This is a genomic window from Accumulibacter sp., assembly GCF_023806625.1.
Taxonomy (GTDB): domain Bacteria; phylum Pseudomonadota; class Gammaproteobacteria; order Burkholderiales; family Rhodocyclaceae; genus Accumulibacter.
Genome location: NZ_JAMTDX010000051.1, coordinates 72,810 through 127,833, shown reverse-complemented (window position 1 = coordinate 127,833; position 55,024 = coordinate 72,810). Strand labels below are relative to the sequence as shown.

Sequence of the window (55,024 nt, the reverse complement as noted above, 5' to 3'; positions counted from 1 at the left end):
CCAGCAAGCGCGCAGCCTCGGCGCGCTTGAGCGCGCCATGGACTTCGGACATCGAAAGGCCGGTGAGCGTCGCCAGTTCCGGGTAGGTCAGAACCTCGTCCTTGACGCCGACGAGCGCCAGCAACAGGACAAAATCCTGCGGCTTGAGGACCAGCTGGCGGTTGACGGGACGGCGCATCAGTCGTTGGTGCTTTCGCGTTTTGCGAAATGCGAAAGTAACTATAAGTCAGACAATTGTCAAACGATTGCAGTCGACATTCCCGATTCGCGAAACGAGAATCGGCGAGCTGCTCGACGTAGTCGCCATAGCTCATGCCGTCATCCCGCAGCACATTGCAGTAGTTCCACAGTTTCTGAACCAAGGTCGCGGAGTTCATTTGTCGTCGTCGCGCAGGGTGAGGCGGGGTTTCTCGCGAGCACCTGCGTGCTCGCGTGCCGGCGAACCGGCGACGCTCCGTCCGAGCCGTGGCCCGTTGCAGTAGTTCCAGAGCTTCTGGACGAGGGTGGAGGCGTTCATTTGTTCGTTTTGTAGGCCTGACCCGGGTGATTGGGCTTGCCAGGAACGCGGGCACGCAGCCGACCGTCGCGCAGCATTGGATTGATGTAATGGTTGCGCAGCGAGTCCGGGGCGCGATCGAGCAGCCGCGCCAATGTTCGAAGCGGCAGCCACCGCTGCGAACACATCGCCAGGATGATGTCTTCTGCCTGTGCCTTGGGCACCTTGCCCAACTCGCGCATCGGCGCCGCCAGTGCAGCCAACCGGTCCTCTTGTTCGGACTCCAGATGTTCGGACCCGCCATCCAGATGTTCGGAGCTGGCGGTCAATTGTTCGGAGCTGGCGGTCAATTGTTCGGAGCTGGCGGTCAATTGTTCGGAGCTGGCGGCCGAATGTTCGAAGCCTTCGCCCCCGGGCGCTGCCGGAGCGAACAAGTCGCCCAGGCGTTGCCCGGGCCAGCGGTACCGGGTGCCACGGCCTTGCCCGCTCTTTTCCAACCACCCAGCCTCGACGAACTGCCTGAGCCTCACCCCGATGTCGCGCGGGTGCTCGGGTCGGTAGGGCTGGACGTCGGCGTTCCCGATCTCGTCGCAACGGTGCGCCAGCATCAGGATCACTCGGCCCAGGTCGTCGACCCTGTCGTACGCGGCCCCGACCACCGCCCTGAGTTCACGCTCCACGTCAGCGGGAATCATGCTGGCCAACGGCAGCCACACCCGCGTCATTTCCAGCCCCGGGTGTTCCGCCACCAGCGGAATCAACCATTGCTGTTCGCGCCAGGCACGCAGGATCTTCTGGAAGCCCGAGCCCGCCTTCTCGCCCAGCCCAAGCATCTGGAACATCTTCTGCAGGCTTGGATTGCGCGGGTCGCTGACCCCGCCCTGGTACAAGGCCTCGCGCGGGATGCGCAGGCGGCCCGGGTTATAGAACAGGAACGCATCCGGCCGCTTGATCACCGTGATCGGCCGTGAGGACTGATGGTCGGCGTGGATCAGCGTGTTCACCAACGCCTCGCGCAGCGCCTCGTGGACATGCGTCTCGTCGACCCGCGTGCCGCGCGCGTCGAGCCTGAACGGAACCGCCAGTCCGTCGACCAGGCGGGGGTAGACGCGATAGTAGAAGTTGAACAGGTTGGGGGCCCACTTGCCGTCCACCGTGAGCCGATAGGTCCAGCGCTGATCGGGATCGGCTGACAACTGCTCCTGGTAATCGAGGTGGTAGTGCGGCAGCGCGTCGAGCAGGCTGCGCTCGGTACCGAACATCAGCAAGCCGGCCGTCGTCAGACCTTCCTGTCCGGACGAACGGTCGCGCCGCCAGCCGCCTAGCTGTCGCAGCAGTTCGCGGTCGTCCAGCGCGAGGAAGGGATGATCAGGCTCGCGTGAGCCGAAGCGATTGCGAAACGCCTTCAGCGAATCCGCGTCGAGGTCGGCCAGCGAGAAGCCCGTGAGGATGGCCGCATCCTGCGGCTCGTCGCTGGCGTCGCGCAGCATCTGACGGACCTCGCCCTCGGTGCAGCGGTAGTCGCCCTCGAAGTTGCGCTTGAACGTGCCGGTAATCGGGTTGCCATTGATGTACACCGGCCGCTGCGCGCGCGAGGCACGGGGCACGCGGATCAGGATCAGGTCTCTGCCGTCCGCAGGCACTACCGACACGTCGCGGTCGGCACAGATCGGCGCACTCAACTTCTGGGGGTTGTGGTGCGCATCCCAGAACACCTTGAGCAGCTTGGCCGGCGAGCGCACGCCGACGAGCTCGTGGCGCTCGGCCTGTTCGGCAACGCCCAAGACGATGACGCCTCCTTCGGTGTTCGCGAAGGCCGAGAACGACTCCCACAACGAACGCGGCAGGCCACCCTCGGCGAGCTTGAACTCGACGTCCTGGTCCTCGCCGATCTCGAGACGAGTGAGAACTTCCTCCGCCGTCATGCTCGTGCCGCTTCGCGAGGCGGATCTGATGGCCTGTCAGCAAATGCTTTGGCCAGCACGGCCTGCCGTAGCGCCTGCGCGCGCTTCAGGTTGGCGTCGACCTCGGCCTCGACCTCGCGGACGATGGACAGGCGGCGGTCGACTTCGGCGACGATACGCTCGCGCTCGGAGGCAGGGGGAAGCGGGATGCTGATCGACGCCACCTGCGGCTGCGCAATCTTGTAGATACCGGCGGTTGTCTTCACCCGCTGCTCAATCTGCCGTCGCACCAGCCGACTTGGCCAGAGCATCGCCACCCATCGTGTGACGTCAATGTCGGCGAAGCGCAAGCGCATCATCGTGTCAGGAAAGATGACCGCGAACGGAGGCGCCTGCGCGGTGCTGCCACGGCCAACGAGCGCGAGACTGCCATTCCCGCGGGATACGAAGAAGTCGCCCTCGCACACAACGATATCGTCGACCGCGCTTGGTTGCAGAGGCAGAAACCGATGATCTCCGTAATCCAAGCCCGCTTCGGACATTGAGCTCAAACGCAATGCGCGCACGTCGGTTGGTGTCTGGCTCTCCTTCACTGACAAGCCATTGACTATCGGCTCGCGCAGAACACTCCCAATCGCGCAGCTGGGCCAAGCGCCGTCAGCCGGGCCCGCCGCATCAGCGAGGACTGATGCGCGATAGCGTGAGAGTGATGCCTTGACGCGCTTGAGGTTGGCGACGGCTTCGTCGAGGCGGGAAAGCTGCTTTTCGAGTTCGGCGACGATGCGGCGCTGCTCATCCAGATCGGGCAGCGGAATCTCACACCGCTCAAGAAACGCAGCCGGGACGCGCTTCTGCCCAACGGCGCCCGTCATATGGTGCGCAGCCTCTGCCCGGAGGCGCGCACTCGACACGAAGTGGTAGACGTAGTGCGGATCGACGCCCGGCCGCGGGCGCAGCACATGAAACTCGGTTGAGCCACAGCCGACGCCGTTGCGAAGTCCAAGCGCAACGGCCATCTTGCCATTCTCCATGCACGGCGTGATCTTGGCGAACAGCACGTCGCCTTCGCGGAAGGTGGTGTAGCCCTTCTTGACCTCGCCGAACCGCCGGATCGCGGTTGCATCCATGCGGCCCGAGCCAGCTTCAACAGCCGCCATCGGAATGAAGGACACCTCCAGGCTATCGGATAGCGCAGCGCGATCAGGTCGCGGATTCAGCTCAACCGCTTCAATCAGCGGAACGACGCGAGTCGTTCCCGCGATCGGTTCACCCACTGCGTTCACGCCACCCGCCCCCGATTCAACTCATCGATCACCTTCGGCTACCCCGCCCCCAAAGAGCTGTTGCCCCCGCCCCAGTGCCCCTCGCCGGTTGAACGGCGGCACCTCGAAGTCCTCGGTTTGTCGTGATGCCTGGGCATTCGATTCCCGGCGCGCGCGGTGTGCCGGGACTCAATCGTCCGACCCGAGCAGGGCGGCCACATCGCTCAACAGTGCGGGAACCTGCTCCTCGATCGTGCTCCAGACGAGCCGGTGATCGACGAGGTCGTAGCCGTAAATGAGGATGTTGCGGAAGGCGATGATCTGCCGGTAGTCGCCGATCCTGGCAACCGAGGCGGGGTCGTGCCGCCCGAGGCGCTTCATGGCTTCGCCGATGATCTCGAAATTGCGCTCGATCGCCTGCCGCAGAAGGCGGTCGCCATGGTAGTCGTCAATCGTCCTGTCGCGCACGGCTTCGCGAATGAAGGCTGCGGCGTCTCGGATGTCGTCAAGCAGCTTGGCTGTCTTCGGCTGCATAGACGATCTGCCGCGTCTTGTTCGCTGACGCGATGAAATGAGGGTTCTCCATGGCGGTGATCATCACCAGGTCGACGTGACGCCCGTAGAGCGCTTCGAGCGACTCTTTCAATCCGAAGTACCGATTGAAGAGATTGGCCGGGCTCTCGTCGAAACCCACCAGAAAGTCGAGGTCGCTGCGTTCGGGATCGAAGGAATCGCCAGTCGCCGAACCGAACAGCTCCAGCCGCACGACGCCGTAGCGGCGGCAGAGTTCGGGAATCTCGGTGATGTGCGGGCTGAGTATGCTGGCCATGATCGGCGACGATTATGCCACCAGCGCGGAGTTCATGGCCTCGATGACCTTCGGCAACTCCGCCCCGAAGATCTGGTGCACCCGCCCCAGCCCGCCGCGCTGGTCGAACGGCGCGTAGCCGAAGTCCTCGGCCTCGATGCCGAGATTGCTGGCGATGTGCTCGGCCATCTTCTCCAGCCACCAGCGCTGCTCGTCGCTGAAGCCTTTGCCCGTCTCCTGCTGCTGCGCCATCCAGGCGCGGAAGTTGGCCATGACTTTCTCGGGGTAAGGCACCAGCTCGTTCTCCTGGTGCATCGCGTAGCGCACCAGTGAGACGAGGTCGGTGAGGATGCGGCGGCGGCTCGCACCCTTCACCTTGCTCTGGTCCAGCGCGGCATAGGCCTGCCAGAGCTGGCTTTCGGTCCACAGGTGCGGCGGGGCCTGCAGCGTGTCGGCCAGCGCCTTGAGGTCGTCGAACTTCAGCGGCGCCCTGGTCGGGCGGTTGTAGAGGATCGAGAGCGCGGTGATCTCGTCGCGGTGCTCGGCGATGAAGGCCTCGAAGCTGTGCACGATGCCTTGTGCGCGCTCGCGGGCGGCCGCGGAGAAGCCGGCTTCGAGCACCCGGTCCTCGGTGACGGTGTCGATCACCAGTTCCTTGCTGGCTTTCAGCGTGACGATCAGCGTGCGCAGGGTAGGGTTGCAGAGCGGCTTGACGGCGTTACGCAGCGCGGCCTCGGCCTCCTGCGGCGAGCGGTCCGTATGCAACCCCGGCGGGTCCAGCGCCTGCACGATGCCGCGCGACAGTTCCTTGAGGCCCAGGCCGCCGGCCTCCGTCACCACCCTGGCCCGTTCGGCGTCGCTGAGCTGCCCGTCCAGCCGCGCCAGGCGCACGGCCACGCTGGAGAGCACCTCGGGCTCGACGTTGCCCAGGCTCACGGCCTGCAGCAGCGCCGCCAGCGGGACGCTCTTCTTCTGGTCCATCGGCCGGCTGTCGGTCTTGTCGCGCTCGCACACGCCCACGCAGTCGACGATGACAAAGTGGTCCTTGTGCACGTGCTCGCCGGGGTTCACGCCGCGCAGGTCGTCGTCCTTGATCACGCGCACGCCGCGGCCCTTCATCTGTTCGAAGAAGCTGCGGCTCTTCACGCTGCGCATGAAGACGACGATCTCCACCGGCTTGATGTCGGTGCCGGTGGCGATCATGTCCACGGTGACGGCGATGCGCGGGTAGTAGCTGGTGCGGAAGGCCTTGATCAGCTCTTCGGGCTTGTTGCCCGTGGTGCGGTAGGTGATCTTCTGTGCGAACTCGTTGCCGCGGCCCCACTCCTCGCGCAGGATGCCGACGATGGCCTCGGCGTGGTTGTCGTCCTTGGCGAAGACCAGCGTCTTGGGCAGCTCCTGCCGCTGCGGAAAGAGGTCGCTCTGCCAGCGCTGGTACAAGGTGCGGGCGATGGTGCGGATCTGGTCGGGCGTCTGCACGCTGCGGTCCAGCTCTTCAGGTGCGTACGCGAAGTCGTCGTCGAGCTGCCAGTCGCGCCGGGCACGGGTGGGCTTGTCCAGCACCTGCAGCCAGTAGCCGGCTTCCACGGTGCTGCCGGCCTCGGTGACCTCGGTCTTGATGCGGTAGACGTCGTAGTTGACGTTCACGCCGTCGGCCACCGCCTGCGGGTGGCCGTACTCCATCACCAGGTTCTGGTTGAAGAAGCCGAAGGTCTGCCTGTTGGGCGTGGCGGTCAGGCCGATGAGGGTGGCGTCGAAGTACTCCAGCACCTGGCGCCACAGGTTGTAGATCGAGCGGTGCGCCTCGTCGGTGACGATGATGTCGAAGGTCTCGATCGGGAACGCGGGGTTGTAGTCGATGGGCTCCGGTTCCTTGAACAGGTTTTCCGCTGCTGCCGTGGATTCTTCGTCCGCTTCTTCCGGCAGCTCGCGGCCCTTGAGCATCGAGTACATGCGCTGGATGGTGCTGATGCACACGCGGGCGGTCTTGTCGAAGTTGTTGCTGGTGAGGTGCTGGACGATGTACTCCTCGCCGAACTTGTAGTTGTTGACCGGCGAGACGTACTGGTCGAACTCCTTCTTCGTCTGCCGGCCGAGGTTGCCGCGGTCCACCAGGAACAGTACGCGCCTGGCGTCTCCGAACTTGATCAGCCGGTAGATGAAGCTGATGGCGGTAAAGGTCTTGCCGCTGCCGGTGGCCATCTGGATCAGCGCGCGCGGCTTGTTCTGGGCCAGGCTCTTCTCCAGGTTGCGGATGGCGGTGATCTGTGCCGGCCAGAGCTTGCAGTCGCCCCATTCGGTGACCAGCGGCGGCATCTGGCGCACACGGGCGAGGAAGGTCGCCGGGGCGAAGCCTGCTGCGCGGGCGATGCCACCGGCGCCGGTGCCGAAAGCGCGCGGCTGCGGTTGCGCGGCGAGCCATTCAGCGAGCGTTTCCGGGCGATGGAAGGCGAAGACGCTGCGCGCGCGCGGTTCGGGGTCCAGACCGTCGGTGAAGTGCGTCTCGAAGCCGGTCGATTCGTAGACGAATGGCAGCGGACGCAGCCAGGCAGGCAGGTTTTCGGGCAAGCCCTCTGCGTAGCGTGCGGACTGGGTCTCGACGCCGGTCAGCGTTGCGCCCGGCTTCTTCGCTTCGATGACCCCGGCGGCGCGGCCGTCGACGTAGAGCAGGTAATCGGCGAAACCATGGCCGGAGGCGAGTGGAAATTCGCGCAGCGCGACGCCGCGGGCAGCGCGCAGGTCGACAGCGCACAGGTCCTGCACGGACCAGTTCGCGGCGGTCAGCAGGCGGTCGATCTGCTGGCGGGCCAGTCGTTCCTTCGCCGGCATCGGCCCTACGCGACAGTTGCCCTCGACCGGGCCGCGCGGCGAGGCGCGACGCGTTCGCGGACCGCTGCGCGTCGGTTGACCAGGCGCCGGGGTCCCGGCAACGGCCTGGCAAGGGTCGACTCGTTCATCGTCCGCAGGTCATTCTCATCCTCGAGACCCTTCGATCGGCCAGCGACGGAGGCGGTCGCCCTCGTTGCCAAAGGCAAACGCCGCACCGACGAATCATACAGCAAGTGCGCGGCCGGTCCGGACTGACGCGTTCGACGATCGCACAAGGCGTTGACGGCCCGGTCAGCCCTCCTCGATCCGCACGGGAAATCGATCCCCGGCTCCGCCCCGAAGGGGCACGCCGATGCCAATCGACGAGCAACCTGGCCCGACGCCTTTCGGCATGTTTCTGTTCGGACGGCGACCATGCTAAAGTTTGTCGCGGGCCTTGTGACGCGTTCCGCGAAGGGGTCGTTTCGTGCTCGTCGCCTGACGTCGAGCGGGGAATGGAGGGCCGATGACCGCCATCGGCGCCTCCGGAACGGAGGCAAATCGGGGGGAGACCAGCGGGCGTTTCGCAGGCTCTTCCCGCACGGCCAGCACGAATTTCGGGAGGCTTTTCAGCCGAGTCTCCCACAAGGACAACAGTGACGGAGGACCAGATGCCGCTAACAATCGGAGTACCCAAGGAGCTTGCCGCAGGAGAGAAGCGCGTCGCGACCGTGCCCGAGGTCGTCGAGAAGCTGATCAAGCTCGGTTTCGCAGTAGAGGTCGAAGCCGGCGCGGGCGAGGCCGCCAATTGTGACGACGACGCCTACCGCGCCGCCGGGGCGAAGGTGGTCGGCAGCGCCAGCGAGCTGTGGTCGTCGTCCGACGTCGTCTTCAAGGTTCGCGCGCCGACCGCGGACGAGGTGCCGCTGGTGCGCGAAGGGTCGACGCTGATCAGTTTCATCTGGCCGGCGCAGAACCCGGACCTGATGCAGCAGCTCGCCGCGAGGAAGGCAACCGTACTGGCCATCGATTCGCTGCCGCGGATGCTCAGCCGCGCCCAGAAGATGGACGCGCTGACCTCGATGGCCGGCATTGTCGGCTATCGCGCGGTGATCGAGGCGGCGAACGCCTTCGGGCGCTTCTTCGCCGGTCAGGTGACCGCTGCCGGCAAGGTGCCGCCGGCCAAGGTGTTCATCGCCGGCGCCGGCGTCGCCGGTCTGGCGGCGATCGGCACCGCCGTCGGCCTCGGCGCGATCGTGCGCGCCAACGACACCCGCGCCGAAGTCGCCGACCAGGTCAAGTCGATGGGTGGAGAATTCGTCAAGGTCGACTACGAGGAAGAAGGTTCCGGCGGCGGCGGCTACGCCAAGGTGATGAGCGAGGGCTTCCAGGCGGCGCAACGCGAGATGTACGCGAAGCAGGCCAGGGAGGTGGACATCATCATCACCACCGCGCTGATTCCCGGCAAGCCCGCGCCCAGGCTGATCACCGCCGAAATGGTCAGGAGCATGAAGCCGGGCAGCGTGATCGTCGACCTGGCCGCCGAGCAGGGCGGCAACTGCGAGCTGACCGAGCCCGGCCAGGCGGTGGTCAGGCACGGCGTGACGATCATCGGTTACACCGACCTGCCGAGCCGACTCGCCAAGCAGTCCTCGACGCTCTACGCGACCAACCTGCTGCGCCTCACCGAGGAATTGTGCAAGACCAAGGACGGCAACATCGACGTCAACATGGACGACGAGGCGATCCGCGGCCTGACGGTGATCCGGAACGGCGAGATCACCTGGCCACCCCCGGCCCCGAAGATCGCCGCGGCACCGCCGGCGGCAGCGGCGGCCAAACCGCCTGCACCGGCCGCCAAGTCCCACGGTCACGGCGCCGCCGGACAGCCGGCGTCCGCAGGCAGCACGGCGATCACCTTCGCCGTCGCCGCTGCGCTGTTCTGGTTCATCGGCGCGTACGCACCGCCGGCCTTCCTCGGCCATTTCACCGTTTTCGTGCTGGCCTGCTTCGTCGGTTACATGGTCATCTGGAACGTGACCCCGGCGCTGCACACGCCGCTGATGAGCGTGACCAACGCGATCTCGAGCATCATCGCCATCGGCGCGCTGGTGCAGATCGCACCGCCCGTCGCCGAAGGCGTCCAGCGCCCCGAGGCGTGGATCATCGGCCTCGGCGTGGTCAGCGTCGCGCTGGTGGCGATCAACATGTTCGGCGGCTTCGCCGTGACGCAGCGCATGCTGCAGATGTTCCGCAAGTAGAGGATCCACGACATGTCCACGACCCTGGCCACCGTCTCGTATCTCGGGGCGATCATCCTCTTCATCCTCAGCCTCGGCGGGTTGTCCAACCCCGAGACTTCGCGCCGCGGCAACCTCTACGGGATCATCGGCATGACCATCGCCGTACTGGCGACGGTCTTCGGGCCGCAGGTCACCGCGGCCGGCTACGGCTGGATCGTCGGTTCTCTGGCGGTCGGCGCGGCGATCGGGCTCTACGCGGCGCGCACGGTCAAGATGACCCAGATGCCCGAACTGGTCGCGCTGATGCACAGCCTCGTCGGTCTCGCCGCCGTGCTCGTCGGCTACGCCAACTACATCGACCCGGCGGCGGCCGGGCAGTTCTCCGGCGCCGAAAAGACGATCCACGAGATCGAAATCTACATCGGCATCCTGATCGGCGCGGTGACCTTCTCCGGATCGATCATCGCCTTCGGCAAGCTCTCGGGAAAAATCACCGGCAAACCGGTCCTGCTGCCCGCACGGCACTGGATCAACCTCGTCGGGCTGGTGGTCGTGATCTGGTTCGGTGGTGTATTCATCCACACCCACTCGGCCGCCGAGGGCATGACCCCGCTGGTGGTGATGACGGTGATTGCGCTGCTCTTCGGCATCCACATGGTGATGGCCATCGGCGGCGCGGACATGCCGGTGGTGGTGTCGATGCTCAACAGCTACTCGGGATGGGCCGCCGCGGCAACCGGCTTCATGCTCAGCAACGACCTGCTGATCGTCACCGGAGCGCTGGTCGGCTCTTCCGGCGCGATTCTCTCGTACATCATGTGCAAGGCGATGAACCGGCACTTCATCGCAGTCATCGCTGGCGGCTTCGGCACCGAGGGCGGAGCCCCGGCTGCCACGGCGGGCGCGCAACCAGCCGGCGAAGTCTCGCCGATCAGCGCCCCCGATACCGCGGAACTCCTCCACGAGGCGAAGAACGTGATCATCGTTCCCGGTTACGGGATGGCTGTCGCGCAGGCGCAGCACACGGTTTATGAGATCACCCGCCTGCTGCGCGAGAAAGGGGTGAACGTCCGCTTCGGCATCCACCCGGTCGCCGGCCGGATGCCCGGACACATGAACGTGCTGCTCGCCGAAGCCAAGGTGCCGTACGACATCGTCCAGGAAATGGACGAACTCAACGACGACTTCCCGCAGACCGACGTGGCGATGGTCATCGGCGCCAACGACATCGTCAACCCGGCTGCCCAGGACGACCCGACCAGCCCGATCGCCGGCATGCCGGTCCTCGAAGTGTGGAAGGCCAAGACCTCGATCGTCATGAAGCGGAGCATGGCCTCGGGCTACGCCGGCGTTGACAACCCGCTGTTCTACAAGGAAAACAACCGGATGCTCTTTGGCGATGCGAAGAAGATGCTCGACGAGGTGCTGGCGGCACTCAAGGGCTGAACCGGCGGGACGCGGTGCTTCCCGGCAGCCGCCTGACATCTGGTAGAATCCGGCTGACAGGCGACTGAACGCAATACCGAGCTATCCTAAGTCTAGGGGGTTACATGGAGGTCAAAGAGGTTCTGCAGGTCAAGGATTCCAGGCTGTTCACCGCGCACCCGGACCAGCCTCTCTCGCAGGCCGTGATCATGATGGCCGAGAACGACATCGGCTCGGCCATCGTCATGAATGGCGAAACGCTCGCCGGAATGCTGACCTTCCGTGAGGTTCTGCGGATTCTTGCGAAGCGCCAGACCGAGCGCCGCGTCGGACCGACGCCGCCGATCGCCGAGATCTTCGTCCGCGAGGCCATGGATCCCAACCCTCCGACCGGCCACCCGGACATGGACGTCGACGAACTGCGGCGGATGATGGTCGATACGCACACGCGTTACGTCCCGGTCATGGAAGGCGGCAAGGTGATCGGGATCGTTTCGTTCCACGACGTCGCCAAGGCGGTGCTCGAGGAGCGCAACATGGAGAACAAGCTCCTCAAGGCGTACATCAAGGACTGGCCTTCGCCGTAACCGTCGCCCCAACCTGCCGGGACCGCCGGTCTGGACCGGCCGCCGGCTGGACCGACGCGGGCGCTTCTTCGCCCGGGTCGTCATTTTTTGCGCTTCGGCGAGCGCGACCGACGAAGTCCGCTGGTCAGCTCAGATCGACGGCGAAGAGCTTCTGGTGCTCACGGATTGCGTAGCGATCGGTCATCCCGGCGATGTAGTCGGCAACCCTTCGCTCCTGGCTATCCGGCGCGCCGCCCTGGTACTGAGGCGGCAGCAGGCGCGGGTCGCTGGTGAACGCCGCGAACAGATCGGTGATGATCCGCCGCGCCTTGTTGGCCGTGCGCAGAACCTGATGGTGACGATAGAGCGCCTCGTGCAGGAAACGCTTCAGGTGTGCCTGCTCCCTGCCGAGGACGCTCGAAAAGGCCACCAGAGGCGGCGCGAGGCGAACGGCGTCCAGACCATCGGGCTGCTCACGCGTGATGTTCGCCGCGCTCGTCTCGATCACGTCGCAGACCAGCGCGTTGATCATTCGCCGGATCGTCTCGTGGATCAGCCGCCGCCCCGCAAGGCCCGGGTAAGCGCTGCGCACCTCGCCGACGTGTCGCGTGAAGAGCTCGATTCCCTCGAGCTGCTCGATGCTCAGCAGCCCGGCGCGCAACCCGTCGTCGACGTCATGGTTGTTGTAGGCGATGCTGTCGGCGAGATTGCAGATCTGCGCCTCGAGCGACGGGCGCTGGCCCTCGACAAAACGCCTGCCGACGTCACCGAGCTCCTGGGCCCTGGTTCGGGAACAGTGCTTGAGGATGCCTTCGCGGGTCTCGAAGCAGAGATTCAGTCCGTCGAAGGCGGCGTAGCGCTGTTCGAGGACATCGACCGTGCGCAGGCTCTGCAGGTTGTGCTCGAAGCCGCCGTGCTCACGCATGCACGCGTCGAGCGCGTCCTGGCCCGCGTGCCCGAACGGTGTGTGGCCGAGATCGTGGGCCAACGCGATCGCTTCGGTGAGATCCTCGTTGACCCGCAAGGCCCGGGCGATGCCGCGGGCGATCTGCGCCACCTCGAGGCTATGCGTCAGCCGCGTCCGGAACAGGTCGCCTTCATGATTGACGAACACCTGGGTCTTGTACTCGAGACGCCGGAAGGCCGTCGAATGAACGATCCGGTCGCGGTCGCGCTGGAATTCGTCGCGGTGCGCAGGCCCGGCCTCGGCATGGCGCCTGCCACGCGAACCGTCAGCCGAGACGGCGTAGCGAGCGAGTTCAGCCATCGCCCGAGCGTCTGGTGATCGCTGCGGCGACTTCGCCGAGCGGGGCGGCGTCACTGACCACGGCGCGGCCGACGGCCTCGAGCAGCACGAGGCGCAGCCTCCCGTCCTGAACCTTCTTGTCGCTGTGCATCAGTTCGAGGTAGCGCTCGACCGACAGCGCGGCCGGACCGCGCACCGGTAGACCGGCACGCCGGAACAGGTCGTCGATCCGTTCGACGTCGTGCGTTCCGAGCCAACCGAGCTGCCGGGACAGTTCGGCGGCGATCAGGGTTCCCGCGGCAACCGCCTCGCCGTGCAGCCACCTGCCGTAGCCAAGCCCGGTTTCGATCGCGTGACCGAAGGTGTGGCCGAGGTTGAGCAGTGCCCGCTCACCGGTCTCCCGCTCGTCGGCGGCGACGATGCCGGCCTTGTTCCGGCACGAGCGGCAGATCGCCTCGACGAGCGCATCAGGTTCGCGGGCAAGGATCCGCTCGACACTGGCCTCGAGCCATTCGAGGAAGGGCAGATCGCGAATCAGACCGTACTTGATCACCTCGGCGAGACCGGCCCGCAGCTCGCGGTCGGCCAGCGTGCCGAGCGTGTCGGTGTCGGCGAGCACCAGGCGCGGCTGGTGGAACGCGCCGATCATGTTCTTGCCGAGCCGATGGTTGATCGCCGTCTTGCCGCCGACCGAAGAGTCGACCTGCGACAGCAGGGTCGTCGGCACCTGAATGAACGGCATTCCGCGCTGATAGCACGCGGCCGCAAAACCGGTGATGTCACCGACGACGCCGCCGCCGAGGGCGATCAGCGTCGTCGATCGCTCGCAGCGGCTTTCGATCAGCCGGTCGAAGATCGTGTTGAGCGTCGGCCAGTCCTTGAACTGCTCGCCGTCGGGAACGACGATCTCGCCGACGTCCACGCCGGAACGGCGTAACGAATCGGCGAGGCGGTTCAGGTACAGCGGCGCGACGGTGGTGTTGCTGACCACCACGGCCCTCGGCTGCCTGAGCAACGGGAGCAGCAGTTCGCTCCGTTCGAGCAGGCCCCGTCCGACGTGGATAGGATAGGCACGATCACCGAGGGCAACCATCAGCGTTTCCATGAGTCCCCCATTTCCCTGACCAGAAGTTGCTGGACCGCCTGCGCGGTGATCCGGCTGCCGGTGATCACCAGATCGGCGATCTCCCGGTAGAGCGGGTCGCGCTGCGTGTGCAGTTCCCTGAGCTTCTGCCGAGGATCGCTGACCTGCAGCAGCGGGCGCTTCCGGTCGTGTCGCGTGCGCTCGTACAGCGTCGGCAGCGGTACGTTCAGGTAAATCACCACCCCGCTCGCCCTGAGGGTCTGCCTGTTCTCGGGCCTGAGCACCGCGCCACCGCCAGTGGCCACGACCTGGCCGGCGAGCCGCGAAATCTCGGCCAGCACCTGCGCTTCGCGCCTGCGGAAGCCTTCTTCGCCTTCGATCTCGAAGATCGTCGGGATGCTCACCCCCGTACGCGCCTCGACCTCATGATCGGAATCGACGAAGCGATAATCGAGGCGTCGGGCCAGCGCCTTTCCGATCGTCGTCTTTCCGGCGCCCATCAGCCCGACCAGGAAGAGGTTGCGCGTGGCGTTGGCTGCTTTCACCGCCGCATTCTAGCGCATGACCGGGAAACCGACAGCGCGCGAAATCGTGCCCAAGAAAAAGCCGGCTGGCAGCCGGCTTCTTGGCTCGTTCCCGGTCCGCTTCAGCGAACCGAGAGGTTCTCGGCAAGGATCCGCGGCGTGATGAAGACGAGCAGTTCGGTCTTCCTTTCGGAAGTCGCGCGATTCTTGAACAGGAATCCGATGTACGGGAGATCGCCGAAGAACGGAATCCGCTGCGTACTGTAGCCGGTCTCTTCGACGTAGATGCCGCCGATCACTACCGTACCGCCGTTATCGACCAGCACCTCGGTCTTCACGTGTTTCGTGTTGATCGCCACACCGGCACCGGTAATCAGCGTCCGGTCGGGCGTATCCTTGTTCACGTCGAGTTCCATGACGATCTTGCCGTCGGGCGTGATCTTGGGCTTGACCTTCAGCGACAGGTTGGCCTTGCGGAACGACACGCTCGTCGCCCCCGAACTCGTCGCCTGCTGGTAGGGAATCTCGACGCCCTGCTCGATGATCGCCTCGACCGAATTGGCCGTCATCACGCGCGGGCTCGAGATGACCTTGCCCCGACCGTCGGCCTCGAGCGCCGAGATCTCGGTCGTCAGGATGCGCGTCAGCGCACTGTTGAAGAAGGTGAAGGTCATCGTTCCCGCATTGCCCGTCGAAGGAGCAGCGGGCAGGTTCACCAGCGCCTCGGTGGCCAGGTTGCCCGAGATCGCCGTGTTCGGGCCACCGATCGCCGTTGCGCCCCCCGGAATTTGCTGTCTCCAGCCGAGGCGGACACCGAGGTCCTTGGAGAAGGTGTCCTCGGCCTCGACGATGCGCGCTTCGATCATCACCTGACGCACTGGAACGTCGACCAGGGCGATCATCGCCCGGACGTCATCGAGCCGACTCGGCGTGTCCTTGACGAACATCATGTTCGACCGCTCGTCGAGCAGCGCGCTGCCGCGCTTCGAGAGCAGCGTCTGCTTGGGATCGACGAGCAGCTTCTGGACCGCTTCGGCCTTGATGTAGTTCATCTGGAAGCTCTCGGTCTGCAGTGGCTCGAGGTCACCGATCTGCATCCGCGCCTCGAAATCGAGCTTCTCCTTGGTGGCGATTTCCTCGCGCGGCGCAATCATGATCACGTTGCCGTTCTTGCGCATGTCGAGGCCCTTCTGCTGAAGGATGATGTCCAGCGCCTGGTCCCAGGGAACGTCCTTGAGAATCAGGGTGATCGATCCGCCCACCGAGTCGCTGACGACCATGTTCATGCCGGTGAACTCGCCGATGACCTGCAGCAACCGACGGACGTCGACGTTCTGGAAGTTCAGCGACAGCTTCTCTCCCTGGTATCCGCGCCGGGTACCCTGGACGAGCTTGTTGGGGTCCTCGACGACCGGCTTGACCTCGATGACGAACTGGTTGTCGCTCTGGTACGCGTTGTGCTCCCAGAGACCGCGCGGGGTGATCGTCATCCGCGCATTGGCGCCCTTCTGGGTCGTATTCACGGTCAGCACCGGGGTCCCGAAGTCGGTTACGTCGAGCCGTTTGCGCAGGTTCTCGGGAACGGTGACCTTGACGAAATCGACGATCAGCGTCGACCCCTGCTGGCGAATGTCGATACCCGCGTTCGGGTCGGTGAGGTCGACGCTGATCCGCCCTTCGCCGTCCTTGCCGCGGCGGAAGCCGATGTCGCGGATGGTGTTGGCGACTTCGTAGGGCTGGGCTCGGGCGAAATGCTCAACCGGCTTGGCGCCCTCGGGCAGGGCGCTCGGGACCAGAGAGATGACCAGGCTGTTGCCGTCGATCGTCGCGTCATGGGTCATCGCCCGGTTCAGGTTCAGGACGACTCGAGTCCGCTCGTCGGTCTGGACGACGTTCGCGCTGCGCAGGTCGCCCTCGTTGAAGGGCAGGCTCGACTTGCCGAGTCCGTTGGTCGTGTTCACGAAGTCGAACGCGATGCGCGCGGGTTTAGCCACGCTGAATGCCGGAGGAAGGGCCTTCAGCGGCTCCCGGAAGCCCAACCTGACGCTGAGCACGGCGCCCTGCTGGACGACGTTCAGCGATTCGATGGAGTTCGACCTCGCTTCCTGCGCTCCGGCGCTGCCCAGCACGAGCAGCAGACCGGCCAGCAGCCCGAGCAGAAGAGTTTTGACCTGCTTCATGGATTTGCTCCCTTTTCCTGCAACAACAGGCTGCTGGTTCGTTCGACCCAGTCACCCGCCGAATCCTGGACGAGTTCCCGCAGAGTGATCTCCGACTCGTTGATGCTCACCACGACGCCAAAGTTCTGTCCGAGGTAGTTCCCGATCTTCACCTGGTGGAGGGCGCCATCGGCGAGCACGATGGCGTACGAGACCTTCCTGCGGGTCATCACCCCGACGTACTTGAGCGATTCGAGCGGGAAAAGCTCGAGCGGCTCCTTCGGTCGGTCGAGGTCGGGCCGAAATCCGCCGCCGCCCTTCTTCTCTTCGGGAGCCAGCTTGGTCGCCTTGAACGGGTCCATCAGGCTGGCCACCTCGTACGGAACGGGTTCGTAAGGCTCGACGACCGGTAACGGCGGAATCTTCGGCTTGACGCCTTCCGCTGCCGTCTTCATCCACGCGCGCAGTTCATCCTCGTCGCCCGAGCTGCAGGCGACCAGGAGAATGCTGCTCAGCACGCCCAGCAGCAGCCTGCTCATTTCCTTGCAGCCTGCGCAGCCGCCTTCCGCTTGGCCGCGAGTTCCTCTTCGTCGAGGTAGCGGAAGGTCTTGGTGATCGCGTCCATGACCAGCAGTCCGTCCTTGCTCTGTGGGTTCGTCGAAATGGCGATGTTGTTCAGCGTGACGATCCGCGAAAGCTTGCCGATGTCCCCGGCAAAGGCACCGAAGTCGTGGTAGGTACCGGTCAGCTTCACGGTAATCGGGAGCTCGGCGTAGAAGTCCTTGACCTGTTCGCCGGCTGGCTTGAACAGTTCGAACTGCAGGCCCCTTCCCATGCCCGCCTGGTTGATCTCGACGAGCAGCGATTCGACTTCCGCCTTGCTCGGCAGTTGCTTCAGCAGTGCGCCGAAAGAGCGATCGATCTCGTTGAGACGCTGCACGTAGAGGTCGAGGTTGACCGCCTGACTCTTCTTGGTCACGTATTCGTCACGCAGCTTGAGTTCAGTCTCCTGCTTCTGGCCCAACTCGTCGAGCTTTTCGGCCCAGTACAGCCACCAGCCACCGCCCAGGATCACCAGGGACAGGACGACGAGCGCGGTGACTCGCGGCGCGAGCGGCCAGGTTCCGACGTCCCTTGCATTGAGGTTCTGAAAATCCCTGGCCAGAGCCTGCCAGTCGAACTTCGGAAGATCGCGCGCTTTCACTTCTGAGCCCCCTGATCAGCTGGAGTCCTCTTGATCGAGGCGTTCATGCTGAACTCATTGAGGCGGCGCTTGTCGACGATCACCGCCTTGATCTCCAGCAACTCGGGCTTCTCGAGCCATGGCGACGCTTCGATGTTGCGCATCAGCGTAGACACCCGGGCGCTCGACTGCGCGTAGCCGGTCATGGCGATGCGTTGCCCTTCCTGCTTCAGTGATTTCAGGTACACGCCCTCGGGCATCTGTTTGGCCAGTTCGCTGAGCAAGCGCACCGCATCGGCACGATCGCGTTGCAGCGACTCGATGATCCGCTTGCGATCGAGGAGCGCGTCGGTCTGCTCCTTGAGCCGCTTGATCTGGTCGATCTCCTTGTCCAGTGCGGCGATCTCCCTCTTGAGGAAGTCGTTTCTGGCATCCTGCGCGGAGATGTAACCGGCGATCACCGAATAGACGAGCAGGACGATCACCACCGAGAGCAACGAGACCAGCCCGAGCAGCCCGTAAAACTGCTGCCGCCGCGCCCGACGCTTCTCCTCGCGATGCGGAAGAAGATTGATCCGGATCATTCGTCAAATCTCCGCAGAGCGAGACCGCAAGCAACCATCAGCGACGACGCGTCAGCCAGCAGGCTCTTGCTGCGCACGCGATCGGCCAGCACCATGTTGGCAAACGGATTGGCGACGATCGTGTTGATCTGCGTCCGCGACGCGACCATCTCGTCGATGCCCGGAATCACCGCACAGCCCCCGGCCAGCACGATGTGGTTGACCTGGTTGAACTGTGTCGAGGTATAGAAGAACTGCAGCGCGCGCGTCAATTCCTGCATCATTGAGTCGAGGAAAGGTCGCAGGAGTTCCACCTCGTATTTCTCCGGGAGGTTGTTGCGCCGCTTCTCGGCTTCCGCCTCCTCGAAGCTCATCCCGAAGGCACGCGCCACTTCCTGGGTCAGCTGATTGCCCCCGAAAGCCTGCTCGCGAGCATAGAGCTGCTGTCCGTCGCGAAGGACAGTGAGGTTCATGACGTTGGCCCCGACGTCGACGAGCGCGACGATCTGCCCCTTGCCGCCATCGGGAATCTGCGCCTGCTGGACGAGTTCGAACGCCGCCAGAACGGCGTACGACTCGACGTCGAGGACTTTCGGCTTGAGCCCGGCCGACTCGGCGACCGCCACACGGTCCTCGACCTTTTCCTTGCGCGAAGCGGCGATCAGCACCTCGATCTCGTCGGGCGACGAAGGCGCCTGGCCGAGAACCTGGAAATCCAGATTCACCTCGTCGAGGGCGAAGGGAATGTACTGGTTCGCTTCCGACTCGACGAGCAGCTCGAGTTCCTCCTCGCGCTGTCCGGCAGCGACGATGATCTTCTTGGTAATCACGTGTGACGCCGGCAGGGCGATGGCCACCTGCCTCGTCGGCGTGGCCAGCTTCTTCCAGGCCCGTCTCACCGACTCCGCTGCCGCTTCCAGATTGACGATATTCCCGTCCGATACGATGTCCCGGGCGAGAATCTCCACGGCGTAGCGCTCGACGCGATAACCCCCCTTGCCGTCACTGCCGAGTTCAACCATCTTGACTGCCGAAGAACTGATGTCAAGACCGATCAGCGAACGCGTCTTGGGTCCAAAGATTGACAGATCAAGCTGCAAGTTGCTTCCTCTCGCCAAAAATGCCTTCAATCCTCTGCAGTTAGCGTAGTTATATATATTTTCCGTCAGATGCTAGCAACAACCCCAGGGCATGTAAAGCGCCTCGAGAATCACCCGTTTTCTGAAACCTTCTGTACAACTTACTGCTTTTTCTAGGGAAACCATGGATTACCATGCCAAAGGGCTGGTTTCGGGCTGTCCAGCGCCATTACTTTCCCTGCTCAGCCCAGGGACATAGTGGCGCAATAGAGACACTTTTCGGCTTCCCTTCCGCGAAAGGGCACCGTTCTCCACGACCGCGAAGCGCCGCCGAACCTGCACGCCTTCGCGAAACTGGTACCGACAGGCAAGCTAACGGACTCATCAGCACGAAGTTGAGCCTTTGCATCAACAGGGCGCACACCTGGCGACGCAGACCAGGTCGCCGCGCCGTGATCCCGGCCCTCGCCCCGGGGCTCCGGGTGCTGATTGACTGACGTTGATCTGCGCCAATATACTTTTCCGATTGGCCATCGCCTTCACGGTGGCGTCTCCCCGAGCCAGGCGCCGTTTCCTGTCGCCGCCTGGCCCTGCCCGGCCGGCAAAGCCCGATAACCCTAGAACAGAGGAGTGGCCGATGCGCCGAACCAAGATCGTCGCCACCGTCGGCCCGGCGACCGCTGCCATCGGGCCGATGCGCCAGCTGCTGGAGGCTGGAGTCGATGTGGTCAGGCTCAACGCTGCGCACGCCGACATGGAGACTCACGCCAGCAACCTGCGCCAGGTCCGCGAACTGGCGCAGCTACTCGGCCGCAACATCGGCATTCTCGTCGATCTGCCCGGGCCAAAGATTCGTTCGGGGGTGATCCGCGATGGCGAAGTGACCCTCGAACGCGGCCAGGAGTTCGTCCTCACTGGGCGTGACCAGAGCGAGGGCGACGCCACACGCGTCGCGACGACCTTGCCGCGCCTCGCCGAATGGGTGCAGCCTGGCGACGACGTCTATCTCGCCGACGGAGCCATCGTGCTGCGCGTGCTGGCCAGCGATGGTCGGGACGTGCGCAGCGAGGTCGTCCGCGGCGGGCCCCTGCGCTCGCGCAAGGGGATGCACCTGCCGAGCGCCGAAGCGCACGTCGAACCGTTTACCGAGCGCGATGCCCTGGCTCTCGAAATGGCCATTGCCGCCAAGGCTGATTTCCTGGGCCTCTCGTTCGTCCGCCGGGCGGAAGACGTCGAGCTCGTGCGTGCAATGCTCCCGAAACGTGGCATCCGCCCGGCTCTCGTACCCAAGATCGAAACCGCCTCGGCGATCGACAACCTTGAAGCGATCGTCCGAGTCGCCGACGCGGTGATGGTCGCTCGCGGAGACCTCGGTATCCAGATGCCGGCGCGACGCGTGCCGCTGCTGCAGAAGGAAATCATCCGCTTCTGCAATCAGGCGGGCAAGCCGGTGATCACGGCGACGCAGATGCTCGAGTCGATGACCCGCTCGCCGCTGCCGACACGTGCCGAGGTCAATGACGTGGCCAACGCGGTGCTCGACGGAACCGACGCGCTGATGCTCTCGGAGGAAACCGCGGTCGGGCTCTTTCCGATCGAGACCGTGCGGATGATGAGCGAAGTCGCCGAATCGGCCGAGGCGTGGCCGCGCGAGCGTGTCGACCCGGTGGCCGATGCCGCCGCCGACGGGGACCGCGTGGCGTGGGCAGTCGCCCACGCCGCCGTCCAGGCCGCAGAGGACCTCGGCGTAGCCGCGATCCTCTGCCCGACGCGCAGCGGCGAGACCGCGCACCGCGTCGCCGCCTTCCGCCCACGCGTGCCGATCGCCGGGATCTCGGCCAACCCGGCGGTGCTCGGTGGACTCTCGCTGGTCTGGGGCGTACGGCCGCTGTTCGTCGCCGACAACGCCGACGGCAATGAACAGCTCCGCCTGGCGATCGCCGCCGCGCGCTCGGCAGGAATCGTTCGCGATGGCGATCTCGTCGCCTGTGTCTTCGGGTCGGCCGGGCCGCGCGCCGGGGCAACCGACAGCGTGCGAATCGTGCGCGCCTGAAGTCATCCGGTCATGGCTGCGCAGATCGCTGAAGCGCCCGACGACGCGTCGCTTGCCCCGGTCGAGATCGATCGGGAGGCCCTGCAGGATTTCCTCGACTCGCTGCACGACTCGGCCCCGTCGATCGAGCGCGACGTCGCCGGTCTGCGCAGCAACAGCAACGAGCGCGAACTCATCGGCCGCCTGTTTCGTGCGCTGCACAACATCAAGGGCGACGCGGCGATCTGTCAGATCGATCTGGCCGTGGCGCTCGTTCACCCGGTCGAGACGATCCTCGCCAGGGTCCGGCGCAACGAGCTTTCCTTCAGCGACGCGCTCGCCGAGCTGATCCTGCTGGTCGTCGACCGGCTCGAACTGGCGTTGACCCGTCTCTCGGTGGGCGAGCGACTCGCCGGCCTGCACCTGGCCTCGCTGATCGATGGTCTCGATCGGCTCGCCGAGGGGCCGACCGGAGACCTGGAAGCTCGTGTCGTCGAACTCATCGAGAAGGTGACCGGCTTCCGCCCGGCCTATGGCGACGGGACACCAGCAGCCTGCCTCGATCTCCCCGCCGGAGATGGTCGGCCGCCGGAAGTGACCGCGGATCTGCGTTTCTTCTATGCGCTGGCCAGACAATTCGAATCCCGCTCGCCGCTGTTCCGGGGACGAACGACCCGCCTGATCCGCCTGGCGCTGGAAACCAATCGTCTGGCCGGTGAGATCATCGATCCGCAGCAGCTCGAAGCGGCGGTCTATGCGCACGATATCGGCATGATGTTTCTCGCCGAGTCGGCCTGGCTGACCCCGGGCCCGCTGAGCGTCGCCGACCGCCGGCTGCTGCACGCCCACCCGGGCTGGGCGGCCGGACTGTTGTCGCGAATGGACGGGTGGTCGGGGGCTGCCGAAATGGTTCTCCAGCACCACGAGACGCCGGATGGCCAAGGCTATCCCGGAGGGTTGAGGGAGGCCGAGATTTGTCCCGGGGCCAGGCTGCTGGCGATCATCGACGCCTTCGAAGCGATCATGCTGCGCCACAATCACCGTGGACGGAACCGATCGGTCCTGCGCGCGGTCGCCGAGATCAACGCCTGCGACCTGCAGTTTGCCAGCGAATGGATCGGCCCGTTCAACCAGGTCATCCGGGCGAGCCTCGAGGCCCGATGAATGCCCCGCCCGCGACCAACGAGCGTCGCTTCGGCGGCGTCGCGCGGCTCTATGGTCAAGACGCGATCGATCGTCTGAACGACGCCCGTGTCGCCGTCGTCGGCATCGGCGGAGTCGGCTCGTGGACTGCCGAAGCACTGGCGCGTTCGGCGGTCGGCTCGCTGACCCTCGTCGACCTCGACATGATCGCCGAATCGAATGTCAATCGCCAGATTCACGCGCTCGAAGGCGAGTTCGGCAGGGCCAAGGTCACCGCGATGGCCGAGCGGATTCGTTCGATCAACCCCGCGTGCCGGGTAACCGGTATCGAGGATTTCGTCACCCGCGACAACGTCGCTGCGATCCTTCGAGACGACCTCGACTACATCGTCGATGCCACGGATCAGGTATACACGAAGGCGGCGATGATCGCTTGGGCACGCGGGGTCTCGGTTCCGCTGATCACTGCTGGGGGTGCCGGCGGCCAGACCGACCCGACGCGAATCCGGGTCGCCGACCTCGCGCAGACGATCCAGGATCCGCTCCTCTCGAGGGTGCGCGCTCTATTGCGCAGGCATCATGGATTCACCCGTGAGCCCGGGAAGCGCTTCGGCGTCACCGCCGTGTTCTCCAGCGAGCCACTGAAGCGTCCGGCTGGCGCTGACGCCTGTGCGCCGCGGGCGGCTCCGGCCGGCCTGAATTGTGCAGGCTTCGGTTCGTCGGTCTGCGTGACCGCGAGCTTCGGCCTGCACGCGGCGGGAGTGGTCCTCAATGCGCTGGTCAGCCGGTCGCCGGCCGCAGCTGCTCAAGGCTGAGCGGTGACGACCCGGTTCTTGCCGGTCGTCTTCGCCTGGTACATCGCCTGATCGGCCCGTCTGGTCACCGACGCCTGGGTGTCGCCGGCGCGCAACTCGGTCACCCCGGCGCTAAAGGTGATCAGCTGGCGGTTGTTCCCGTGCAGGAAGATCCGTCGGGTCAGCTCGCGCTGCAGGCGGACGATCGCCGTCTGCGCGTCGGCCAGCGCGGTGTCCGGGAGGACGATCAGGAATTCCTCGCCGCCGAAGCGGGCAACGGTGTCCTGCGGACGCATCGTCTCGCGGATGACCGTGGCCAGGTGGATGAGCGCCGCGTCTCCGGCGTCGTGACCGAGGGAATCGTTGAGTTTCTTGAAGTTGTCGATGTCCAGCAGGGCGACGCAGAGTGACGAGTCGCGTCGCCGCGCACGCGCCACCTCCTTTTCGAAAGCCTCCTCGAGGCCGCGCCGGTTCAGTGCGCCGGTCAGCTGGTCGTGACGAACCAGTTGGCTCGCCTGGTCGAGTTCGGCCTGCAGTCCGACGATGCGCCTGTCGGCGTCTTCGGCGCGCTTTCTAGCCGAGCGCAGTTCATCCCGCGAGCGCTGCGCGTTCAGCTGGATGATCCGGGTCTCGCGCAGCACCTCGCCGAGAACGTCCTCGAGCTGACTGATGTTCTCGGCCCGGCTGATCTTCTCGGCGCAGACCTCGATCTTGTCGTGATAGTCCGAGGTCGAGTCGGCAAACTCGGCGAGGTGGTCGACGAAACCGGCCAGGATCTGCCTCAGGCTCTCCCTGGCTTCGTTGAGGCTGTGCTTGAGCTGGCTCTGCTTGAAGATCACTTCCTTTAGCCGGATTTCCGCGTCGCCAATCGCGCGGATGTTCAGCGGCCCGGCGACTATTTCGCGAACCATGGCGATCTGTCCGGTCAGCCAGCGATCCTCGATGACCAGCTCGCCGACGTTGTCGAGCAACAGTTGCAGCAGGTGGAGCAGACCTGCGCGCAGTTCGGCCCGGTCTTCTGCGAGGATCGCCAGGCGAAAGGCAAAGCGCCTGATCCCCGAGAGAATCGCTTCGAGTGCAGCCCGCGAGCTGGCCGTACGGACCCGGTGGGCAAGCGCCAGTGCATCGGCTCTGAGATCCGGCTCATCTTCGAGCAGGCCGGCAATGAGTTCTTCAACCGCATAGGCGAAGAGGTCGCGCAGCTCGCTCGACGGAACGGTCACGCGAAGCGGAAGCGCAGCGGCCGCGTCTTCCTCGGTTACCGCCTGCCCGTCAGGCGCCGCCGGTGTCAGGGGATCGGCAAGCGTCGAGTCACCAGCGGCGACGGGATTCACCGACCAGGATCGGAGCAGACCCTGCAAGCGCTCGAACAACACCTCGGCGTTGCCCGAAGCGCCGGCGATCACCCTTTCGAGCGCTTCCCGCTTGCGCACCGGCGTCAGTCCGACCTGCTTCGCTTCCCACTGGCGGACGAGTTCGGCGAACAGGCTGCCCCAGGGCCGTTCGTGCTCCTGCCCGAGCTGTCGCACGAAATCGCCAAGTCCCCGCTGCAGCTCGTCCCAGCCCTTGCCCGAGAAGGCTCTCGCCAGGCGCCTGGCCAGCCGCTGCTCGACAGCCGACTCTTGCGGCAACGAGCCGAGCACGGCCTTCAGTTCGCGTTCCGGGTAGCCGCCGCTTCCCCCGACGGTTCCGGCGATTTCGTGGTAGATCGCCTGATAGTTCTCGGGTGACGGAGGCAGGCGCCGGGCGGCGAGCAGCCGCAAAGTTTCGCGAGCAATTTCCGAGGGATTCGAGAGGCTGGGCATGGCCATCCGCGGCGAGCGAGAGTGCCCGGATTCTAGCAGCCGAAGTGGTGCGGGCAAACCGGCCGAAGGCGGCGCGCGAGTCTTCGTTCGGCCGTGTACAATGGCGCCCACCTGCCACGGCCTCGACCACGGGCTTCGCCGGCTACCCGCCGGTGTCGCGCCGGCCGTGGCCATTGACACCGGGATCCCGCATGGCCGTTCTGATCAGCCCCGTCACCCCTGCCGACGTCGATGCCGTCGTCGCGCTGGCGCGTCGCATCTGGCAGGCGACGTATCCGGAGATCATCAGCCAGCAGCAGATCGACTACATGCTCGAACAACGCTACTCGCCGACGCACATCCTCGACGAACTGGCGACGCCGCGAATCTGGTGGGACCAGGCGCACGCCGACGGGGTGCTCAGCGGCTTCGCCTGCTCGCTGATCACCGGGAACGGCGAAATGAAGCTCGACAAGGTCTACGTCGACCCCGCGCGGCAAGGCCTGGGGATTGGGCGAAAGCTGATCGAGGCAGTCGCCTCCCGTGCCGTCGCCGACGGCTGTGCGGCGCTGATTCTGGCGGTCAACAAGCGCAACCAGCGAGCGATCGCCGCCTACCACAGGCTCGGCTTCGCGGTCAGGGATTCGGTCTGCGTCGACATCGGTGGGGGATTCGTAATGGACGACTTCATAATGGTCCGGTCACTGATCGGGCGCAGGGCCGCTTCACGATGACCGTCAGACTGAGCTTCGTCAAGATGCACGGCCTGGGCAACGACTTCGTCGTGCTCGACGGCATCCGCCAGACGGTAGCCCTCTCCGCCGGGCAACTGCGTTTCCTGGCCGATCGTCGCTTCGGTGTCGGCTGCGACCAGATCCTGCTCGTCGAAAAGCCGCGACAGGCGAATGCCGATTTCCGCTACCGGATCTTCAACGCCGACGGTGGAGAAGTCGAACAGTGCGGCAACGGAGCGCGCTGCTTCGCGCGTTTCGTATACGACCAGGGACTGACGACAAAGCGCGAGATCCGCGTCGAGACGCTGGCCGGAATCATCGTCCCGCGGATCGAGGACGATGGCACGGTCACCGTCGACATGGGGCCACCGGTGTTCACGCCGGCACTGATCCCGTTCGTCGGCTCATCGGATGCGCTCGTCCATCCATTGCTCGTCGGTGACCGGGAAGTGGCGATCACCGCCGTTGGCATCGGCAACCCACACGCCGTCCAGGTGGTCGCCGACGTCGACGCTGCACCGGTTGGCGATCTCGGTCCGCTGATCGAGGTGCATCCGCGCTTCCCCGAGCGTGTCAATGCCGGCTTCATGCAGATCGTCGACCGGCACGGTATCCGCCTGCGCGTGCATGAACGAGGAGCAGGAGAAACACTGGCCTGCGGAACCGGCGCCTGTGCGGCTGCGGTCGCCGGAATCGCCCGCGGCCTGCTCGACTCACCGGTGTGCGTCGAGACGCGCGGCGGAATGCTGACCATAGCCTGGAGTGGAGACGCTACGCCGGTCCTGATGAGCGGACCGGCGGTCGCCGTATACAAGGGAGAGATCGAGTTATGAGATCGGAAGATGTCGCGCGCTACCTGCAGGAAAATCCTCGTTTCTTCGAGGAGCACGTGGACCTGGTCGCCAGTCTGGTCGTCCCGCATCCACACGGCGGGCGAGCGATCTCGATCACCGAGAGGCAGATGCTCGCGCTGCGCGAAAGGAACCGGCAGCTCGAAGGCAAGATGAGCGAACTGCTCCAGTTCGGCGAGGAAAACGACGCGATCAGCGAGAAGATGCACCGCCTGGCCGTCGGCCTGATCGCTGCGCGCAGCTTCCAGAGCGTCCTGCATACGCTCAACTTCCACCTCCGGGACGACTTCCAGGTGCCGCATCTCGCCGTCCGTCTCTGGAAACTCCCGGACGGCACCGAAGATCTGCCCGAATTCACCGACGTCAGCCAGGAACTGCAATCCTTCGCGGAAACTCTCGCCCAGCCCTATTGTGGCTCAACCTCGGGCTTCGAGACCTCCTCGTGGTTCGGCGAGGCTTCGACACACATCCGTTCGCAGGCATTGATCGCCCTGCGCAACGGCGGCGGAACCGTCGGGCTGATCGCTCTGGGCAGCGAGGATCCCGAGCGCTTCTACGCCTCGATGGGCACGCTCTTCCTCGAACGCCTCGGGGAAATGGCTTCAGCGGCAGTCGCTCGCGCGCTACGCTGATCGTGCAGAAGAACCATCGGCACCGGGAAGTTCGCGCGCGCCGGCCGACAGCGCAACGGCTTCGCCGTGTAGCGTGCTGACTTGCCTCGAGACCAGGCCGATGCCCGCCAGCCCGCGCGCCGAAGCCATCGCCAGCTATCTCGACGAACTGGCCGGCCAACGTCGGCTTTCGGCGCACACCATCGCCAGCTACCGCCGAGATCTCGCAATGCTCGACGCGCGCGCCGGCCGACAGCGCAACGGCTTCGCCGTGTAGCGTGCTGACTTGCCTCGAGACCAGGCCGATGCCCGCCAGCCCGCGCGCCGAAGCCATCGCCAGCTATCTCGACGAACTGGCCGGCCAACGTCGGCTTTCGGCGCACACCATCGCCAGCTACCGCCGAGATCTCGCAATGCTCGACGCGCTCGCCGGCGAGTCGATCGGCGAGCGCGGCTTCAACGAACTCCAGACGGTGCATATCCGGCGTTTCGTCGCCCGCCTGCACACTCGCGGACTCGGTGGCCGCTCGCTCGGGCGGGCGCTTTCGGCCTGGCGTGGATTCTATCGCTGGCTTGGCCGGCGCGACGAGTCGGACAGCAACCCGGTGGACGACGTCCGGCCGCCGAAAAGTGCGCGGCGACTGCCGAAAGCCCTCTCGCCCGACGAAGCCGGTCGCCTGCTCTCGCGGGAGAGCGAGGACCCGCTGCAGATCCGCGACCGGGCGATGTTCGAGCTCTTCTACTCGTCGGGCCTGCGCCTCGCCGAACTCGCCGCGCTCGACATCGCCAGCCTCGAGGACATCCGGACTGGCGAGGTGCGCGTGCTCGGCAAACGCAACAAGGCGCGCATCGTTCCGGTCGGCAGCAAGGCCCGCGAAGCGGTCTCGCTGTGGGCCGAGCAGCGCCCGCTGATCGCCGTGCCCGATGAGCCGGCGCTGTTCGTCGGCCAGCGCGGGCAGCGTCTCGGCGTGCGCATGGTCCAGATTCGCCTCGCGCAGTGCGGCCTCGCCCAGGGTCTCCCGGCCCACGTCCACCCGCACATGCTGCGCCATTCGTTCGCCTCGCACGTGCTGCAGTCATCGGGAGACCTGCGCGCCGTGCAGGAGATGCTCGGCCACGCGAGCATCTCCTCGACCCAGGTCTACACCCATCTCGACTTCCAGCACCTGGCGGCGGTTTACGACCAGGCGCATCCGCGAGCGCGGCGCAAGGACGAGTGAGCGGTCGTCAACAAGTCGTCGTGATCCGGCCCGAGCGCACACCGCGACCGATTGCCGCAGCGCGGACCGCGGATCGAGGCTGCGCGTAGAATCGCAGACAGCGAATCCTCCGGATCAAGCAACCGCGCCATGCCCGACCTCCGGCTCGAACCCTCGCAGGCCGTCTCGCCGCAACGGGCCAATCCCTTGCTGCGCCTGCTCAGCCTGCGACGCATCGAAGTACTGACTCAGGCGGTGGTGCTGCTCCTCGCCGTCGCCTGGCTGCGCATCCCGCTGCACGTCGTGCCGATGATGCTGGTCATCGTCCTGCTCGCCGCGGCCAACCTGGCCACTCAGTGGCGGGTGAATCGCGGCGGGCCGCCGAGCGACCGCGAGATCCTCGCCCAGTTGTCGGTCGACGTCGGCGCCCTGGCACTGCTCCTGTACTTCGCCGGCGGTCCGGCGAACCCCTTCGTTTCGCTCTTCCTGCTTCCCCCGACTCTGGCGTCGGCAATGCTGCCCGCCAGGCATGCCTGGGCGATGGCGGCGATGACGCTCGTCGCCTACAGCTTCCTGATCTTCTGGAGCCTGCCTCTGCCGCCGCCGCAGGTCGATCTGAGCCGGTTCGACGCTCTGCTCGCGCGCGCTACCGCGGGAGCCGGTGGGCCCGCCGGGCACGGCAGCAGCTTCGCGCTGCACGTGCTCGGCATGTGGCTGAACTTCGTGATCAGCGTCGGCATCGTCGTCTATTTCCTGACGCGGATGGCCGCAGCCCTGAAGCAACGCGAGCGCGAACTCGCCACGGCGCGCGAATCGGTGCTCCGGCAGGAGCAGATTCTCTCGCTCGGCACGCTCGCCGCGGGTGCCGCACATCAGCTCGGGACACCGCTGGCGACGATGGCCGTGGTCATCCGCGAGATAGAACTCAACCACCCGCGGAACGGTGACCTCCACGAAGACCTGTCGCTGCTGCGCAGACAGGTGGACCGCTGCAAGCAGACGATCTCGCAGATCCTCGCCTCGACCGGACGCGCGCGCGAAGAGGATCTCGGCGGGATGGCCCTTGACGCCTACCTGCAGCGGATGCTCGACGAGTGGCAGCTGATTCGCCCGCAGGCGCGGGTCGAAACGACGCTGACCGGCAGCCACCCGGCGCCGATCGTCTTGCCCGACCGCACGCTCGAGCAGGCGATTCTCAATCTGCTCGACAACGCCGCCGACGCCAATGGCGAGCACCCCGAGGCGTTGCGCTTCTCGGCCGTCTGGGAAGCCGACGCGTGCCGGATCGACATTCTCGACCACGGTCCGGGACTCCCGACGAGCGGGGCGCCGGTCCCCGGACAGCCCTTCTTCAGCACCAAGCCGGTCAGCCGGGATAAACCTGGCGGACTGGGCATCGGCCTGTTCCTGAGCAACGCGACCGTCGAGCGCTTCGGGGGCAAGGTCGAACTGTTCGAGCGGAGAGAACCGTCCGGGGGAACCTGCACCCGTATCACCCTGCCGCTCAACCGACTGAAGAGGTGACCACCTTGGCTCAGACCGAAACTCCGACTGCTGACGACGAGCGATCGACGCTGCTGCTCGTCGACGATGACGACGCCTTCCGCCGTGTCCTCGCGCGGGCGCTCGAGCGCCGTGGCTACTCGGTCAGCGTCGCTGCTTCGGTCGAGTCGGCGATCGGCAAGGCCGAGGCGCAGCCCCCCGAGTTCGCCGTCGTCGACCTGAAAATGCCCGGCCAGTCGGGCCTGGTGCTGATCGAGAAGCTGATCGAACTCGATCCGAACACGCGCGTCGTGATGCTCACCGGCTACGCAAGCATTGCCACGGCGATCGAGGCGATCAAGCTCGGCGCGGTCCATTACCTGGCCAAGCCATGCGACGCCGACGAAATCGTCGCCGCGTTGCACCGCGACAGCGAGGGAGACCCGACGATGCCGGTCTCCGGCTCGCCGCTCTCGGTGGACCGCCTCGAGTGGGAACACATCCAGCGGGTCCTTGCCGAAAACCATGGCAACGTCTCGGCGACGGCCCGGGCCCTGCGAATGCACCGCCGTACGTTGCAGCGCAAACTCGGCAAGCGGCCGACGCGGGAGTGAATGATGAACGACGACGATCAGGGCGGGCAGACCTCCCAGCGGGTGGACAAGTGGCTGTGGGCGGCGCGCTTCTACCGCACGAGGTCGCTCGCCGCCGAGGCGATCGGCGCCGGCCACGTCAGGCTCGGCGGTCAGGTCGTCAAGGCGTCCCGCGAACTGCGGCTTGGCGACGTCGTCGAGATCAACATCGGCGAGCTTGCCTGGTGCGTCGTCGTCCGCGGCTTCAACGAGCAGCGCCGGCCGGCTCCCGAGGCACGACAGCTTTATCGGGAGACCGACGAAAGCAGCATCCGGCGCAGCGCGCTGCGCGAAGAAAGGCGGCTCGCTCCGACGCCCGGAGCCGACCTTCGTGGCCGGCCGACCAAGCGGGCACGACGCCTGATCCGAAGCTTCAGCGACGGCCCGTGACGACCGACCCACCGAGCAGCGACGAGCACGCCGAGCCGCGAGACCACCAGCGGAACGCCGATCCTCTGGCTCGGCTGCCCAACCTCGGCCCGCGCTCATCGCGGATGCTCGCGCGGGCCGGTATTCATACCGTCGGGCAATTGCAGGATCTCGGCTCGGTCGCCGCCTACCTCAGGGTCAGACAGGTCGACGGCAGGGCCAGCCTGAACCTGCTCTGGGCGCTCGAGGGCGTGCTGGCCGGAATGTCCTGGCGCGAAGTCGCGCGCACGAGGCGGACGAGCCTGCTGCTCGCACTCGACATGCACCAGGTCGAAGCGGCGGGGCGCGAGCCTCGGTCGTGAGCTACCGGCTGCTCGCCGACGCGGTCGTCGTCGCCCATCTGCTGTTCATCCTCTTCGTCGTCTTCGGCGGACTGCTCGTTCTGCGCTGGCCGCGGCTGGCGCTGGCGCACCTGCCCGCAGCCTGCTGGGGGGCACTGATCGAAGTCGGTGGCTGGATCTGCCCGCTGACCCCGCTCGAGAACGGTCTCCGCGAGGCAGCCGGTGAAGCCGGCTACCCGGGCAGCTTCATCGCCCGTTACCTGCTGCCGGTGATCTACCCCGCCGGGCTCACCCGCGAGTTGCAGTTCGTCCTCGCTGCCGTCGTCGTTGCCGTCAACCTCGCCGTCTACGCAGAGTTGCTGCGCCGGTGGGGCGCCCGGCGCTCCGGCGAAGGCCGGTGACGCCTTCGCCGATCACCGGCAGGCTCGACCTGCAAGGCCGGTTGCCGAGGCATTCGCTGACGCCGAGCGAAACGGTTGTCGAGCGCGACAGGCCGCTGATGCGCTTGCTGCTGCCGGCGATTGACCCTCACGCCACGGGTGCGAGATACTCCGGCCGGCCGACGCGGGCAGCCGCGTAGCTGCCGCTCGATTGGTTCGTGACCCCCCTGAGCCGTTCTCACCCCGGAGACTCGCCCATGTTGCGCATAGCCTCTCTCTTCTTCGTGCTCCTCGCCGCCGGCGGGATCGTCAATGCCCAGACTCTCGACGGTCGCCTCAGGAAGATCGCCGACACGAAATCGATCGCCATCGCCTACCGTAGCGACGCGACGCCGTTCTCGTACACCGACGACCGGCAGCAGCCGATCGGCTATACGATCGACATCTGCAAGCGCGTCGTGGCGTCGCTCGAGAATCAGCTCGGTGTCCAGGGTCTCCAGGTCAAGTGGGTGCCGGTCACCAGCCAGAACCGTTTCGATGCCGTCGCCAGCGGCCAGGCAGACATGGAATGCGGGGCCAGCACGGTGACGTTGTCGCGAATGAAAGTGGTCGACTTCTCGAACTACACGTTCATCGAGAGCACCGGACTGCTCACCACCCAGAAGAGCGGGCTACGCTCACTGGCTGACCTGGCCGGCAAGCGGATCGGCGTGGTCAGCGGCACGACCAACGAACGTGCGGTCAACGAGCTCGACAGGCGCCGCGCACTGAAAATGACCGTGGTTCCGCTGCAGACGCGCGAAGAGGCAATCGCCGCGCTCGAGGATGGCCGGGTAGACGCCTACGCGAGCGACAAACTCCTGCTCCTCGGCGCCGGCCTCAAGGCGAAACACCCGAGGAGCCTGGTGATCCTGCCCGACGACCTGTCGATCGAGCCGTATGCGATCGCCCTGCCACGCGGCGACGCAGGGATGCGTCTGGCCGTCAACACCGGGCTCGCCCAGATCTACCGCGACGGCGAGATCGGGCCGATCTTCGGCAAGTGGTTCGGCGCGCTCGGTGAACCAGCGGCTCTGCAGCAGGCGGTGTTCATTTTCGGAGCGCTGTCCGAATAGCCTCGGCCTGCGCACATCCCGTCACGAGCGGTTGGTCGAGCGATACACGGTCTTACACGGCTATTGACATCTCCCGAGATGACCGGGCGTTAATCGGCACAAGGCGCTGCAATCGGGTGGCGCCCCAAACCGATCCACACCATCGAAGGAGATTCGCCATGACCAGAATCCTGACCGCCCTGCTGCTTTCCGCCGGCCTCGTGACCGCTTCGTTCGCCCAGGGAACGACGACGCCACCCTCTCCGGCCACTCCCGCCCCGGCGGCCAAGGTAGCGGCCCCGACGAGCCCGGCAACCGAGAAGAAGGCTGAAGCTCCCGGCACCGTCGAGCCGGGCAAAGCTGACACCACCAAGGCAACCCAGGCGACCAAGCCCGTCGTCAAGGGAGAAACGACCAAATCCGAAGTCGTGAAGGCGTCGCATCCGGTCAGCGGCGAGACGACAAAGCCGGAAGCGAAGGGTGGCAAGCACCCTGAACAGGTCCGCAAGCACACGCCGAAAGCCAAGCCGGCGACGAGCGAAGTTCAGGCGCCCGTGAAGAGCGAGTCCACCACCCCGGCCAGCAAGTAAGCTGCCCTCCGCCAACTGGAGACCCCCGGCGCGCCCGTGCCGGGGGGCCGGCCGCGCTTACCGCCCGCCAACAAGCGCCTCGCCGACCGCCTGCCTCACCCGCCCGTCGGCCCGTGGGCCACTCATACGACGTACCGGATAATCGCGAAGTAGTGCGCTGCACTGCCGCCGAGCACGAACAGATGCCAGATTCCGTGCGCATGGGTGAGACGCGCATCGAGCGCATAGAACGCGATGCCCGCCGTGTACAGGACGCCGCCGACCGCAACCCAGAGGAAGCCGGCCACGCCGAGCTCACGCAGCAGCGGAATCAGCGCCACCAGCACGACCCAGCCCATGACGACGTAGATCACCACCGAAAGAATCCTTTTCTCGCTGCGCAGCCAGAATTCCTGGATGCTGCCGACGATCGCCAGCCCCCAGACGATCCCGAACAGCGACCAGCCCCAGGGCCCGCGCAGGGTCACCAGGCAGAACGGCGTGTAGCTCCCGGCGATCAGCAGGTAAATGCCTTGATGATCGAGCCTCTGCAGGATTTCCTTGGCGCGACCACGAAAGCTGTGATAAAGGGTCGACAGTGAGTAGAGCAGGACCAGCGTTGCCCCGTAGATTGAAACGCTGACCACCTTCCACGGATCGCCGGCTTGCGCCGCGACGACGATCAGGACGATCGCTCCGGCGAGTGCGAGGACGGCACCGACGAGATGGGTCCACGCGTTGAGTCTCTCTCCGTGGTACATGGCGATTGGCCTCAGCCCGCCGCTCGCGCGGAGGGTCTGCCGGACATGGGACCCGCGATCCCGGCGCCGTTCTCGTCGACTTTCCGGGAGCATTCATGGCCATTGCCGGGCCAGTGCCAGAGTGCCTGCGCGGGCGGGATGTCCGCGCGCGCCCGTGATCCTGCTCTGCCCGCGACGGCCAGCTGGCCGGTTCTCAGCCTCTCGAACACTCGAAGTACCCTTGCCGGGGGCTCGCTTGCGGGCACCAGGTAGCCATATTGACCAGGTAGGCATCCTTCCGTCGCTCTCGGGCCTTGCCCAGCAATTTCTCTGCCTGCACCCGATCGGTGATCGTCGCGACGCTTCGGTACGAGCCCTGCCGAAGGTAGATTGCCGCATTCGGCAACCCAAGCCGGGCGGCCATCGTTCCGGTTTCGTACCTGGCCGCATCGAGACTGGAGTCGGCCCCGAATACGACTCCCCAAATGACCGCCGAGCCCGCCGCAGATTGCAGCTTCTGCACCAGAGGAGCGTTGCCCGCGACGCTCGAGGCGAGCGAGTCCTGGACGCTCGCGGCACTGGAGCCGAGCTGCGCATTGAGCTCTTCGAGTTTAGCGAGATCCGCCCGAACCCCGGCATTGGCGACCTCGGGCTTGATCTGCCCGAGAACCTTGCCGAGCCTGTCGTTCTGATCCCTGAGGTCGGCGATCATTGCCTGGGCCTTGAGCAGCGCGTCGTCGGACTCGCCAAGCTTGGCCTTCCACTTGAGTCCCGCAAAGCTGCCTTCCTCGAAACCGGCCTCGACGAGAATCCTGTTGACCGTCTCTGGCCATCCAATCAGCAGCAGGGCGATCAGCAGGAGCATCGCGTCCCTGAGCATGGCCACCAGATCCTTGCCGACGGCCACGAGCGCCGAGATCGAGAAACCGCTGTTCTGCTCCCCCATCCTCTTTCTCCAGTCCATCGCCACGGCGCCAGATCCGCCGGCGATCGACAGGCGATCGACAGGCGATCATCGGGCGTGCTCCGCACGACAAACAGCCGAGTGCCGCGAGCACGCATTGTAACGTCCTGATGGCCCGGTTCAGGATCCCTGCGCCCGGAACGCCGGAGCCGAGCGCCGGCAAGCCTCCGCCACGGGCTATCGGTGATCCGCCGCCAGACGTCGATTGGACCGCCAGCGCTGGCGAGCGGTTCGCCGGCAGTCGTCCTCAGCGGTCTCGGCACCGGCTCTGCCCGCTGTCCAGAACTTCGCCGGTCGTGTCGAGGAACGACCATCGGTACGCGTCATCGGCGAGTTCCAGTTCCCGCACGCCCCAACGACCAGCGATCAGCTTCTCGGAGTGACGGCGCGTCTACAGCGGCCGGCGATCCGGATCAGCTCCGCCGGTCCCCACGGTGAAGCTGCGGACGCCGTCACGCGGATCGGCTGTCCCGTCGGCGGCGAGTGGCGCGAATCGCTCGTAGAGGTGGTCATGGCCGCTGAGAACGACGCTGACCCGCCCGGTGGCCAGCGTCTGCCAGAGCCCATCCATCGATCGATGGTCACCGCCTTCGCCCGAACTGAAGCGAGGCAGGTGAGCGAAAGCCAGCCGGCAGCAAGGGGACTGACAAACCCTTCCGCGGCGGACGGCTATCTGTCTGCCTCGCCGCCCTGACGGACGAAGCGCCGAAGCGGGCAGGTTATCGCATACACTAACGCGGTCGATCCAGGAAGACGCTTCCGATGTCCCGAGCCACGCTGAAGCTGCCACCCCGAACACCCGCCGGCGACCCGAGCCGTCCGACCGGCAAACCCACCCGCAAGCCGATTCGCGGCGGCCCGTCGGGTGCCCGACCGGCCGGCCGGCAAACGGGCTCGACAGCGCAGTCCGCGGAAAAGCCGGCGCTGCCGGGGCATACCGGTCACGGCACGCGCGTGACGAGGGACAAGACCCCGCCAACGCCGCAAGACGCTGCTGGCCTGCGCCCCGGAGCAAGCGCGCGAAAAGCCGGCAGCACGACACCGCCGTCTCCCCGGGCACGCAGGCCACACGACAGCGCTGTGCATGCGGCCGCCGAACCGGGCGCGAGCGACGCACCGGCAGGACGCGCGGTCAACAACGTTCGGAATCCTCCCGGGCAAGCGACCGGGCAAGCCAGTGGCAGATCGGATGCGCAGGGCGCGCGGCATTTCGAACGCCAAGGGAGCGACAAGCCCGCTCGCGCGGCCGCGCCTGGACGCGCGAAGGGGGAGCGGTCACCAACCCGCTCGGCCGAAACCGGGGATCGCACCCGCGCCGACCGCCCTGCAGGCCCGGGCAAGACAGCCGCCGTGCGTGCGGGAGAGAGGCCGCGCGAACTCTTGTCCGCGGAGTTGCCGCGACTCTCGAGCCTGGTCAGGCAGATCACCCACTGCTCCCGGCGCGAAGCCGACGAATGGATCGAGAATGGCTGGGTGGCGGTCAACGGAGTCACTGTCAACCGGCTCGGCGCACGCGCGAGCCCGCAGGCGACGATCACCATCGACGAGTCGCTCCGCTGGCAACGAAACAGACCGGTGACCGTCGTCCACCACCGACCCGTTGGCGGTGCTCAGACCGCGAGCACCGCCGGACGCGACCCAGTCAGCGCGCTGCAGCCCGACCGGCAATGGCGCAGCGAAGGCGGAACGACACGTCTTTCAGCCGCGGGGCTGCACGGACTGAGCTGTGTCGCCGACCTCGCCGAAGACGAGGTCGGTATGACCGTTTTCACGCGTGAGCCAGGCGTTGCCCGCCTCCTGCTCGGCCGCGCCCCCCGCGTCGAGAAGGAGTACCACGTGCGCGTCGAGGGCGAGCTGTCGGCGGAACGGATCGAGTTCCTCCAACGAACGCTGTTGCCGGGCCAGCCTGGGTCTACAGTCCCGAGGGTGTCGTTCTTGCAGGAGGATCTGCTGCGCGTCGTCGTGCGTGACAACAGCCAGCGGCAGATCCAGCTGGGTTGCGCACAGGTGGGCCTGCGCGTGATCGAAGCCAGGCGCGTGCGGATCGGTGGGGTGGCGCTCGGCAAGGTCCCGGCCGGATGCTGGCGCTTCCTGCGCGCCGACGAGCGCTTCTGAGTCGCAACGGCCTGGTTGCCTCGCGACCGGGCGGCGGGTGGCACGATCGCCAGCGAACGGCTTTCGCCGTCGAGCTGCGGACGAGGGGAACTTGATGGTCGATCAGAAGGCGCGCATGGACGTCGGCGGCTGGCTCCTCTCTCTCGACAGGGAAAGCATTCCGGTTCTCCGGCAGACGGCGCGGCGCCTCGATGAGGTCCGGCGAAACGTGGCACGGATCGGCGGACGGGAGATCGCCGGCATCGTCCAGCAGGACCCGTTGCTTGCCGCCAGGGTTCTCGCCTCGATCCAGACGGCTGTTCCCGGCCGGCTGCGCAGCGACATCACCAGCGTGACCAGTGCGGTGATGCTGATCGGGGTTGAACCCTTCCTCCGAAGATTCGCCGATCTGCCGACAGTCGAAGGCCTGTTCGGTGGTCAGCGGCCGGCGCTGCTCAGCGCCCTCCAACTCATCCTGCGCGCGCAACGTGCTTCGCGCTACGCCCACGAGTGGGCGATCCATCGTTACGACCTGAATGCCGAGGAGGTCGCCCTCGCCGCGCTGCTCCACGACCTCGCCGAAATCCTGCTCGGCTGCCTCGCGCCGGAATTGATGACCGAAGTCCGCCGGCGCCAGCGAGACTGGGACCGATCGCGAGGCGAGCGTGCCGAGCAGCAGGTGCTCGGTTTGCGGCTGGCCGAACTGCAACTCGCCCTGTGCCAGGCCTGGCACCTCCCCGAATTGCTGATCACGCTGATCGACGAGCGCAACGCGGAGCATGCCAGGGCGCGGGTCGTCCACTACGCCGTCCGTTTTGCTCGTCACTCGATCAGCGGGTGGACGGAGCCCAACCTTGGCGAAGACCTCGAGGCCGTCGAGCGACTGCTGAACCTCGGCCGCGAGGCGCTGATCGACCGACTGGCGCTACCCGCGGAGCTGGTCCCCGGGCTGCTCGGCGAAGCCAGGACTGCCGCCCGAAGCACCCCGCGCCAGAAGTTGTGAAGAAATCCTTACGAGCTGGCCGATGGTCCAGGCGTCAGGGAAGGGACGGGGCCTTTCCCTCCTGGAGCGAACGACGAGACATGAAGATCGGCAGGTGAGAGCGAAGGCGGGGCTTCCTGGGGCATGCTGCGCGCCGGACCACCCCGGGGGATGGGCATCTTCGGCCGTCGGCATTGGCCGGATTTCGCTCGACCTTGATGCCAATGGACTGGGCCGCGGTGTTGCGCTAGAATTTGTGGTCAGCCCAGACGCGGAGGTGCCGCCATGAACGCCCAGAAGAATCCATCCGGAGTCTCCTTCGACGATCCGGGACGGCACGGCATGACCCAGCGCGTCACGTGGGTCAGCGTGATGGTCAACGTGTTCCTGACCGCGGCCCAGGTGGTCGCCGGGATCATCGCGCACTCTCAGGGTCTGATCGCCGACGGCCTGCATTCGTTGTCCGACCTGGTCTGCGACTTCCTCGTCCTGTTTGCCGCCCACCACAGCAAGGATCCCGCCGACGAGAGCCATCCCTACGGCCATGCGCGAATCGAGACCGCCGCCTCGTTCGCCCTCGGCGCAATCCTGGCGGCAACCGGCGCGGGGATCATCTGGAGTGCCGCAGTCAAGCTCGAGAACCTCGACAGTCTCCCGGCAGTCGCGCCGCTCGCCCTGTGGACTGCGATCCTGGCACTCGTGGCGAAGGAGGGGCTGTTCCGTTACATGCTGCATGTGGGCGAACGGCTGCGCTCCCCGATGTTGATCGCCAACGCGTGGCATGCGCGATCCGACGCTGCGTCGTCTCTGGTCGTCGCCGTCGGGATCATCGGTAACCTGGGCGGCTACAACTTCGCCGACTCGGTCGCCGCGATCATCGTCGGTTTCATGATCGTCCGGATGGGCGTCGTCTTCGCCTGGGATGCGCTCCAGGAACTGATCGACACGGGCCTGTCGGTCGAGGAAGTCACCAGCATCCGCCAGGTGATCGTCGACACGCCCGGAGTGACCAGTCTGCATGATCTGCGCACCCGGCGAATGGCCCACCGCTCACTGGTCGACGCACACGTTTGTGTGGACCCCCGGATCAGCGTCTCAGAAGGACACCACATCGCCGAATTGACCCGTCAACGCGTGCTCGAAAGCCACGAGTCGGTGTCGGACGTTCTCGTCCATGTAGACGTCGCCGACGACGTGGATCATGACGGTTCCCTCAAGGGGCTGCCGACGCGCAGCGAACTGATGAGCCTGCTGACTCCTGCTCTGGCCGACCTGCCCGGTCCTGCACGGCTCGTCCTGCATTACCTCGGCGGGCGAATCGAGGCTGAAGTCTACCTGCCGGGCGAAGCACTCGCCGATGCGTCCGCGGCCAGCCGCATGGAGGCCGAAATCGGCCGACGACTGATCGAGCACCCGCTGGTCGCCGCACTGTCGGTAAACTATCGGCGACAGGTGTTTCCGTTCAGCCGGGACTGAAGCCGCGACCGTCGGATGACCTTCGGCTCCGCTGACCCGAGAGCCGCAAGGTTTCTTGTCGAATTCGCTCGAAGAGCGTGCCGATCAGGCCACGGCATTCATCGGGACTGTGCCTGGGCGAGTTTCTGTTCGATCCGCGCCAGCGGGATCGCGCCGGGTACTCGCTCCCCGTCGGCGAAGAAGATCGTCGGTGTTCCGTTGATCGCCAGCTTCCGCCCTGTCTCGACGGACTTCCTGACCGCCGTGGTGTCACAGTCGCCTTTGCCGGGCGGCACCTTGCCCTCAATCATCCATTCGTTCCAGGCCTTGGCCCGATCCGGCGCGCACCAGATCTGGTTGGATTTCTCGAGCGAGTCGGGCGAGAGGATCGGATAGAGGAAAGTGTAGATCGTCACGTTGTCCAGCTTGGCCATTTCCCTGGCCATCTTCTTGCAGTAGCCGCAGTTGGGGTCCTCGAAAGTGGCAAAGACGCGCTTGCCGTCGCCGCGGACCTGTTTCACCGCCAGATTCAGAGGAAGGTCCGAAAACCGGATCGCCGTCAGCTTCTGCATGCGCTCGTCAGTGACGTTCTTCATCGTCTTTCCGTCGATCAGCGAGCCGATTAGCAACGCAGACACCTTGTCATCGGTGTAAACGATCTGGCCATCGACGTAAACTTCGTAGAGGCCGAGATAGGGAGACTTCGTTATGCTGACGACAGTCGCACCGAGCCTGCTCTCCACCGCCTTCTTGACCGACGCCTCATCTGCGTGGCTGGACAGGCTCAGCACTGCGCTGCAGAGCAGGGGCATCAACTTGCTGTACATGTGGCTTCTCCGGGTCAGAAATAGTGAGAATGAATCCGCTGCGCGGCCGATCCGCGGCGCTACCCAATCGCCGACGTCTCGCGCGTCCATCTGCAATTCGAGTCGTTCGTTGGCACCGGGTATCCCGCCGAGTGGCGACCATTGCCCGATGGCCTGCCCGGGGTCGGGAAGCCGCTCAGACGATGCCGGTCGCGTAACGCACGAGTAAATTCTTGACAACCGGCACTTGGTCAGTCAACCTCATGCCAAGGTTCCGCAGAGTCCGCAATCCTGGCCATCGACTCGCGAAGAGATCGTGAAGTGCGTGCGTGACGCACTGCAGCAGCAAGGTCTCTTCCCGCCGCTGGCGCTGATAGCGCTGCAGCAGACGCTCGGCACCGACGTCCTGCCACTCCGGCACGCGCGTGAGCAGTCCAGCCAGCGACCTGGCGTCCTGCAGTCCCAGGTTGATGCCGTGGCCAGACAGCGGGTGAATCGCGTGCGCCGCATCGCCGAGCAGAGCCAGGCGAGGCCCGATGATCCGTGGAACGAGCATCAGGCGCAAGGGAAACGCTGCTGGCGGAGTCAACAGGGTCAGCCCACCGAGCGCACCGTGGCCGGCAGCCGCAACCTTGGCGCACAGCTGGTCAGGCGTCAGACCAAGCATTTCCTCGGCCTTCTCCGTCGAGGTCGACCAGACGATCGAAATCCGGTCGCCGGGTAGCGGCAACCAGGCGAGCACTCCGTCGTCACGAAACCACTGTCTGGCGATGCCCCGGTGGGCGCGCTGGCATGCGAAGTTGGCGACCACGCCCTTCTCGTGGTAATCGCTCTCGAAGGCGCGCAAGCCGAGCGCCTCTCTGACCCAGGAATCCCTGCCGTCGGCACCGACCAGCAGCCGCGCCCTGAGCAGCGTGCGATCAGCCAGCGTCAGGACTGCGGCATCGGGGCCGGCACTTAGACTCGCGGGGCTGCCGGGACAGAAAAGCGTGAGATTGCTCTGCCGTTTGACGTTCTCCCAGAGCTCGCCGGCGATCAGCGAGGACTCGAGTATCCAGCCGAGTTCGTCAATCCCCGTCTCGTACGCCGAAAAGTCCAGCCTGGCACCGCCGTCGCCGTACACCTCCATCGCCCGGATCGGCGCCATCCGCTCGGCTGGGAGATGTCTCCACACGCCGATGTCGCTGAGCAAGTCGACATTGGCGGGCGAGATCGCGTACACCCGTGCATCCCAGCCAGAAACCGGCCGCGGCGGAAACTGCTCGACCAGCGCCAGCCTCAGACGTGCGTCTCGCAGCGCACAGGCCAACGAGAGGCCGGCCAGCCCGCCGCCGACGATCAGGACGTCGAACTCGGCTGGCTGCATCAGCTCGGCCTGCCCGCCGGCAGGCACGACCTCGCGGGAGACCGCGGCCACCCCGCGCTGTTCCGCGGATTCGTGCGCATTTCGAACCCGCGGCCGCTACAGGTCATCGTCGAGAAGCGCCTGCTGCTGTCGGTTGATGAAATCCCCCATACTGTCGATACCACGCAGTTGCAGGATGCTGTTCCGCACCGCGGCTTCGAGCAGAACGGCGATGTTGCGCCCCGCGGCGACGGGAATCACGACCTTGCGGATCGGCACACCGAGAATCTCCTGCGACTGCGCGTCGAGTGGCAAGCGCGGACCATCGGCACTGCCCAGCGGGCGTTGCAGATGCGCAATCAGCTTGAGCTTCATCTTGCGGCGTGACGCGGTCTCGCCAAAAATCGTGCGGATATTGAGAAGGCCGAGGCCGCGCACTTCGAGGTAGTCACGCAGCATGCTCGGGCAGCGCCCTTCGATCGTCGTCGGCGCGATACAGGCGAGTTCGACGACGTCGTCGGCAACCAGGCCGTGCCCGCGGGAAATCAGTTCGAGAGCCAGTTCGCTCTTGCCAACGCCCGAATCTCCAGTGATCAGCACGCCCATTCCGAAGACGTCCATCAGAACGCCGTGCACCGAGGTGAAGCCGGCCAGCCGTCGTGAAAGATAGATGCGCAGCAGGTCGATGACCGCCGAGCACGGCTTCGGACTCGTAAACAGCGGCGTCGCCGTCGACTCGCAGGCCTCGCGGATCGCCGGCAGGATCTCGACGTCGTCGGCGACGATCAGGGCGGGGGGCCTGGCAGCCATCAGCTCCTTGACCTGAAAGCGTAGACGCTCGGGCGTCACCCGGCAACCCCAGGCATTTTCCGCCCGTCCAATGACCTGGAGCCGCTCGGGATGGATCAGGTTCAGATGGCCGACCACGTCGGCCCCGAAGTAGCCCTGTTCCCTCAACTCTATCTGGCGGTCGACACCGACCGCGACGACCCAGGAAAGCTTCAGCTTTTCCCGATGGTCCTCGTAAAGCTGGGCAACGCTGAACTGCCGCTCGGCGCTCATGCTCGGAGCCCCGGAGTCGAGTCGCCGAAGAGGCGGTCAGCGCTGTCCATCAGATTGCGCAGAGTCTCCTGCGCGCAGGCAGACGAGCGAGCGGCAAGGATGCGAAAGCGAGTGAGCCGGCAACGGCCCGGAGGCACCGCAGCGCGCAGGACACGGCCGATCGACGCCTCGCGGTCGCCGAAACGACCTGTCGATCGTTCCGCACATCCCGCCAGCTCGATGAGCGTTTCCCCGGAAGCCCGGTCAATCGGCGAAGATCTTGCGGACGGTTGCTGCATCGGGTGCTCTGGCCAGCGCCTCGCGGCAAGTCCGGTCCGAGAAGTGCTGCGCCAGTTCCGAGAGGATCTGCAGGTGCTGCTCGGTAGCGACCTCGGGCACCAGGAGGATGAACAGCAGCGAAACGGGCTTGCCGTCGGGTGAATCGAAGGGCACCGGCGTAGCCAGGCGGAGAAAGGCTCCGGTGGCGTCCCGGAGGCCCTTGATCCGCCCGTGCGGTATGGCCACCCCCTGTCCGAGGCCGGTGGAGCCGAGCTTTTCACGCGCGAACAGACTGTCGAAAACCGTGCTGCGCGCGATCCCGAGATAGTTTTCGAAAAGAAGCCCGACGTGCTCGAAAACGCGCTTCTTGCTGCTCGCTTCGAGATCCAGGAGGATGTTTTCGAGCGGGAGGAGTTGGGTGATCTGGCTCATACGACAAAGACCCGAAAAGGCGGACGTGGATGGCTTCGGACAGCAGGACGCAAGGAACAGACGACGGCCCCGGCTGTTCGGCCTTGCGCGGACCGCCGATCGATCATTCGGCCCCGATGTGGTCCGAGATCTTGTTTCCGCGGTGGTGATCCTGCAGCTTCTGCTTGTACTTCTGGACCTGGCGGTCCAGCTTGTCGGCCAGTCCGTCGATGGCCGCGTAGAGGTCTTCGTCCACGGATTCGACATAGACGTCCTTGCCCGCAAGATGAACGGTCACCTCAGCTTTCTGTTTCAGCTTGTCCACCGAGAGGATCACACTGATGTCGATCACGTTGTCAAAGTGCCGGGCAACCCGTTCGAGCTTGCCTGTCACGTAATCGCGCAACGCCGGAGTGATCTCGAGGTGGTGTCCACTGACTTGCAGGTTCATGATGTGGCTCCTTGTTCTTAAATGGACTTGCGTAAACTGACCGGCGGGATATTGAGCGCTTCACGGTATTTTGCAATCGTTCGCCGTGCCACGACAATGCCCTGCTGGCCAAGGATCTCGGCGATCTGGCTATCCGAGAGGGGCTTCCTGGGCTCTTCGGCGCTGATCATCTGCTTGATCAGGGCGCGAATCGCGGTCGCCGAGCAGGCCCCGCCGGCTTCCGTGCCGACGTGGCTGCCAAAGAAATACTTCAGCTCGAAGATCCCGCGCGGCGTCGCCATGTACTTCTGCGTGGTCACCCGCGAGATCGTCGACTCGTGCAACCCGAGAGCGTCGGCAATCTCGCGGAGAACCAGCGGGCGCATGGCCACTTCGCCGTGATCGAGAAACTGTCGCTGGCGATCGACAATCGCCTGGGCGACGCGGAGGATCGTGTCGAACCTTTGCTGGACATTCCTGATCAGCCAGCGGGCTTCCTGCAGTTGACCGGCAAGCCCGGAACCGCGCTGCCTGGACAGAATCTGGGCGTACAGGCTGTTGATCCGCAGCCGCGGGTAGGCATCGGCATTGACGTTCACCGACCACTGACCACGAAGCTTGCGCACGACCACGTCCGGCGTGATGTAACGGATGTCCGGTGAGGCATGGATGGCCCCCGGCCGCGGATTGAGACTGCAGATCAGCAGGTGCGCAGCGCGCAACTCGTCCTCCTCGCAACCGATCTGCTTCCTCAGCCTCTGAAAATCGTGGCTGGCCAGCAGATCGAGATGCTGGCGGACGATCTGCTGTGCCAGCAGACACGTCGAATCCGCAGGCAGCGACTCCAGTTGCAGCAGCAGGCACTCCTGAGCGCTGCGCGCCCCGACTCCCGTGGGATCAAAATTCTGCAGATACCTGAGCGCAATCTGCAGCTCGTCCTGGTCGATCTCGAACTCTCCGGGCATCGCCTCGGCCAGTTCCTCGAGCGACTGCGTGAGATAGCCGTCGTCATCGACGGCTTCGATAAGGCAGCGCACCAGGACGCGATCCCGCTCCGAAACGGTCAGCAGGCCGAGCTGGCTCAGCAGATGCTCGCGCAGCGATACGCTGGCTGCCTTCGCATCCTGATAGTCGCTCTCGGGATCGTCATCGAAGGAGCCCGATGACCCGAATGCCCGAGCCTGGTCGTCAAGCCAGCTCTCCTCGCCACCCAGAGCAGGTTCCCCACCGCCCTCTTCAAGCGACTCTTCGCGAGCGGAATCGACGCTCCTCTCGGCGCCGCCCGGAATGGCCACCGAATACTCGTCGGCACGTTCCAGCAGAGGGTTCTCCTGCAGGTATCTCTCCAGTTCGTGCTCGAGATCCAGCGTAGACAGCTGCAGCAGCCGGATCGACTGCTGCAGTTGCGGCGTCAATGCGAGATGCTGGGAGAGTTTGAGCTGGAGGGATGGCTTCATCTACGGAACCAGGTAATCCACTGCGTGGGCATGGGAAACCGCCCGTATGGTTCGCGAATTGGGGCCCTTGGCACATCGGGCTCAGAGGCGAAAGTTCTCGCCCAGATACACCTTCCGGACGTTTTCATTATAAATGATTTCGTCCGGGCGGCCAGCAGCGAGCACCCCACCCTCGTTGATGATGTAGGCGTGGTCACAGATGCCCAGCGTCTCGCGCACGTTGTGGTCGGTGATCAGTACACCGATCCCTCGTTCCTTCAGAAAGCGAATGATCTTCTGGATATCCAGAACGGCGATCGGGTCCACTCCGGCGAAGGGCTCGTCGAGGAGGATGAACCGTGGCTCGGTGGCCAACGCCCGGGCGATCTCGACGCGTCGTCGCTCGCCTCCAGAAAGCGACGTCGCCGGGCTCGCGCGCAGGTGGCCGATGTGCAGTTCCTCGAGCAGTCTCTCCGCGCGTGCCTCGATTTCTTCGCCCGACAACGGCTGCAACTCGAGCACTGCGCGAATGTTCTCGCTGACTGTCAGCTTCCGGAAAACGGAGGCCTCCTGCGGGAGATACGAGACTCCGAGGCGAGCACGTCGGTGGATCGGCAGATGCGTGAGCTCGACGTCGTCGAGGTGAACGGCGCCACCATCACAGGCGATGAGGCCGACGACCATGTAGAAGCAAGTGGTCTTTCCCGCGCCGTTCGGCCCGAGCAGCCCGACCACTTCGCCGCTGACGACGTCGAAGGAAACGTCATGGACGACCGTTCGCGCCTTGTAGCGCTTGTTCAGCCTGCGCGTCGTCAGTCTGCTCTGCCTGTCGGACATACCTCGTCATCCTCGAAGTCTGCGCCGATGAGGCGCCGGATCGTCTCGTGGGAGAAGCCTCGCGAGACCAGGAAACGGTACTGCCGGGCTCGCTCGGCGACATCCCCGGTGGCCACCGGAAGAGGATCACCGTAGCGCTTCCGCCAGACGTGGCGGGCTCGCGTGAGCTCGTCCTCGACTGTGGCCAGCGCCTGCGCGATCAGCCGATCGTCGACGCCGCGTGCCCGCAACTCCCGGGCGATCCTCGAGTCGCCGAGCCTCGAACCGCGCGAGCGCGCTCTCACGCTCGCATAGCGCTCGTCCGAGAGCAGGCCGCTGGCGGCCAACTGGTCGAGCAGAGACGCCATCTGGTCGGCGGACCCAGCCAGAGCACCGAGCTTTGCCGCCAGTTCGTGGCGGCTGTACTCGCGGCGGGCGAGCATGCGCAGCGCACGTTCGCGAAGGGACTCGTTCATCAGCGGACCTCGGTCACCGCTCGCCGACCATCGGCCTGCCCGTTCAGCTCGCCCGCGGTGCTGGACTTGCAGACACCGTCCGGCGCAGGCACAAGCCGCCTGCTCGCGCCGATTTCTCGACAACTTCTCAGGCTGAAGTCGCCGCGGCTGGCGCGGGGACCTTCACGGCCGCGCGGATCCTCGATTCGATTTCCTGGGCAATCTGTGGTCTGCTCTTCAGGTATTCGCGGACGTTGTCCTTGCCCTGGCCGATCTTCTCGCCGCTGTACGCGTACCACGATCCCGACTTGTCGATCAGCTTGTGCTGGACGCCGAGTTCGATGATCTCGCCTTCGCGCGAGGTCCCTTCACCGTACAGGATGTCGAAGATCGCTTCACGGAAAGGCGGTGCAACCTTGTTCTTGACCACTTTCACGCGCGTCTCGCTGCCGATGACCTCGTCGCCCTTCTTGATGCTGCCGATCCTCCGGATGTCCAGGCGCACCGACGCGTAGAACTTCAGCGCGTTGCCGCCTGTCGTCGTCTCCGGACTGCCGAACATGACCCCGATCTTCATGCGAATCTGATTGATGAAGATCACCAGGGTGTTCGTCCGATTGATGTTGGCGGTCAGTTTGCGCAAGGCCTGACTCATCAGACGAGCCTGCAGACCTGGCAACGAATCGCCCATCTCGCCCTCGATCTCCGCCTTGGGAACGAGTGCGGCAACCGAATCGATGACCACGATGTCCACGCTCCCCGAGCGCACCAGCATGTCGGCGATTTCCAGCGCCTGCTCGCCAGTATCGGGCTGGGAGATCAGCAGGTCGTCGAGATTGACGCCAAGCTTCTGCGCATAGGCCGGATCAAGGGCGTGCTCGGCGTCGATGAACGCCGCGGTCCCACCGAGCTTCTGCATCTCGGCGATGACCTGGAGGGTCAGCGTCGTCTTGCCCGACGATTCAGGACCGTAGATCTCGACCACCCGGCCACGCGGAAGTCCGCCGACCCCGAGGGCGATGTCGAGCCCCAGCGAGCCTGTCGACACCACCGAGATGTCGCCTGCCACGCTCCCTTCGCCCATCCGCATGATCGAACCCTTGCCGAACTGCTTCTCGATCTGGGCCAGTGCGGCAGCGAGCGCCTTCGACCTGTTGTCGTCCATCGTTACCTGTCCTTTGCGCTGATTGACGAGAATTATCCCACGTTCGGCTCGCTCCGGTCTGCCGTCCGCGGGCGCCTTTTGCTGTCATTATATACAGTATTCGGCGAAACGCCATCGCCATTTGGCCGGGCCGTGACCGTACGCCAGCGCGCCGGTCAATCGCCGCCTGGAAGGCGGCTCTGCAGAAGATCGGACAGGAACAGGATCTCGTGCACGATGCGCAGGCTGAAGCCGGTGCGCTCTCCGTGACGGTTGTCGCGCAGCAACCGCTCGAGGTACGCCAGACATTCGGGAGAACCCCAGGTCCGGGCAATCGCCTGGCGGACATGGACCAGCCTGCCGATCGCCGGCAGCCGCGCGAGAAGTCCCTCGATCGGCAAGACCCGCAGATCCCCCGCGGATAGCGCCGGGGAAGCGGCCAGCTGGGTGGTGTCCCAGTCTACCGGCGCGACGTTGAAACGCCGGGTCAGCCTGATGGCGAGGGCATCGAAAGCTTCGCGCTGGTTGCTCTGACGGTAGACCTCGAGCAGCTTCAGCCACGGCCCCACGGCGACAGCCGGCTTTCTGTCGATGAATTCGACCAGCGCTTGTTCCGCCGCCTTCAGGCGTCCGAAAGAAAGCATGATCTCGGCAAGATCGAGGACCGCTGCCGCGTCGTCGGTCCCCTCCCCGCCGGGAACCCGGCCAGCCTTGCCGACCTGATCTTCGCGCACGGCGGTGCTGCGGGCCGAGCCGCCGGTTCCATCCTGGTCGCCGAAAGCGGAACCGGGATCGAGTTCCCAGAGGGACTCGGTCCCTGACGATGGCGGCTGCTCGGCAGGCGCGGCGACCGCAGCCTGGGGTGACCTGCCAACCGAGCGGCGGCGAAGCCACCAAGCCAGTGTGCTGACCAGAACAAGCAGCAGCCCGGCTGCGACCCACCAGTCGCCTTCGTCGGCCGGCGACGTGCGCGCAGGTCTGGCTCTTTCGCTCACTGCGCCCCCCTTCTCGGACGGCGCACCGACTGGACGCGAAGTAGCCGCCGGCATGGCAGCCGGCGCTGCCGAGCGCGCAATCTCCGCCAGCCGGGCCTGCCCTTCGGCGCGCTGCTCAAGCTCGGCGATCGTCGCCTCGATACGCCGCACCTGTTCGGCAACGGCCAACTGCTGCTCGGCCTGGGTGTGAATCGCCGAGAGCAGTTTGTACTCGATGCGCAGCAGCGCCCGCTGGCTCTCGCTGAACCGGTTCAGCAGGTGGGCGGAAAGGCGGCTGCTCAGACGCAACGCGGGAAACTCGCCGTCGGCCAGAGTCGGGAGTTGCGGTTCGATCGACAGCACCAGCCGATCGGCCGGCCTCGTGACCAGCGTCGGCTGCCGCGGCAACGGTTTCCCCGGCTTTTTCGGCACGTCGTCACTCCGCGGACCAGGCAGCTCGACGCTCGCGGCTTCACCCGCCCCGCTGAGTCCCGGCCGCGTTGCCCCGGTACCCGGCAACTGCCCGCCCGACTGGCCCGCCCAGCGCGATGCCGACACGTCGCCCGCCGCCCGCGAGCCATTCGCCGGTCGGCCGGCTCCCGGCACCCGGGGAGCAATCGGAGGATCGACGAGGACCAGGTAATTGCGCACGACCTCGGCGCCGCAGCCGGCATGCACACGAACCTGCAGAACCGGGTCATTGATCGTCTGATCGGAAACGATTCGCAGGCGCAGGCCGCTGCTGCCCTGCTCGACCGTCAGGCTGGCCCGCGTCAGCGCCGGAATGTCACCATTGCCGGCCTGACCGAGGCGAAAACAGCTGGCCTGCGCGCGCCGGCCGCCCGAGTTCTCGACCAGCTGCACCTCCGCCTCGAAGCGGGCGCCGAGCCGTGACAGCACGGTCATCTGGCCGAGACCCAGCGCCGCAGCGTCGCCGGCGGCGAGCCAGGCGAGGGGCACCACGATCGCGGCACGCCAGAGCAGGAAGCTTGCCATTGCTGAGCGCATCTACAGAACCCGGGCGAACGTTCAAGTCACTCATTTTATTACAAGCCGACAGGGCTTTGCCGAAACCGTCGGCCACCCGAAGGGCGCCGGCAGACAGTTCAGGCCAGACACCGTCCGACGCGCTCGACGAGCCCCTCGAGCGCACAGGCGACGGACTGCGCCCGGATCGCCTCTCGATGACCGGAAAAATGGCGGGTCAGCGTGTCCACCGCGCCCTCCCGACCAGCCCAGGCGAAACAGACGGTGCCCACCGGCCGGCCCGGCGAGCCGCCAGCCGGACCGGCGACGCCGGTAATCGCCAGCGCCCAGTCGGCACGGCTGTGCGCGAGCGCCCCGAGAACCATCGCCGCGGCCGTCGCTTCGCTGACTGCCCCCTGGCGACGCAGAAGGTCTGCCGAGACATCGAGAAGTTCGACCTTCGCCTCATTCGAATAAGTGATGAAGCCCCGATCGAACCACTCGGAACTGCCCGGAATCGCGGTCAGGCACTGGCCCACCCAGCCCCCGGTACACGACTCCGCGGTGGCCAGACGCGCCCCTGCATCGCGCAGAACTCGTCCGGCCCGGGCCGCCAGAGCCTCGAGCGCAGCCTGCTCCACGGCGCTCATCGCAGCACGAAACCCAGCAACGCCAGGACCAGCAGCGTGTAGCCGGCGGCGATCAGGTCGTCGAACATCACCCCGAGGCCGTTCTTCATCTTCTCGTCAAAATGGCGGATCGGTTCGGGTTTGACGACGTCGAAAAAGCGGAACAGGGCGAAAGCGACAGCCTGCCAGAGGAGTTGCCCGGGACAGAGAAAGAGCACGAGCCAGAAGGCGACGATCTCGTCCCAGACGATACTCCCGTGATCGACCACACCGAGATCGGCGCCGGTCCGGTTCGCCGCCGCCACCCCGGCAACCAGAGACACGACGAGCAGGCCGAAGAACTCGAGATCGCCGAGTGATCCGCGAAGCACCGGAAACGACAGCCAAGCCAACAGAGTGCCGGCGGTGCCCGGCGCCCACGGCGAGAGGCCGCTGCCAAAACCGCAGGCCAGCAGGTGCGCCGGATGCGCGAGCAGGAAGCCGAGAGACGGCCGGCTAGGCAAAATGTTCGTACCCTCTGGTGGCAATCCCGAACGGCTGTCCGTGCTCGTCGATCACCCGCAGACTGCCGGGGGGCGCATCGACGACTCGTCCGAAGCGCGACAGCGGAATTCCGAGGTCGGCAGACAGATCGACCAGCTGGTCGCGCTGCGCCGGTGGCGCGCAGAACACCAGCTCGTAGTCATCTCCGCCGGTGAGCTGGCAACGGCGAGCGAGTTCTGCCTCGACTCCGACGATCGGCTGCGGCAGACCAGCGAGCAGCACCTCGGCGCCGACCCGCGAGCCGTCGAGGACGTGACCGAGGTCGGCGAGCAGACCGTCCGAAACGTCGATTGCCGCTCGCGCCAGGTGTCGCCGCCGGAGAGCGAGCCCGAGTTCGACGCGTGGCAGCGGGCGATTCAGCGCATCCACACAGCGAGCGGCAAGCGCCTCGGCAAGCCGGGTCCGACCCTGCAGGTGAGCCAGACCGAGCGCGGCGAACCCGGGTTGACCGGAGACCCAGAGATCGTCACCGGCGACCGCGCGATCGCGGCGAAGCGCCTCTCCCGGAGGCACTTCGCCGAGCGCCGTCAGGCACAGGTTGAGCGGACCGCGCGTCGTATCCCCGCCGATCAGCTCGACCGAAAAACGGGCGGCACAGGCAAAGACCCCTTCGGCAAACGCTGCGAGCCACTCGTCCCGCGCCTCAGGCAGGCTGATCGCGAGCAGGATCCACCGTGGTTGCGCGCCCATCGCGGCGAGGTCGGAGAGGTTGACGGCGACTGCCTTCCAGCCGAGGTGGCAGGGATCGGTGCCCGGGAGAAAATGCGTGCCGGCGACGAGCATGTCCGTACTGATCGCCAGTTCCATGCCGACGCTCGGCGCCACCAGCGCACAGTCGTCACCAGCGCCGAGAACCGCGCCGTGTGCGGGGCGGGAGAAATGGCGCCGGATCAGCTCAAACTCGCCGGGCATCGACAGGCACGCCGGGCAGGTCAGCCGGATCCACCTCCACCGGGCAATCAGCCGGGGCGGCCACGCGCCGCGCGCCGGGCTTCGACCTCGGCCACCCGCAGTCGTGCAGCGAGCTTGTCGAGAACGCCATTGACGTACTTGTGACCGTCGGTACCCCCGTAGGTCTTGGCGAGTTCGATGCACTCGTTGATGATCACCCGATAAGGCGTCTGCGGACAGTTCCGCAACTCGAAGGCGCCAACCAGCAGCACGCTCGCCTCGATCGGCGACAGTTCGCCGAAGGGCCTGTCGAGATGACCCCGGAGTTCCTCCTTGAGTTGCTCGCCCTCGGCGAACACCCCGCGCAGCAGTTCGACGCAGAACTCGCGGTCGACCCGATCGAAGCCGTCGCTGCTGCGCAGCCCGGCCTCGACGGCCGCCTCGTCGTTGCCGCTGAGCTGCCATTCGTACAGACCCTGGAGAACGAGTTCACGAGCCCGTCGTCTCGGCGAGGTCTGTACTCCGGACTGCGCGTCACGGGATGCCGGCGAACGCCCTCCGCTCATCGCAGCTCCCTCAGCCGACCGAGAAGATTGGCCATCTCGACCGCTGCCCGCGCACAATCCAGCCCTTTCTGGTGCATCCGGGCGAGGGCCTGATCGTCGTCCTCGCAGGTCAGGATCCCGTTGGCGACGGGCACGCCAAAGCGCATTTGCACGTCCATCAGAGCGCGACACGAATCGTTGGCGACGATCTCGAAATGGTAGGTTTCACCGCGAATCACCGCCCCGAGAGCGATCAGGGCCTGGAAGCGGCCGCTCTGCGCCATGCCCTGCAGAGTCAGCGGGATTTCCAGCGCGCCCGGGACGGTGGCGATGGCGATCGACTGCCTGGCGACGCCGAGCCGGCGCAGCTCGTCGGTGCAAGCGCTCAGCAGTCCCTCACCGATGTCCTGATTGAAGCGGCTCATCACCACTCCAACGGCCAGACCTTCACCCGACAGCGACGGCTCGAACTCGAAAATGTCTTGCGCCCGGCGCGCCGGCGGACGGTCGTCGCCGCTTGTCCTGCGGGCGGCCATCAGAGCCTCTCCAGATCGGCGACACTGGCCAGATGACCGGTCACATCGAGACCAAAACCGGTCATGCTCGGCATCCGCCGCGGGCTCGCCAGCAGCTTCATCCGGCCGACGCCGAGATCCCGGAGAATCTGCGCGCCAATCCCGTACAGCCGCGGGTCCCAGCGGGCCGCCGGACGCCGGGCTGCAGCCGGCTCGCGGAGGATCGCCAGGATGTCCTGCCCGCTCTCCGGGCGATGGAGGAGAACGATCACCCCGGCCTCGACCCTGGCCAGCGCCGATTGAGCCACGTTCAGCGGGAACGTGTGGCGTCCTCCGCCGGGATCAAGGAAGTCGACCACCGACAGCGGTTCGTGCACCCGGACCAGCGTCTCCCGATCCGGGCGAATATCGCCCCTGGTCAGCGCCAGGTGGACTTCGCCCGACGTGCGGTCGGTGTAGGCGTGGAGCGTGAACTCGCCGTACGCTGACTGCACCGCCTTCGACAGCGTCCGCTCGACGAGGGTCTCGTGCCGGCTCCGGTAATGGATGAGGTCGGCAATGCTGCCGATCTTCAGCGAATGTTCACGGGCGAAGACGATCAGGTCGTCGAGACGCGCCATGCTCCCGTCTTCCTTGAGAATCTCGCAGATCACCGAGGCCGGCTCGAGTCCGGCCAACTGCGCGAGGTCGCAGCCCGCTTCGGTGTGCCCGGCGCGGACCAGCACGCCTCCCGGTCGGGCCATGATCGGGAAAACATGACCCGGCTGCACGATGTCCTCGGGTCTCGCGTTTCTCGCCACGGCCGCCTGAATGGTCAGCGCACGATCGTGGGCCGAAATTCCGGTGCTCACCCCGTTGGCCGCCTCGATGGACACCGTAAACGCGGTGCTGTACGGGCTCTTGTTGTCGCGCGCCATCTGTGTCAGGCCGAGCTGCCGGCAGCGCGCCTCGGTCAGCGTCAGACAGATCAGGCCGCGACCGAAGCGAGCCATGAAATTGATCGCCTCGGCCGTGACATGCTCGGCGGCGAGGACGAGGTCTCCCTCGTTTTCACGATCCTCTTCGTCGACCAGAACGACCATCCGGCCGGCCCGCATTTCGACGATGATCTCTTCGATTGGCGCGACATCCGCCGACGTACCGAGCGGCGCCATGCAACCCTCCTTCCCGGAACACCCCGTGCCGCCTCGTGGCGACGGCCCTTCAGCCCACCCCGAGCGGCCTTTGGACGCTGCCCGCTTTCGGTCAGCGAGGCTCGTCGACGGCGGGAGCCCGCGCAAGGCCGCCAGACGGACACACACGCCAGCCGACTCAACTCGGAAACCGCGATTCTCTCAGTTTCTCGACCCGACCGCCAAGCGCTCTCGTCGCGCTCATCGAGTTCCTGGTGTGCTGTCTCGCAAATTCCTTGAGCGATGGGCGCGGAAGCATGCACGAAATGAACGTGCCGACATCCAGGTGAAGGCAATCGGATTTTGCGCGAAATCTCCCTCAGGCAGAGCGCGAAGCGCAGCAGGCGGAACACCTTGCGAAGGTTCGCAACGCAGCGTCGCGGCGATCTGCGCAAGAGAGCCGGCAAGCGCACTTGCGAGACGGCACGCCAGCAAGCGATCGCCCTACGCGGCGGACATTCGTTTTATCATGCGGGAATCGGGCATCACGCCCGTGCCAGCTTTGGGCGATGCCATGCGAGGGGGTGCACCGGCAACTGTCGATGCATCGGGACGATGCTCTCAGTGCGAAAGGACCTCAAATGTCCCTGAACGAGATTCTGGTGTTGGTCGCGGTTGCTGGGGTTGCCGCTTTCTTCCTTCTGCGTTTCCTCCGTGGCGGTGGACACGCCGAGCGACCCGTCGGGCGGGCTGCCGCAGCCGGCGAGGTCGCCGAGCCGACCTCGCCACCCGCCGATGAAGCAGCGGCTCGCATCGCCGCCGAACGATTCGCCGCCGAGGAGGCCGCCCGCCGCGAGGCCGAACGTCTCGCCGCCGAGGAAGCCGCCCGGATCGAAGCCGAACGTGTCGCCGCCGAGGAGGCCGCCCGCCGCGAGGCCGAACGTCGCGCCGCCGAGGAAGCCGCCCGCCGCGAGGCCGAACGTCTCGCCGCCGAGGAGGCCGCCCGCCGCGAGGCCGAACGTGTCGCCGCTGAGGAGGCCGCCCGCCGCGAGGCCGAACGTCTCGCCGCCGAGGAGGCCGCCCGGA

At 65.8% G+C, this 55,024-nt stretch carries 56 protein-coding genes and 2 pseudogenes (1 of these 58 running past the window's edge); 21 read left to right on the top strand and 37 right to left on the bottom strand.

Annotated elements, in window-relative coordinates:
- The 8 genes and pseudogenes from NFW05_RS09420 to NFW05_RS09385 all read right to left on the bottom strand — a co-directional run.
- Positions 1–178 carry the 5' end (the start) of a hypothetical protein gene (locus tag NFW05_RS09420; protein WP_295305494.1) on the bottom strand. It extends 356 nt beyond the left edge of the window, so the window shows 178 of its 534 coding nt (coding positions 1–178); it begins with the start codon at positions 176–178; its stop codon lies beyond the left edge, outside the window.
- A 109-nt stretch (positions 179–287) separates the two neighbouring features.
- Positions 288–377 (bottom strand): annotated as a pseudogene (locus NFW05_RS09415) (restriction endonuclease subunit S); the annotation flags it as partial.
- Positions 374–517: a hypothetical protein gene (locus NFW05_RS09410; RefSeq protein ID WP_295305492.1), complete on the bottom strand. Its 144-nt coding sequence runs from the start codon at positions 515–517 to the stop codon at positions 374–376. The gene NFW05_RS09410 and the pseudogene NFW05_RS09415, both read right to left, overlap by 4 nt.
- The gene (locus tag NFW05_RS09405) at positions 514–2,421 is read right to left on the bottom strand and encodes an RNA-binding domain-containing protein (RefSeq protein WP_295305489.1); all 1,908 of its coding nucleotides are present in this window, start codon (positions 2,419–2,421) and stop codon (positions 514–516) included. Before NFW05_RS09405 ends, NFW05_RS09410 begins: the two co-directional genes overlap by 4 nt.
- Positions 2,418–3,674 (bottom strand): restriction endonuclease subunit S, encoded by a 1,257-nt coding sequence (locus NFW05_RS09400; protein WP_295305486.1) that lies wholly within the window; start codon positions 3,672–3,674, stop codon positions 2,418–2,420. The genes NFW05_RS09405 and NFW05_RS09400 overlap by 4 nt, the downstream gene beginning before the upstream one ends.
- A gap of 177 nt (positions 3,675–3,851) precedes the next feature.
- Complete coding sequence (locus NFW05_RS09395) at positions 3,852–4,196, bottom strand: HepT-like ribonuclease domain-containing protein (protein WP_295305483.1); 345 nt, start codon at positions 4,194–4,196, stop codon at positions 3,852–3,854.
- Positions 4,168–4,491 (bottom strand): nucleotidyltransferase domain-containing protein, encoded by a 324-nt coding sequence (locus NFW05_RS09390; protein WP_295305480.1) that lies wholly within the window; start codon positions 4,489–4,491, stop codon positions 4,168–4,170. The genes NFW05_RS09395 and NFW05_RS09390 overlap by 29 nt, the downstream gene beginning before the upstream one ends.
- A gap of 12 nt (positions 4,492–4,503) precedes the next feature.
- Positions 4,504–7,299 (bottom strand): type I restriction-modification enzyme R subunit C-terminal domain-containing protein, encoded by a 2,796-nt coding sequence (locus NFW05_RS09385; RefSeq protein WP_295305477.1) that lies wholly within the window; start codon positions 7,297–7,299, stop codon positions 4,504–4,506.
- A 650-nt stretch (positions 7,300–7,949) separates the two neighbouring features.
- Here NFW05_RS09385 and NFW05_RS09380 point away from each other — a divergent pair.
- The 3 genes from NFW05_RS09380 to NFW05_RS09370 all read left to right on the top strand — a co-directional run bounded on the left by NFW05_RS09380 (position 7,950) and on the right by NFW05_RS09370 (position 11,533).
- Positions 7,950–9,539 carry a Re/Si-specific NAD(P)(+) transhydrogenase subunit alpha gene (locus NFW05_RS09380; RefSeq protein WP_295305474.1) on the top strand — a complete coding sequence of 530 codons (1,590 nt, stop codon included), beginning with the start codon at positions 7,950–7,952 and terminating at the stop codon, positions 9,537–9,539.
- Positions 9,540–9,551: 12 nt separating this feature from the next.
- Positions 9,552–10,967: a Re/Si-specific NAD(P)(+) transhydrogenase subunit beta gene (gene pntB, locus NFW05_RS09375; RefSeq protein ID WP_295305471.1), complete on the top strand. Its 1,416-nt coding sequence runs from the start codon at positions 9,552–9,554 to the stop codon at positions 10,965–10,967.
- Between the two features lie 104 nt (positions 10,968–11,071).
- Positions 11,072–11,533, top strand: a complete 462-nt coding sequence (locus NFW05_RS09370; protein WP_295305468.1) for a CBS domain-containing protein — start codon at positions 11,072–11,074, stop codon at positions 11,531–11,533.
- A 124-nt stretch (positions 11,534–11,657) separates the two neighbouring features.
- On the opposite strand, the gene NFW05_RS09365 is transcribed toward NFW05_RS09370, so the two are convergent.
- From NFW05_RS09365 to NFW05_RS09330, 8 genes are all read right to left on the bottom strand, one after another.
- On the bottom strand, positions 11,658–12,779 hold the full coding sequence (locus tag NFW05_RS09365) for a deoxyguanosinetriphosphate triphosphohydrolase (RefSeq protein WP_295305466.1): 1,122 nt from the start codon (positions 12,777–12,779) through the stop codon (positions 11,658–11,660).
- Complete coding sequence (gene aroB, locus NFW05_RS09360; protein ID WP_295305464.1) at positions 12,772–13,863, bottom strand: 3-dehydroquinate synthase; 1,092 nt, start codon at positions 13,861–13,863, stop codon at positions 12,772–12,774. Before aroB ends, NFW05_RS09365 begins: the two co-directional genes overlap by 8 nt.
- Complete coding sequence (locus NFW05_RS09355; protein ID WP_295305519.1) at positions 13,851–14,342, bottom strand: shikimate kinase; 492 nt, start codon at positions 14,340–14,342, stop codon at positions 13,851–13,853. Before NFW05_RS09355 ends, aroB begins: the two co-directional genes overlap by 13 nt.
- A gap of 146 nt (positions 14,343–14,488) precedes the next feature.
- Positions 14,489–16,546, bottom strand: a complete 2,058-nt coding sequence (gene pilQ, locus NFW05_RS09350) for a type IV pilus secretin PilQ (RefSeq protein WP_295305462.1) — start codon at positions 16,544–16,546, stop codon at positions 14,489–14,491.
- A complete protein-coding gene (locus NFW05_RS09345; protein ID WP_295305459.1) occupies positions 16,543–17,064 on the bottom strand; it encodes a pilus assembly protein PilP in 522 nt (173 codons plus the stop codon). Before NFW05_RS09345 ends, pilQ begins: the two co-directional genes overlap by 4 nt.
- Positions 17,061–17,729: a type 4a pilus biogenesis protein PilO gene (gene pilO / locus NFW05_RS09340; RefSeq protein WP_295305458.1), complete on the bottom strand. Its 669-nt coding sequence runs from the start codon at positions 17,727–17,729 to the stop codon at positions 17,061–17,063. Before pilO ends, NFW05_RS09345 begins: the two co-directional genes overlap by 4 nt.
- Positions 17,726–18,292 (bottom strand): PilN domain-containing protein, encoded by a 567-nt coding sequence (locus NFW05_RS09335; protein ID WP_295305455.1) that lies wholly within the window; start codon positions 18,290–18,292, stop codon positions 17,726–17,728. Before NFW05_RS09335 ends, pilO begins: the two co-directional genes overlap by 4 nt.
- Positions 18,289–19,371: a pilus assembly protein PilM gene (locus NFW05_RS09330; RefSeq protein ID WP_295305452.1), complete on the bottom strand. Its 1,083-nt coding sequence runs from the start codon at positions 19,369–19,371 to the stop codon at positions 18,289–18,291. Before NFW05_RS09330 ends, NFW05_RS09335 begins: the two co-directional genes overlap by 4 nt.
- Before the next feature lie 616 nt (positions 19,372–19,987).
- Between NFW05_RS09330 and pyk the strand changes: the two genes are divergently transcribed.
- The 3 genes from pyk to NFW05_RS09315 are packed head-to-tail and all read left to right on the top strand — an operon-like array spanning position 19,988 to position 23,340.
- Complete coding sequence (pyk, locus tag NFW05_RS09325; protein ID WP_295305450.1) at positions 19,988–21,403, top strand: pyruvate kinase; 1,416 nt, start codon at positions 19,988–19,990, stop codon at positions 21,401–21,403.
- Between the two features lie 12 nt (positions 21,404–21,415).
- Positions 21,416–22,546: an HD domain-containing phosphohydrolase gene (locus NFW05_RS09320; RefSeq protein ID WP_295305447.1), complete on the top strand. Its 1,131-nt coding sequence runs from the start codon at positions 21,416–21,418 to the stop codon at positions 22,544–22,546.
- Entirely contained in the window at positions 22,543–23,340 is a 798-nt protein-coding gene (locus NFW05_RS09315) for a tRNA threonylcarbamoyladenosine dehydratase (protein ID WP_295305444.1), read from the top strand. The genes NFW05_RS09320 and NFW05_RS09315 overlap by 4 nt, the downstream gene beginning before the upstream one ends.
- Here NFW05_RS09315 and NFW05_RS09310 read toward each other — a convergent pair.
- Positions 23,331–25,124 (bottom strand): diguanylate cyclase, encoded by a 1,794-nt coding sequence (locus NFW05_RS09310; RefSeq protein ID WP_295305441.1) that lies wholly within the window; start codon positions 25,122–25,124, stop codon positions 23,331–23,333. The genes NFW05_RS09315 and NFW05_RS09310 overlap by 10 nt on opposite strands.
- Positions 25,125–25,315: 191 nt before the next feature.
- On the opposite strand from NFW05_RS09310, the gene NFW05_RS09305 reads away from it, so the two are divergent.
- The 12 genes from NFW05_RS09305 (at position 25,316) to NFW05_RS09250 (ending at position 33,386) form a co-directional block, all read left to right on the top strand.
- A complete protein-coding gene (locus NFW05_RS09305) occupies positions 25,316–25,837 on the top strand; it encodes a GNAT family N-acetyltransferase (RefSeq protein WP_295305438.1) in 522 nt (173 codons plus the stop codon).
- A complete protein-coding gene (gene dapF, locus NFW05_RS09300) occupies positions 25,834–26,670 on the top strand; it encodes a diaminopimelate epimerase (protein WP_295305435.1) in 837 nt (278 codons plus the stop codon). The genes NFW05_RS09305 and dapF overlap by 4 nt, the downstream gene beginning before the upstream one ends.
- Positions 26,667–27,320, top strand: a complete 654-nt coding sequence (locus NFW05_RS09295) for a DUF484 family protein (protein ID WP_295305432.1) — start codon at positions 26,667–26,669, stop codon at positions 27,318–27,320. The genes dapF and NFW05_RS09295 overlap by 4 nt, the downstream gene beginning before the upstream one ends.
- 100 nt (positions 27,321–27,420) lie before the next feature.
- Entirely contained in the window at positions 27,421–27,576 is a 156-nt protein-coding gene (locus NFW05_RS09290) for a site-specific integrase (RefSeq protein ID WP_295305430.1), read from the top strand.
- Between the two features lie 28 nt (positions 27,577–27,604).
- Positions 27,605–28,519, top strand: a complete 915-nt coding sequence (gene xerC / locus NFW05_RS09285) for a tyrosine recombinase XerC (RefSeq protein ID WP_295305427.1) — start codon at positions 27,605–27,607, stop codon at positions 28,517–28,519.
- A 129-nt stretch (positions 28,520–28,648) separates the two neighbouring features.
- A complete protein-coding gene (locus NFW05_RS09280; protein ID WP_295305425.1) occupies positions 28,649–30,022 on the top strand; it encodes an ATP-binding protein in 1,374 nt (457 codons plus the stop codon).
- Between the two features lie 5 nt (positions 30,023–30,027).
- The gene (locus NFW05_RS09275; RefSeq protein ID WP_295305423.1) at positions 30,028–30,594 is read left to right on the top strand and encodes a response regulator transcription factor; all 567 of its coding nucleotides are present in this window, start codon (positions 30,028–30,030) and stop codon (positions 30,592–30,594) included.
- Positions 30,595–31,002 (top strand): RNA-binding S4 domain-containing protein, encoded by a 408-nt coding sequence (locus tag NFW05_RS09270; RefSeq protein ID WP_295305421.1) that lies wholly within the window; start codon positions 30,595–30,597, stop codon positions 31,000–31,002.
- Positions 30,999–31,343, top strand: coding sequence for a TfoX/Sxy family protein (locus NFW05_RS09265; RefSeq protein ID WP_295305418.1), 345 nt, complete (start codon positions 30,999–31,001; stop codon positions 31,341–31,343). The genes NFW05_RS09270 and NFW05_RS09265 overlap by 4 nt, the downstream gene beginning before the upstream one ends.
- Entirely contained in the window at positions 31,340–31,723 is a 384-nt protein-coding gene (locus tag NFW05_RS09260; protein ID WP_295305415.1) for a DUF2784 domain-containing protein, read from the top strand. The genes NFW05_RS09265 and NFW05_RS09260 overlap by 4 nt, the downstream gene beginning before the upstream one ends.
- A gap of 236 nt (positions 31,724–31,959) precedes the next feature.
- A complete protein-coding gene (locus NFW05_RS09255) occupies positions 31,960–32,817 on the top strand; it encodes an amino acid ABC transporter substrate-binding protein (protein ID WP_295305412.1) in 858 nt (285 codons plus the stop codon).
- A 158-nt stretch (positions 32,818–32,975) separates the two neighbouring features.
- Positions 32,976–33,386: a hypothetical protein gene (locus NFW05_RS09250; RefSeq protein ID WP_295305409.1), complete on the top strand. Its 411-nt coding sequence runs from the start codon at positions 32,976–32,978 to the stop codon at positions 33,384–33,386.
- Between the two features lie 122 nt (positions 33,387–33,508).
- Here NFW05_RS09250 and NFW05_RS09245 read toward each other — a convergent pair whose 3' ends face one another.
- The 3 genes from NFW05_RS09245 to NFW05_RS09235 form a co-directional block, all read right to left on the bottom strand.
- On the bottom strand, positions 33,509–34,126 hold the full coding sequence (locus tag NFW05_RS09245) for a hemolysin III family protein (RefSeq protein WP_295305406.1): 618 nt from the start codon (positions 34,124–34,126) through the stop codon (positions 33,509–33,511).
- 193 nt (positions 34,127–34,319) lie between these two features.
- A complete protein-coding gene (locus NFW05_RS09240) occupies positions 34,320–35,051 on the bottom strand; it encodes a hypothetical protein (protein ID WP_295305403.1) in 732 nt (243 codons plus the stop codon).
- A gap of 409 nt (positions 35,052–35,460) precedes the next feature.
- Positions 35,461–35,640 carry a hypothetical protein gene (locus NFW05_RS09235; RefSeq protein ID WP_295305400.1) on the bottom strand — a complete coding sequence of 60 codons (180 nt, stop codon included), beginning with the start codon at positions 35,638–35,640 and terminating at the stop codon, positions 35,461–35,463.
- Positions 35,641–36,461: 821 nt separating this feature from the next.
- On the opposite strand from NFW05_RS09235, the gene NFW05_RS09230 reads away from it, so the two are divergent.
- The 3 genes from NFW05_RS09230 (at position 36,462) to NFW05_RS09220 (ending at position 39,621) form a co-directional block, all read left to right on the top strand.
- On the top strand, positions 36,462–37,184 hold the full coding sequence (locus NFW05_RS09230) for a S4 domain-containing protein (RefSeq protein WP_295305398.1): 723 nt from the start codon (positions 36,462–36,464) through the stop codon (positions 37,182–37,184).
- A 94-nt stretch (positions 37,185–37,278) separates the two neighbouring features.
- Complete coding sequence (locus NFW05_RS09225) at positions 37,279–38,166, top strand: HDOD domain-containing protein (RefSeq protein ID WP_295305395.1); 888 nt, start codon at positions 37,279–37,281, stop codon at positions 38,164–38,166.
- Between the two features lie 264 nt (positions 38,167–38,430).
- Positions 38,431–39,621, top strand: a complete 1,191-nt coding sequence (locus tag NFW05_RS09220; RefSeq protein ID WP_295305392.1) for a cation diffusion facilitator family transporter — start codon at positions 38,431–38,433, stop codon at positions 39,619–39,621.
- Between the two features lie 98 nt (positions 39,622–39,719).
- On the opposite strand, the gene NFW05_RS09215 is transcribed toward NFW05_RS09220, so the two are convergent.
- The 17 genes and pseudogenes from NFW05_RS09215 to NFW05_RS09135 all read right to left on the bottom strand — a co-directional run.
- Positions 39,720–40,427: a DsbC family protein gene (locus NFW05_RS09215; protein ID WP_295305389.1), complete on the bottom strand. Its 708-nt coding sequence runs from the start codon at positions 40,425–40,427 to the stop codon at positions 39,720–39,722.
- Positions 40,428–40,602: 175 nt separating this feature from the next.
- Positions 40,603–41,772 carry a UbiH/UbiF family hydroxylase gene (locus tag NFW05_RS09210; RefSeq protein ID WP_295305516.1) on the bottom strand — a complete coding sequence of 390 codons (1,170 nt, stop codon included), beginning with the start codon at positions 41,770–41,772 and terminating at the stop codon, positions 40,603–40,605.
- Positions 41,773–41,868: 96 nt separating this feature from the next.
- Positions 41,869–42,813: an HPr(Ser) kinase/phosphatase gene (gene hprK / locus NFW05_RS09205; protein WP_295305387.1), complete on the bottom strand. Its 945-nt coding sequence runs from the start codon at positions 42,811–42,813 to the stop codon at positions 41,869–41,871.
- 243 nt (positions 42,814–43,056) lie between these two features.
- Complete coding sequence (gene ptsN / locus NFW05_RS09200; RefSeq protein ID WP_295305384.1) at positions 43,057–43,503, bottom strand: PTS IIA-like nitrogen regulatory protein PtsN; 447 nt, start codon at positions 43,501–43,503, stop codon at positions 43,057–43,059.
- A gap of 103 nt (positions 43,504–43,606) precedes the next feature.
- Positions 43,607–43,933, bottom strand: a complete 327-nt coding sequence (gene raiA / locus NFW05_RS09195) for a ribosome-associated translation inhibitor RaiA (protein ID WP_295305381.1) — start codon at positions 43,931–43,933, stop codon at positions 43,607–43,609.
- A gap of 17 nt (positions 43,934–43,950) precedes the next feature.
- Complete coding sequence (locus tag NFW05_RS09190) at positions 43,951–45,369, bottom strand: RNA polymerase factor sigma-54 (protein ID WP_295305378.1); 1,419 nt, start codon at positions 45,367–45,369, stop codon at positions 43,951–43,953.
- Positions 45,370–45,450: 81 nt separating this feature from the next.
- The gene (lptB, locus tag NFW05_RS09185) at positions 45,451–46,185 is read right to left on the bottom strand and encodes an LPS export ABC transporter ATP-binding protein (protein ID WP_295305375.1); all 735 of its coding nucleotides are present in this window, start codon (positions 46,183–46,185) and stop codon (positions 45,451–45,453) included.
- The gene (recX, locus tag NFW05_RS09180; RefSeq protein ID WP_295305372.1) at positions 46,161–46,640 is read right to left on the bottom strand and encodes a recombination regulator RecX; all 480 of its coding nucleotides are present in this window, start codon (positions 46,638–46,640) and stop codon (positions 46,161–46,163) included. The genes lptB and recX overlap by 25 nt, the downstream gene beginning before the upstream one ends.
- A 127-nt stretch (positions 46,641–46,767) precedes the next feature.
- The gene (gene recA, locus NFW05_RS09175) at positions 46,768–47,784 is read right to left on the bottom strand and encodes a recombinase RecA (protein ID WP_295305370.1); all 1,017 of its coding nucleotides are present in this window, start codon (positions 47,782–47,784) and stop codon (positions 46,768–46,770) included.
- Positions 47,785–47,939: 155 nt separating this feature from the next.
- Positions 47,940–49,745 carry a hypothetical protein gene (locus NFW05_RS09170; protein WP_295305367.1) on the bottom strand — a complete coding sequence of 602 codons (1,806 nt, stop codon included), beginning with the start codon at positions 49,743–49,745 and terminating at the stop codon, positions 47,940–47,942.
- 98 nt (positions 49,746–49,843) lie between these two features.
- The gene (locus NFW05_RS09165; protein ID WP_295305363.1) at positions 49,844–50,353 is read right to left on the bottom strand and encodes a CinA family protein; all 510 of its coding nucleotides are present in this window, start codon (positions 50,351–50,353) and stop codon (positions 49,844–49,846) included.
- On the bottom strand, positions 50,350–50,838 hold the full coding sequence (locus NFW05_RS09160; protein WP_295305513.1) for a phosphatidylglycerophosphatase A: 489 nt from the start codon (positions 50,836–50,838) through the stop codon (positions 50,350–50,352). The genes NFW05_RS09165 and NFW05_RS09160 overlap by 4 nt, the downstream gene beginning before the upstream one ends.
- Entirely contained in the window at positions 50,828–51,787 is a 960-nt protein-coding gene (thiL, locus tag NFW05_RS09155) for a thiamine-phosphate kinase (RefSeq protein ID WP_295305360.1), read from the bottom strand. The genes NFW05_RS09160 and thiL overlap by 11 nt, the downstream gene beginning before the upstream one ends.
- Before the next feature lie 47 nt (positions 51,788–51,834).
- Positions 51,835–52,332 carry a transcription antitermination factor NusB gene (gene nusB / locus NFW05_RS09150; RefSeq protein ID WP_295305357.1) on the bottom strand — a complete coding sequence of 166 codons (498 nt, stop codon included), beginning with the start codon at positions 52,330–52,332 and terminating at the stop codon, positions 51,835–51,837.
- Positions 52,329–52,847, bottom strand: a complete 519-nt coding sequence (gene ribH / locus NFW05_RS09145; RefSeq protein WP_295305354.1) for a 6,7-dimethyl-8-ribityllumazine synthase — start codon at positions 52,845–52,847, stop codon at positions 52,329–52,331. The genes nusB and ribH overlap by 4 nt, the downstream gene beginning before the upstream one ends.
- Positions 52,847–53,980, bottom strand: a complete 1,134-nt coding sequence (ribBA, locus tag NFW05_RS09140; RefSeq protein ID WP_295305352.1) for a bifunctional 3,4-dihydroxy-2-butanone-4-phosphate synthase/GTP cyclohydrolase II — start codon at positions 53,978–53,980, stop codon at positions 52,847–52,849. The genes ribH and ribBA overlap by 1 nt, the downstream gene beginning before the upstream one ends.
- 503 nt (positions 53,981–54,483) lie before the next feature.
- Positions 54,484–55,024, bottom strand: a pseudogene (locus NFW05_RS09135) (hypothetical protein); the annotation flags it as partial.

Excerpts from the sequence above, each read along its gene's own strand:
- NFW05_RS09335 (WP_295305455.1), bottom strand. The coding sequence starts at position 18,292 with ATGATCCGGATCAATCTTCTTCCGCATCGCGAGGAGAAGCGTCGGGCG.
- NFW05_RS09190 (WP_295305378.1), bottom strand. The coding sequence starts at position 45,369 with ATGAAGCCATCCCTCCAGCTCAAACTCTCCCAGCATCTCGCATTGACG.
- nusB (WP_295305357.1), bottom strand. The coding sequence starts at position 52,332 with ATGAGCGGAGGGCGTTCGCCGGCATCCCGTGACGCGCAGTCCGGAGTA.
- thiL (WP_295305360.1), bottom strand. The coding sequence starts at position 51,787 with ATGCCCGGCGAGTTTGAGCTGATCCGGCGCCATTTCTCCCGCCCCGCA.
- NFW05_RS09250 (WP_295305409.1), top strand. The coding sequence starts at position 32,976 with ATGACCAGAATCCTGACCGCCCTGCTGCTTTCCGCCGGCCTCGTGACC.
- aroB (WP_295305464.1), bottom strand. The coding sequence starts at position 13,863 with ATGGAAACGCTGATGGTTGCCCTCGGTGATCGTGCCTATCCTATCCAC.
- NFW05_RS09390 (WP_295305480.1), bottom strand. The coding sequence starts at position 4,491 with ATGGCCAGCATACTCAGCCCGCACATCACCGAGATTCCCGAACTCTGC.
- NFW05_RS09305 (WP_295305438.1), top strand. The coding sequence starts at position 25,316 with ATGGCCGTTCTGATCAGCCCCGTCACCCCTGCCGACGTCGATGCCGTC.
- NFW05_RS09270 (WP_295305421.1), top strand. The coding sequence starts at position 30,595 with ATGATGAACGACGACGATCAGGGCGGGCAGACCTCCCAGCGGGTGGAC.
- lptB (WP_295305375.1), bottom strand. The coding sequence starts at position 46,185 with ATGTCCGACAGGCAGAGCAGACTGACGACGCGCAGGCTGAACAAGCGC.
- xerC (WP_295305427.1), top strand. The coding sequence starts at position 27,605 with ATGCCCGCCAGCCCGCGCGCCGAAGCCATCGCCAGCTATCTCGACGAA.
- NFW05_RS09295 (WP_295305432.1), top strand. The coding sequence starts at position 26,667 with ATGAGATCGGAAGATGTCGCGCGCTACCTGCAGGAAAATCCTCGTTTC.
- NFW05_RS09315 (WP_295305444.1), top strand. The coding sequence starts at position 22,543 with ATGAATGCCCCGCCCGCGACCAACGAGCGTCGCTTCGGCGGCGTCGCG.
- pyk (WP_295305450.1), top strand. The coding sequence starts at position 19,988 with ATGCGCCGAACCAAGATCGTCGCCACCGTCGGCCCGGCGACCGCTGCC.
- pntB (WP_295305471.1), top strand. The coding sequence starts at position 9,552 with ATGTCCACGACCCTGGCCACCGTCTCGTATCTCGGGGCGATCATCCTC.
- NFW05_RS09225 (WP_295305395.1), top strand. The coding sequence starts at position 37,279 with ATGGTCGATCAGAAGGCGCGCATGGACGTCGGCGGCTGGCTCCTCTCT.
- ptsN (WP_295305384.1), bottom strand. The coding sequence starts at position 43,503 with ATGAGCCAGATCACCCAACTCCTCCCGCTCGAAAACATCCTCCTGGAT.
- NFW05_RS09290 (WP_295305430.1), top strand. The coding sequence starts at position 27,421 with ATGCCCGCCAGCCCGCGCGCCGAAGCCATCGCCAGCTATCTCGACGAA.
- NFW05_RS09245 (WP_295305406.1), bottom strand. The coding sequence starts at position 34,126 with ATGTACCACGGAGAGAGACTCAACGCGTGGACCCATCTCGTCGGTGCC.
- NFW05_RS09240 (WP_295305403.1), bottom strand. The coding sequence starts at position 35,051 with ATGGGGGAGCAGAACAGCGGTTTCTCGATCTCGGCGCTCGTGGCCGTC.
- NFW05_RS09395 (WP_295305483.1), bottom strand. The coding sequence starts at position 4,196 with ATGCAGCCGAAGACAGCCAAGCTGCTTGACGACATCCGAGACGCCGCA.
- pilQ (WP_295305462.1), bottom strand. The coding sequence starts at position 16,546 with ATGAAGCAGGTCAAAACTCTTCTGCTCGGGCTGCTGGCCGGTCTGCTG.
- ribBA (WP_295305352.1), bottom strand. The coding sequence starts at position 53,980 with ATGGCGCCGCTCGGTACGTCGGCGGATGTCGCGCCAATCGAAGAGATC.
- NFW05_RS09215 (WP_295305389.1), bottom strand. The coding sequence starts at position 40,427 with ATGTACAGCAAGTTGATGCCCCTGCTCTGCAGCGCAGTGCTGAGCCTG.
- NFW05_RS09235 (WP_295305400.1), bottom strand. The coding sequence starts at position 35,640 with ATGGATGGGCTCTGGCAGACGCTGGCCACCGGGCGGGTCAGCGTCGTT.
- NFW05_RS09370 (WP_295305468.1), top strand. The coding sequence starts at position 11,072 with ATGGAGGTCAAAGAGGTTCTGCAGGTCAAGGATTCCAGGCTGTTCACC.
- NFW05_RS09255 (WP_295305412.1), top strand. The coding sequence starts at position 31,960 with ATGTTGCGCATAGCCTCTCTCTTCTTCGTGCTCCTCGCCGCCGGCGGG.
- recX (WP_295305372.1), bottom strand. The coding sequence starts at position 46,640 with ATGAACGAGTCCCTTCGCGAACGTGCGCTGCGCATGCTCGCCCGCCGC.
- recA (WP_295305370.1), bottom strand. The coding sequence starts at position 47,784 with ATGGACGACAACAGGTCGAAGGCGCTCGCTGCCGCACTGGCCCAGATC.
- NFW05_RS09310 (WP_295305441.1), bottom strand. The coding sequence starts at position 25,124 with ATGCCCAGCCTCTCGAATCCCTCGGAAATTGCTCGCGAAACTTTGCGG.
- NFW05_RS09170 (WP_295305367.1), bottom strand. The coding sequence starts at position 49,745 with ATGCGCTCAGCAATGGCAAGCTTCCTGCTCTGGCGTGCCGCGATCGTG.
- NFW05_RS09280 (WP_295305425.1), top strand. The coding sequence starts at position 28,649 with ATGCCCGACCTCCGGCTCGAACCCTCGCAGGCCGTCTCGCCGCAACGG.
- NFW05_RS09385 (WP_295305477.1), bottom strand. The coding sequence starts at position 7,299 with ATGCCGGCGAAGGAACGACTGGCCCGCCAGCAGATCGACCGCCTGCTG.
- NFW05_RS09220 (WP_295305392.1), top strand. The coding sequence starts at position 38,431 with ATGAACGCCCAGAAGAATCCATCCGGAGTCTCCTTCGACGATCCGGGA.
- NFW05_RS09345 (WP_295305459.1), bottom strand. The coding sequence starts at position 17,064 with ATGAGCAGGCTGCTGCTGGGCGTGCTGAGCAGCATTCTCCTGGTCGCC.
- NFW05_RS09165 (WP_295305363.1), bottom strand. The coding sequence starts at position 50,353 with ATGAGCGCCGTGGAGCAGGCTGCGCTCGAGGCTCTGGCGGCCCGGGCC.
- NFW05_RS09405 (WP_295305489.1), bottom strand. The coding sequence starts at position 2,421 with ATGACGGCGGAGGAAGTTCTCACTCGTCTCGAGATCGGCGAGGACCAG.
- NFW05_RS09410 (WP_295305492.1), bottom strand. The coding sequence starts at position 517 with ATGAACGCCTCCACCCTCGTCCAGAAGCTCTGGAACTACTGCAACGGG.
- NFW05_RS09210 (WP_295305516.1), bottom strand. The coding sequence starts at position 41,772 with ATGCAGCCAGCCGAGTTCGACGTCCTGATCGTCGGCGGCGGGCTGGCC.
- NFW05_RS09365 (WP_295305466.1), bottom strand. The coding sequence starts at position 12,779 with ATGGCTGAACTCGCTCGCTACGCCGTCTCGGCTGACGGTTCGCGTGGC.
- raiA (WP_295305381.1), bottom strand. The coding sequence starts at position 43,933 with ATGAACCTGCAAGTCAGTGGACACCACCTCGAGATCACTCCGGCGTTG.
- NFW05_RS09380 (WP_295305474.1), top strand. The coding sequence starts at position 7,950 with ATGCCGCTAACAATCGGAGTACCCAAGGAGCTTGCCGCAGGAGAGAAG.
- hprK (WP_295305387.1), bottom strand. The coding sequence starts at position 42,813 with ATGAGCGCCGAGCGGCAGTTCAGCGTTGCCCAGCTTTACGAGGACCAT.
- ribH (WP_295305354.1), bottom strand. The coding sequence starts at position 52,847 with ATGGCCGCCCGCAGGACAAGCGGCGACGACCGTCCGCCGGCGCGCCGG.
- NFW05_RS09355 (WP_295305519.1), bottom strand. The coding sequence starts at position 14,342 with ATGGGCGCCGGAAAGACGACGATCGGAAAGGCGCTGGCCCGACGCCTC.
- dapF (WP_295305435.1), top strand. The coding sequence starts at position 25,834 with ATGACCGTCAGACTGAGCTTCGTCAAGATGCACGGCCTGGGCAACGAC.
- NFW05_RS09320 (WP_295305447.1), top strand. The coding sequence starts at position 21,416 with ATGGCTGCGCAGATCGCTGAAGCGCCCGACGACGCGTCGCTTGCCCCG.